At 74.7% G+C, this 57,671-nt stretch carries 50 protein-coding genes and 1 tRNA gene (1 of these 51 running past the window's edge); 25 read left to right on the forward strand and 26 right to left on the reverse strand.

Annotated elements, in window-relative coordinates:
• The first annotated feature begins 1,726 nt into the window (after positions 1-1,726).
• The 8 genes from dnaN to K1Y72_RS05055 all read left to right on the forward strand — a co-directional run bounded on the left by dnaN (position 1,727) and on the right by K1Y72_RS05055 (position 12,030).
• A complete protein-coding gene (dnaN, locus tag K1Y72_RS05020) occupies positions 1,727-2,860 on the forward strand; it encodes a DNA polymerase III subunit beta (protein WP_220163703.1) in 1,134 nt (377 codons plus the stop codon).
• A gap of 106 nt (positions 2,861-2,966) precedes the next feature.
• Positions 2,967-3,887: a phosphogluconate dehydrogenase (NAD(+)-dependent, decarboxylating) gene (gnd, locus tag K1Y72_RS05025; protein ID WP_220163706.1), complete on the forward strand. Its 921-nt coding sequence runs from the start codon at positions 2,967-2,969 to the stop codon at positions 3,885-3,887.
• Positions 3,888-4,243: 356 nt separating this feature from the next.
• The gene (gene recF, locus K1Y72_RS05030; protein ID WP_220163708.1) at positions 4,244-5,404 is read left to right on the forward strand and encodes a DNA replication/repair protein RecF; all 1,161 of its coding nucleotides are present in this window, start codon (positions 4,244-4,246) and stop codon (positions 5,402-5,404) included.
• Positions 5,401-5,946 (forward strand): DciA family protein, encoded by a 546-nt coding sequence (locus K1Y72_RS05035; protein WP_220163710.1) that lies wholly within the window; start codon positions 5,401-5,403, stop codon positions 5,944-5,946. The genes recF and K1Y72_RS05035 overlap by 4 nt, the downstream gene beginning before the upstream one ends.
• Before the next feature lie 456 nt (positions 5,947-6,402).
• Positions 6,403-8,346 (forward strand): DNA topoisomerase (ATP-hydrolyzing) subunit B, encoded by a 1,944-nt coding sequence (gyrB, locus tag K1Y72_RS05040; RefSeq protein ID WP_220163712.1) that lies wholly within the window; start codon positions 6,403-6,405, stop codon positions 8,344-8,346.
• A 52-nt stretch (positions 8,347-8,398) separates the two neighbouring features.
• Entirely contained in the window at positions 8,399-10,915 is a 2,517-nt protein-coding gene (gene gyrA / locus K1Y72_RS05045) for a DNA gyrase subunit A (RefSeq protein WP_220163715.1), read from the forward strand.
• Between the two features lie 36 nt (positions 10,916-10,951).
• A complete protein-coding gene (locus K1Y72_RS05050) occupies positions 10,952-11,875 on the forward strand; it encodes a DUF3566 domain-containing protein (RefSeq protein WP_308286905.1) in 924 nt (307 codons plus the stop codon).
• An 81-nt stretch (positions 11,876-11,956) separates the two neighbouring features.
• Positions 11,957-12,030: transfer RNA gene (locus K1Y72_RS05055), tRNA-Ile, on the forward strand.
• Between the two features lie 52 nt (positions 12,031-12,082).
• On the opposite strand, the gene K1Y72_RS05060 is transcribed toward K1Y72_RS05055, so the two are convergent.
• From K1Y72_RS05060 to K1Y72_RS05080, 5 genes are all read right to left on the reverse strand, one after another.
• Complete coding sequence (locus tag K1Y72_RS05060) at positions 12,083-13,072, reverse strand: DUF5954 family protein (RefSeq protein ID WP_220163717.1); 990 nt, start codon at positions 13,070-13,072, stop codon at positions 12,083-12,085.
• A 122-nt stretch (positions 13,073-13,194) separates the two neighbouring features.
• A complete protein-coding gene (locus K1Y72_RS05065) occupies positions 13,195-15,150 on the reverse strand; it encodes a glycosyltransferase family 39 protein (RefSeq protein ID WP_220163719.1) in 1,956 nt (651 codons plus the stop codon).
• The gene (locus K1Y72_RS05070) at positions 15,147-15,908 is read right to left on the reverse strand and encodes a glycosyltransferase (RefSeq protein WP_220163721.1); all 762 of its coding nucleotides are present in this window, start codon (positions 15,906-15,908) and stop codon (positions 15,147-15,149) included. The genes K1Y72_RS05065 and K1Y72_RS05070 overlap by 4 nt, the downstream gene beginning before the upstream one ends.
• Positions 15,909-16,342: 434 nt before the next feature.
• Positions 16,343-16,804 (reverse strand): hypothetical protein, encoded by a 462-nt coding sequence (locus tag K1Y72_RS05075; RefSeq protein WP_220163723.1) that lies wholly within the window; start codon positions 16,802-16,804, stop codon positions 16,343-16,345.
• Positions 16,805-17,012: 208 nt separating this feature from the next.
• Entirely contained in the window at positions 17,013-17,819 is an 807-nt protein-coding gene (locus tag K1Y72_RS05080; protein ID WP_220163725.1) for a hypothetical protein, read from the reverse strand.
• Positions 17,820-17,973: 154 nt separating this feature from the next.
• On the opposite strand from K1Y72_RS05080, the gene K1Y72_RS05085 reads away from it, so the two are divergent.
• The 3 genes from K1Y72_RS05085 (at position 17,974) to K1Y72_RS05095 (ending at position 21,133) form a co-directional block, all read left to right on the forward strand.
• A complete protein-coding gene (locus tag K1Y72_RS05085) occupies positions 17,974-18,420 on the forward strand; it encodes a hypothetical protein (protein ID WP_220163727.1) in 447 nt (148 codons plus the stop codon).
• An 835-nt stretch (positions 18,421-19,255) separates the two neighbouring features.
• A complete protein-coding gene (locus tag K1Y72_RS05090) occupies positions 19,256-20,116 on the forward strand; it encodes an AraC family transcriptional regulator (RefSeq protein ID WP_220163729.1) in 861 nt (286 codons plus the stop codon).
• 45 nt (positions 20,117-20,161) lie between these two features.
• On the forward strand, positions 20,162-21,133 hold the full coding sequence (locus K1Y72_RS05095; protein ID WP_220163731.1) for a DMT family transporter: 972 nt from the start codon (positions 20,162-20,164) through the stop codon (positions 21,131-21,133).
• Here K1Y72_RS05095 and K1Y72_RS05100 read toward each other — a convergent pair.
• Together K1Y72_RS05100 and K1Y72_RS35950 are read right to left on the reverse strand one after the other, a co-directional pair.
• Positions 21,028-21,390 (reverse strand): cupin domain-containing protein, encoded by a 363-nt coding sequence (locus K1Y72_RS05100; protein WP_220163733.1) that lies wholly within the window; start codon positions 21,388-21,390, stop codon positions 21,028-21,030. The two genes, K1Y72_RS05095 and K1Y72_RS05100, sit on opposite strands and share 106 nt — an antisense overlap.
• Positions 21,391-21,412: 22 nt before the next feature.
• Entirely contained in the window at positions 21,413-23,596 is a 2,184-nt protein-coding gene (locus K1Y72_RS35950) for a nucleotide-binding protein (RefSeq protein ID WP_308286906.1), read from the reverse strand.
• A gap of 178 nt (positions 23,597-23,774) precedes the next feature.
• Here K1Y72_RS35950 and K1Y72_RS05110 point away from each other — a divergent pair, with 178 nt between their 5' ends.
• Together K1Y72_RS05110 and K1Y72_RS05115 are read left to right on the forward strand one after the other, a co-directional pair.
• Entirely contained in the window at positions 23,775-24,731 is a 957-nt protein-coding gene (locus K1Y72_RS05110) for an NAD(P)H-quinone oxidoreductase (protein ID WP_220163735.1), read from the forward strand.
• A 13-nt stretch (positions 24,732-24,744) separates the two neighbouring features.
• A complete protein-coding gene (locus K1Y72_RS05115; protein ID WP_220163738.1) occupies positions 24,745-25,299 on the forward strand; it encodes a bacterial proteasome activator family protein in 555 nt (184 codons plus the stop codon).
• A gap of 5 nt (positions 25,300-25,304) precedes the next feature.
• Here K1Y72_RS05115 and K1Y72_RS05120 read toward each other — a convergent pair whose 3' ends face one another.
• Positions 25,305-26,111, reverse strand: coding sequence for an HAD family hydrolase (locus tag K1Y72_RS05120; protein ID WP_220163740.1), 807 nt, complete (start codon positions 26,109-26,111; stop codon positions 25,305-25,307).
• A gap of 181 nt (positions 26,112-26,292) precedes the next feature.
• Between K1Y72_RS05120 and K1Y72_RS05125 the strand changes: the two genes are divergently transcribed.
• On the forward strand, positions 26,293-27,162 hold the full coding sequence (locus K1Y72_RS05125) for a tyrosine-protein phosphatase (protein WP_220163742.1): 870 nt from the start codon (positions 26,293-26,295) through the stop codon (positions 27,160-27,162).
• Between the two features lie 5 nt (positions 27,163-27,167).
• On the opposite strand, the gene serS is transcribed toward K1Y72_RS05125, so the two are convergent.
• The 4 genes from serS to K1Y72_RS05145 form a co-directional block, all read right to left on the reverse strand.
• On the reverse strand, positions 27,168-28,427 hold the full coding sequence (serS, locus tag K1Y72_RS05130; protein ID WP_220163743.1) for a serine--tRNA ligase: 1,260 nt from the start codon (positions 28,425-28,427) through the stop codon (positions 27,168-27,170).
• A gap of 53 nt (positions 28,428-28,480) precedes the next feature.
• Positions 28,481-29,281 (reverse strand): class I SAM-dependent methyltransferase, encoded by an 801-nt coding sequence (locus tag K1Y72_RS05135; RefSeq protein ID WP_220163744.1) that lies wholly within the window; start codon positions 29,279-29,281, stop codon positions 28,481-28,483.
• A gap of 15 nt (positions 29,282-29,296) precedes the next feature.
• Positions 29,297-31,243, reverse strand: coding sequence for a hypothetical protein (locus K1Y72_RS05140; protein WP_220163745.1), 1,947 nt, complete (start codon positions 31,241-31,243; stop codon positions 29,297-29,299).
• 371 nt (positions 31,244-31,614) lie between these two features.
• Entirely contained in the window at positions 31,615-32,232 is a 618-nt protein-coding gene (locus tag K1Y72_RS05145; protein ID WP_220163746.1) for a TetR/AcrR family transcriptional regulator, read from the reverse strand.
• 121 nt (positions 32,233-32,353) lie between these two features.
• Here K1Y72_RS05145 and K1Y72_RS05150 point away from each other — a divergent pair, with 121 nt between their 5' ends.
• The 5 genes from K1Y72_RS05150 to K1Y72_RS05170 all read left to right on the forward strand — a co-directional run bounded on the left by K1Y72_RS05150 (position 32,354) and on the right by K1Y72_RS05170 (position 36,715).
• Positions 32,354-33,289, forward strand: coding sequence for an ABC transporter permease (locus K1Y72_RS05150; protein WP_308286907.1), 936 nt, complete (start codon positions 32,354-32,356; stop codon positions 33,287-33,289).
• A complete protein-coding gene (locus K1Y72_RS05155) occupies positions 33,282-34,076 on the forward strand; it encodes an ABC transporter ATP-binding protein (RefSeq protein WP_308286908.1) in 795 nt (264 codons plus the stop codon). Before K1Y72_RS05150 ends, K1Y72_RS05155 begins: the two co-directional genes overlap by 8 nt.
• Before the next feature lie 73 nt (positions 34,077-34,149).
• A complete protein-coding gene (locus K1Y72_RS05160) occupies positions 34,150-34,680 on the forward strand; it encodes a SigE family RNA polymerase sigma factor (RefSeq protein WP_220163747.1) in 531 nt (176 codons plus the stop codon).
• Positions 34,677-35,798, forward strand: a complete 1,122-nt coding sequence (locus K1Y72_RS05165) for a hypothetical protein (RefSeq protein WP_220163748.1) — start codon at positions 34,677-34,679, stop codon at positions 35,796-35,798. The genes K1Y72_RS05160 and K1Y72_RS05165 overlap by 4 nt, the downstream gene beginning before the upstream one ends.
• A gap of 83 nt (positions 35,799-35,881) precedes the next feature.
• Positions 35,882-36,715: an NYN domain-containing protein gene (locus tag K1Y72_RS05170; RefSeq protein WP_220163749.1), complete on the forward strand. Its 834-nt coding sequence runs from the start codon at positions 35,882-35,884 to the stop codon at positions 36,713-36,715.
• Between the two features lie 37 nt (positions 36,716-36,752).
• On the opposite strand, the gene pheA is transcribed toward K1Y72_RS05170, so the two are convergent.
• The 3 genes from pheA to K1Y72_RS05185 all read right to left on the reverse strand — a co-directional run bounded on the left by pheA (position 36,753) and on the right by K1Y72_RS05185 (position 39,577).
• On the reverse strand, positions 36,753-37,679 hold the full coding sequence (pheA, locus tag K1Y72_RS05175) for a prephenate dehydratase (protein ID WP_220163750.1): 927 nt from the start codon (positions 37,677-37,679) through the stop codon (positions 36,753-36,755).
• A gap of 96 nt (positions 37,680-37,775) precedes the next feature.
• Positions 37,776-38,222 carry a DUF4446 family protein gene (locus K1Y72_RS05180; RefSeq protein WP_220164463.1) on the reverse strand — a complete coding sequence of 149 codons (447 nt, stop codon included), beginning with the start codon at positions 38,220-38,222 and terminating at the stop codon, positions 37,776-37,778.
• Positions 38,222-39,577, reverse strand: a complete 1,356-nt coding sequence (locus K1Y72_RS05185) for a glycosyltransferase 87 family protein (RefSeq protein WP_220163752.1) — start codon at positions 39,575-39,577, stop codon at positions 38,222-38,224. Before K1Y72_RS05185 ends, K1Y72_RS05180 begins: the two co-directional genes overlap by 1 nt.
• A gap of 214 nt (positions 39,578-39,791) precedes the next feature.
• On the opposite strand from K1Y72_RS05185, the gene K1Y72_RS05190 reads away from it, so the two are divergent.
• A complete protein-coding gene (locus tag K1Y72_RS05190) occupies positions 39,792-41,981 on the forward strand; it encodes a hypothetical protein (RefSeq protein ID WP_220163753.1) in 2,190 nt (729 codons plus the stop codon).
• Here the strand turns inward: K1Y72_RS05190 and mptB are convergent.
• The 3 genes from mptB to K1Y72_RS05205 all read right to left on the reverse strand — a co-directional run bounded on the left by mptB (position 41,863) and on the right by K1Y72_RS05205 (position 44,431).
• Positions 41,863-43,308, reverse strand: a complete 1,446-nt coding sequence (gene mptB / locus K1Y72_RS05195) for a polyprenol phosphomannose-dependent alpha 1,6 mannosyltransferase MptB (protein WP_220163754.1) — start codon at positions 43,306-43,308, stop codon at positions 41,863-41,865. The genes K1Y72_RS05190 and mptB overlap by 119 nt on opposite strands.
• Complete coding sequence (locus K1Y72_RS05200; protein WP_220163755.1) at positions 43,305-44,024, reverse strand: glycosyltransferase family 2 protein; 720 nt, start codon at positions 44,022-44,024, stop codon at positions 43,305-43,307. Before K1Y72_RS05200 ends, mptB begins: the two co-directional genes overlap by 4 nt.
• Positions 44,025-44,095: 71 nt before the next feature.
• The gene (locus K1Y72_RS05205; RefSeq protein ID WP_220163756.1) at positions 44,096-44,431 is read right to left on the reverse strand and encodes an STAS domain-containing protein; all 336 of its coding nucleotides are present in this window, start codon (positions 44,429-44,431) and stop codon (positions 44,096-44,098) included.
• Positions 44,432-44,671: 240 nt separating this feature from the next.
• Between K1Y72_RS05205 and K1Y72_RS05210 the strand changes: the two genes are divergently transcribed.
• A complete protein-coding gene (locus K1Y72_RS05210; RefSeq protein WP_220163757.1) occupies positions 44,672-45,046 on the forward strand; it encodes a hypothetical protein in 375 nt (124 codons plus the stop codon).
• A gap of 58 nt (positions 45,047-45,104) precedes the next feature.
• On the opposite strand, the gene K1Y72_RS05215 is transcribed toward K1Y72_RS05210, so the two are convergent.
• From K1Y72_RS05215 to K1Y72_RS05230, 4 genes are all read right to left on the reverse strand, one after another.
• Entirely contained in the window at positions 45,105-46,574 is a 1,470-nt protein-coding gene (locus K1Y72_RS05215; RefSeq protein ID WP_220163758.1) for an FG-GAP and VCBS repeat-containing protein, read from the reverse strand.
• A 107-nt stretch (positions 46,575-46,681) separates the two neighbouring features.
• Positions 46,682-48,106 carry an FG-GAP-like repeat-containing protein gene (locus K1Y72_RS05220; RefSeq protein ID WP_220163759.1) on the reverse strand — a complete coding sequence of 475 codons (1,425 nt, stop codon included), beginning with the start codon at positions 48,104-48,106 and terminating at the stop codon, positions 46,682-46,684.
• A 206-nt stretch (positions 48,107-48,312) separates the two neighbouring features.
• Positions 48,313-49,407 (reverse strand): sensor histidine kinase, encoded by a 1,095-nt coding sequence (locus K1Y72_RS05225; RefSeq protein ID WP_308286909.1) that lies wholly within the window; start codon positions 49,405-49,407, stop codon positions 48,313-48,315.
• Positions 49,404-50,117, reverse strand: a complete 714-nt coding sequence (locus K1Y72_RS05230) for a response regulator transcription factor (RefSeq protein WP_220163760.1) — start codon at positions 50,115-50,117, stop codon at positions 49,404-49,406. Before K1Y72_RS05230 ends, K1Y72_RS05225 begins: the two co-directional genes overlap by 4 nt.
• A gap of 184 nt (positions 50,118-50,301) precedes the next feature.
• Between K1Y72_RS05230 and K1Y72_RS05235 the strand changes: the two genes are divergently transcribed.
• The 3 genes from K1Y72_RS05235 to K1Y72_RS05245 all read left to right on the forward strand — a co-directional run bounded on the left by K1Y72_RS05235 (position 50,302) and on the right by K1Y72_RS05245 (position 52,840).
• A complete protein-coding gene (locus K1Y72_RS05235) occupies positions 50,302-50,943 on the forward strand; it encodes a hypothetical protein (protein WP_220163761.1) in 642 nt (213 codons plus the stop codon).
• 84 nt (positions 50,944-51,027) lie between these two features.
• Positions 51,028-51,195, forward strand: coding sequence for a hypothetical protein (locus tag K1Y72_RS05240; RefSeq protein WP_220163762.1), 168 nt, complete (start codon positions 51,028-51,030; stop codon positions 51,193-51,195).
• A gap of 82 nt (positions 51,196-51,277) precedes the next feature.
• Positions 51,278-52,840, forward strand: coding sequence for a long-chain-fatty-acid--CoA ligase (locus tag K1Y72_RS05245; protein WP_220163763.1), 1,563 nt, complete (start codon positions 51,278-51,280; stop codon positions 52,838-52,840).
• 79 nt (positions 52,841-52,919) lie between these two features.
• On the opposite strand, the gene K1Y72_RS05250 is transcribed toward K1Y72_RS05245, so the two are convergent.
• Complete coding sequence (locus K1Y72_RS05250) at positions 52,920-53,771, reverse strand: exonuclease/endonuclease/phosphatase family protein (protein ID WP_308286910.1); 852 nt, start codon at positions 53,769-53,771, stop codon at positions 52,920-52,922.
• A gap of 125 nt (positions 53,772-53,896) precedes the next feature.
• Complete coding sequence (locus K1Y72_RS05255; RefSeq protein WP_220163765.1) at positions 53,897-55,120, reverse strand: MFS transporter; 1,224 nt, start codon at positions 55,118-55,120, stop codon at positions 53,897-53,899.
• Between the two features lie 81 nt (positions 55,121-55,201).
• Here K1Y72_RS05255 and K1Y72_RS05260 point away from each other — a divergent pair, with 81 nt between their 5' ends.
• Complete coding sequence (locus K1Y72_RS05260) at positions 55,202-56,413, forward strand: arginine deiminase (RefSeq protein ID WP_220163766.1); 1,212 nt, start codon at positions 55,202-55,204, stop codon at positions 56,411-56,413.
• A gap of 184 nt (positions 56,414-56,597) precedes the next feature.
• Here the strand turns inward: K1Y72_RS05260 and K1Y72_RS05265 are convergent, their stop codons facing one another.
• Both K1Y72_RS05265 and K1Y72_RS05270 read right to left on the reverse strand, forming a co-directional pair.
• Positions 56,598-57,137 (reverse strand): ATP-binding protein, encoded by a 540-nt coding sequence (locus K1Y72_RS05265; RefSeq protein WP_308286911.1) that lies wholly within the window; start codon positions 57,135-57,137, stop codon positions 56,598-56,600.
• 434 nt (positions 57,138-57,571) lie between these two features.
• Positions 57,572-57,671 carry the final stretch of a sensor histidine kinase gene (locus K1Y72_RS05270; RefSeq protein ID WP_308286912.1) on the reverse strand. It continues 1,862 nt past the right edge of the window, so the window shows 100 of its 1,962 coding nt (coding positions 1,863-1,962); its start codon lies beyond the right edge, outside the window; its stop codon occupies positions 57,572-57,574.

Consider the following 57,671-nt stretch of genomic DNA (forward strand, 5'->3'; position numbering starts at 1 on the left):
GCCCCACCACGCGCCGCCGCACGCCGCACGCCGCACGCCGCACGCCACCGCACGCCGCCACACGCCGCACCGCCGCACCGCCGCACCGCCGCACCGCCGCACCGCCGTAGGCCGTCACACGCCGCCACAATGCCGCACGCCGCCGCACGCCGCCGCACGCCGCCGCACGCCGCACCGCCGCAGGCGCCCCGCACGCCACCGCACGCCACCCGCCCCACCACCGCCACGAGCTACGAGCACGAGCCCCGCGCACGAGCCCGCGCACGAGCTACGAGCCACGAGCCACGAGCCACGAGCACACGCCACACGCAACCGCACGCCACATGCCGCCACATAGCTGGCCGCAGCCGGACGCTGCCGCCGAACGTCCGGCCGCCGGCCTCGCCGCTGCTGAGCGCCGCCGCACACCAGCCGCCGCACGACCAGCCACTGCACGACCAGCCGCCATTCATGCCCCGCCGTCGCCGCATGCTCGGCCGCATCCATGTGCCCAGCCGGGGCTGGGCGCCGCCAGACGACCAGCCCGTCGCACGACCAGCCGCCGCGTCACACGTACGGCGCCGCCGAACGTCCGGCCGCCTGCCTAGCCACCGCTGAGCGCCGTCGCGCACCAGCTGTCATCGCGCACCAGCTGTCATCGCACGTTCAGCCGCCGCTGCATGTTCAGTCACCGCCGTGCGTCGCCGTACGCCTGGCTGCCACCGTGCGCTCGGCTACCGCGCTCTCAGCCCTCGGCACCCCCCAGCCTTCATCCGCATGCTCAACCGTCGCCGTCCTCGCCACCATGCCCAGCCACCGCATTGGGCGTCGCGCCCGGCCGTCGCGCGAAGGCCGTCGCCCTCCGGGACGGCTTTGCGCGTTGCTCTGTGCGGTCGCTTCCAGGTGGTGGCAACGCCCCTGTACGGGGGGCTGTGTCCAGTGTGCGGGGCGGCCGGCGGGGGCGGAAGGGGAGGCGCGCCCTGTGGATAACGTGCGTCCACAGGGCGGTGCGCGCTGTCCACAGGGGGTAACCGCAGGTCGGAGTCTTGATCGGGAAAAATCGTCGGCGCGCGGCCCGCGTTTCGTCCACAGGTCGCCGATCTGTGGACAACGGCCGTGAGAGCCTGTGCACAGTACCGTCCGGTTCTGTACACAGGCTTGATCGTTCCGTGGCGGCGACTCGTCCGCGCTCGTCGGGTTTTACCCACAGGCTGTGGACAACCCTGGGATCTCTGTGGATAACCCGGGCTCCGCCTGCGGAAAACCTGTGGACCGGCAGTGGACGGATTGGGGAACGCTGTGGACGGTCACCCGGCATCATGGGGACGGACCCGTGGACAACCTGTGGATGTCCTGGGGACGGGCTGAGGATAAGTTCGCCGTCGGACCCGTCTGCTAGAACTACCCCTGTCCACAGGTGGGAAACCTGCGGATAACCCGTGGACAACCTGTGATCGTTCTGGGGATGACCTGGGGACGGCCTGTGGGCAAGGATTCGTCATCCACAGATCGTTTTTCGTCGTCCACCGTCTGTCCACCGGGGCTGTGGACGACGCCACGCGGTCCCACCTGCGACAACAGAGGTTGTGCACAGTATCCACAGCCCCTATGACGAGTACTACCCCATGTCTCTCACAAGGAAAATGAACAGCTTGACTTAGGGCCTGGGGACAAGCGCCCCGAGCGCACCCCGACTCGATCATGAGTCAGCCCGATGTCGTCCCATCACCCTCAGGAGGCGGGTCACGTGAAGTTCCGCATCGACAGAGACGCCCTGGCCGACGCCGTGGCCTGGACGGCGCGCACCCTGCCCGCGCGCCCCCCGGTGCCCGTCCTCGCCGGCATGCACCTGGCCGCGGGCGACCGGCTGACGCTGTCGGCGTTCGACTACGAGGTGTCGGCCCAGGTGTCGGCCGACATCGACACCGAGGAGCCGGGCAGCGCGCTCGTCTCGGGCCGCCTGCTCGCCGAGATCTCGCGCAGCCTTCCTCCACAGCCTGTGGAGGTGACCACCGACGGCGCCAAGGTGATGCTCCGCTGCGGCAGCGCGAAGTTCACACTGCTGACGATGCCTGTGGAGGACTACCCGACGCTGCCGGAGATGCCGCCCGCCGCGGGCGCCGTCGGCAGCGACGAGTTCGCCGCCGCCGTGTCGCAGGTCGCGATCGCCGCCGGCCGCGACGACACGATCCCGATGCTCACCGGCGTCCGGGTCGAGATCGAGGGCGAGACCGTCACCCTCGCCTCCACCGACCGCTACCGGCTGGCCGTCCGCGAGCTGCACTGGAAGCCCGAGCGGCCGGACTTCTCCGCGGTCGCCCTGGTGCCCGCCAAGACCCTCGCCGACACCGCCAAGTCGCTGACCTCCGGCGCCGAAGTGAAGATCGCGCTGGCCGCGCAGGGCGTCGGCGGCGCGGGCGAGGGCATGATCGGTTTCGAGGGCGGCGGCCGCCGCACCACCTCGCGGCTGCTGGACGGCGACTTCGTCAAGTACCGCTCGCTGCTGCCGAGCGAGTACGCGGGCCTCGCCGACATCCCGACCGGCCAGTTCATCGAGGCCGTCAAGCGCGTGTCGCTCGTCGCCGAGCGCAACACGCCGGTGCGGCTGTCGTTCCGGCAGGGCGAGGTCGTCCTGGAGGCCGGCACCGGCGACGAGGCGCAGGCCGTGGAGGCCCTGGAGGCCACGCTGGAGGGCGACGACATCGACATCGCGTTCAACCCCGGGTTCCTGCTCGACGGCCTCGCCGCGATCGGCTCGGACACCGCGCGGCTGTCGTTCACGACGCCGACGAAGCCGGCCGTGCTCACCGGCAAGCCGCCGCAGGAGGGCGAGACCCCCGGCTACCGTTACCTGATCATGCCGGTGCGGTTGTCGGGTTGACCCGCCGGTCGGGGTAAAACTCCCCAACGGGGCATACCACGGGGACCGACCGGGGACGGAGAGGCCGTCCGCGCGCCGTGAGCAGGGGACGAGCAGGGGAGATCCAATGGAGCTGGGCATGATCGGGCTCGGCCGGATGGGCGGCAACATGGCCGAACGTCTGCGCCGGGGCGGCCACACGGTGGTCGGTTTCGACAACAACCCCGACGTGAGCGACGTCGCCACCCTCGAGGAGCTCGTGCAGCGCCTCGCGGCGCCGCGCGTGGTGTGGGTGATGGTCCCGGCCGGCGAGCCGACCCAGGCGACCGTCACGCGGCTGGGCGAGGTGCTGGAGTCCGGCGACCTGGTCATCGACGGCGGCAACTCGCACTACATCGACGACCAGAAGCACGGCGCGGAGCTGGCCGAGAAGGGCATCGGCTTCGTCGACTGCGGCGTCAGCGGCGGCGTCTGGGGCCTGCAGAACGGCTACGCGCTGATGGTCGGCGGGTCCGAGGACAGCGTGCGCCGGCTCATGCCGATCTTCGAGACGCTGAAGCCCGAGGGCGACTTCGGGTTCGTGCACTCGGGCAAGATCGGCGCCGGGCACTTCGCCAAGATGGTCCACAACGGCATCGAGTACGCGATGATGCAGGCGTTCGGCGAGGGCTACGAGCTGCTGGAGGCGAGCGACGTCGTCACCGACGTGCCGGCGACGTTCCTGTCCTGGCAGGAGGGCACCGTCATCCGGTCCTGGCTGCTGGACCTGATGAACCGCGCGCTCGCCGGCGACCCGAAGCTCGCCGAGCTGCGCGGCTACGCCAACGACTCGGGCGAGGGCCGCTGGACGGTCCAGGCCGCCGTCGACCACGCCGTGCCGCTGCCCGCCATCACCGCCTCGCTGTTCGCGCGGTTCGCGTCCCGCCAGGACGACTCGCCGGCGATGAAGGTCGTCGCGGCGCTGCGCAACCAGTTCGGCGGGCACGCCATCGAGTCGGCCAAGGGCGCCGACGCGCCCGGCGCGGACGTCGACCCGCCGAAGGTCTGACACCGCCGGGCGGCGCGCCCGGAACCGACGCACGGCACGGCCGTCCCGCTCCGGGACGGCCGCCGCCGTCCCCGGCCTGTGGACACCGCGGCCCGCCGACCAGCGGAGCATCCTTGCCCTCCGTTGGGTTATCCACAGCCTGTGTATGAACTTTCTCCTCCCGCACGTCCGGGAGCAGCGGCGACGCGGCGGTATCCACAGGCTGTGCGGGACGGCGCCGGGGGCGCGGGCCGCCGCACGGCGCGCGTCCACAGGCGGTGGACGGCGGCGTGGACGGGGGAGCGCGGCGCCGCGCACCGCACCGGTGGGGTGGGTGTGGCCGCCGGGGCGGCCCGGAGGGCCTACCCTCGTGTCCCGTGCACGTCGCCCACCTTTCGCTGCAGGACTTCCGCTCCTACGCCACCGCCGAGGTCGCGCTGGAGCCGGGCGTCACGGCCTTCGTGGGCCCGAACGGGCAGGGCAAGACCAACCTCGTCGAGGCCGTCGGCTACGTCGCGACCCACGGCAGCCACCGCGCCGCCACCGACGCCCCGCTGGTCCGGCAGGGCGCGGCGCGCGCCATCGTGCGGGCCGGGGTGGTCCGCGACGACCGGCGGGCGCTCATCGAGCTGGAGATCAACCCGGGCCGGGCGAACCGGGCCCGGCTGAACCGCTCGCCCGTCCCCCGCCCCCGCGAGATCCTCGGGATGCTGCGGACGGTGCTGTTCGCCCCCGAGGACCTCGCCATGGTCAAGGGCGACCCGGGGGAGCGCCGCCGCTTCATGGACGAGCTGCTCACCGCCCGCGCCCCGCGCTTCGCCGCCGTCCGCTCCGACTACGAGCGGGTCGTCAAGCAGCGCAACGCCCTGCTGCGGTCGGCGGCCGCGCACCGCCGCTCCCCCGGCGCCGAGGTGCTCGCCACGCTCGACGTGTGGGACGCCCACCTGGCCCGCACTGGCGCCGACCTGCTCGCGGCCCGCCTGGAGCTCGTGGCGGCGCTGCGGCCCCTCGTCGCCCGCGCGTACGCCGAGCTCGCCCCGCACAGCGGCGCGGCCGGCCTCGCCTACAAGAGCTCCCTCGGCGACGAGCCGCTGTCCACAGACCGCGCACAGCTCGGCGAGCGGCTCCTCAAGGGCGCCGCCGAGGCCCGCAAGCAGGAGCTGGAGCGCGGCGTCAGCCTGGTCGGCCCGCACCGCGACGAGCTGCAGCTGCGGCTCGGCGACCTGCCCGCCCGCGGCTACGCCAGCCACGGCGAGTCGTGGTCGTTCGCGCTGGCGCTGCGGCTCGCCGCGTTCGAGCTGCTGCGCGCCGACGGCGACGACCCGGTGCTGATCCTCGACGATGTGTTCGCCGAGCTGGACGCGGGCCGCCGCGCCCGCCTCGCCGGGATGGTCGCGCCCGCCGAGCAGGTGCTGATCACCGCGGCGGTGCCCGCCGACGTGCCCGGCGAGCTGACCGGCGCCGCCTACACCGTGGCGGACGGCGAGGTGCGGAGGGACGGGGCGCGGAGGGACGGGGCGCGGGGGGAGGGGCCGTGAGCGACGAGCCGGCGCCCGGCGCCGAGCCCGGCGGTCCACAGCCTGGGGACGGTGCGCCGCCCGCGGCGGGGGCCGCCCCCGCCAAGTCCGGCATCGAGCTGGCCCGCGAGGCGCTCGCGCAGGCCAAGGCCGACGCCCGCAAGCGCGGCACGCTGCCCGGCCAGGGCAAGCGGAAGCGCGCCCCCGGCGGCCCGGTGCGGCAGCCGGGGCGCGGCGGCGACCCGCAGCGGTTCGGCTCGGCCATCCGCGACCTGATGGCGTCCCGCGGCTGGGAGCAGCGCGCGGCGGTCGGCGGCGTCTTCGGCAACTGGCCCGGCATCGTCGGCCCCGAGCTCGCCGAGCACACCAAGCCGGAGAAGTTCGAGGACGGCGAGCTCACCGTCGTCGCCGACTCCACCACCTGGGCGACCCAGCTGCGCCTGCTGCGCACCCAGCTCGTGCGGCGGCTGAACGAGGAGCTCGGGGCCGGCACCGTCAAGCAGGTGAAGGTCGTCGGCCCGTCCTCGGGCCCGCGCCGCGCGGGCGCCTGGCGCGTCCGCTGACCCGCCCGCCCGCGGGCGGACCGCGCCGCCTGCGACTGGCAGAAGACGGGACGCGGGCCGCGATGTTGGGAATCTCCTCCCGGTCCCCCGGTGTTTCCCCAGGTCAGTGGCGTGTCCCACAATGTCAGTGGGTGGTGAGAGCATCTCCTCGTGGCTTCTGGACCGTCTTTTCGCTGCGAGGGCCTCACAGGCCCGAGAACCCCCCAGGGTGAAAGGGGGGATGTGGCTCCTTGCCCGCCAGGGCGCCACACGTGCGCACAGCGTCCGTCAGTGCCACTTTTCGGTCCATCACCCGGTAGAATGAAAGCGGGTTCAGGATGCTGGGCCGCCATGGGTCGCCCCGGGACTCCCTGATCGGCAGATCGGGGGCCAGGCGCCCTTACGTGTGTTACGGGGCACACCGCGCCCGGCGAGGGCGCGGGGGGCGGCACGCTTCCCCGGCAGGAGGATCTTCCTTTGGCGTACGACGCTAGTTCGATCACTGTCCTCGAAGGGCTCGAGGCGGTGCGCAAGCGCCCGGGCATGTACATCGGCTCGACCGGTGAACGGGGGCTGCACCACCTCGTCTACGAGATCGTCGACAACTCGGTCGACGAGGCCCTGGCCGGCCACGCCGACGCCATCGAGGTGACCCTGCTGGCCGACGGCGGCGTCCGGGTGAAGGACAACGGCCGCGGCATCCCGGTCGGCATGCACCCCGTCGAGAAGCGGCCCGCCATCGAGCTCGTGCTGACCACGCTGCACGCGGGCGGCAAGTTCGACAGCCAGTCCTACGCGGTGTCCGGCGGCCTGCACGGCGTCGGCTCGGCCGTGGTGAACGCGCTGTCGACCCGCCTGGAGGCCGAGGTCCGCACCGACGGCCACTACTGGCGCCAGTCCTACAACTGGCGCGGCGCCGAAGGGCCGCTGGAGCAGGGCGAGCCCACCGAGGAGACCGGCACCCAGATCACCTTCTGGCCGGACGGCGACATCTTCGAGACCCTCGAGTGGAACTTCGAGACGCTCTCGCGCCGCATGCAGGAGATGGCGTTCCTGAACCGCGGCCTGTCGATCGAGCTGACCGACGAGCGCGAGGACCACCGCTCCGAAGAGGGCGACCCCATCACGGTGCGGTACCACTACGAGGGCGGCATCGAGGACTTCGTCCGCTACCTCAACGCGCGCAAGGAGGCCGTCCACGAGTCGGTCGTCTACCTGAGCGACGACACCGAGGGCATGTCGGTCGAGATCGCCATGCAGTGGAACGCCTCCTACGCCGAGTCGGTGCACACCTTCGCCAACACGATCAACACGGCGGAGGGCGGCACCCACGAGGAGGGCTTCCGCGCCGCGCTCACCACGATCGTCAACCGGTACGCGCGCGAGAAGGGCCTGCTGCGCGACAAGGACGACAACCTGACCGGCGAGGACGTCCGCGAGGGCCTCACGGCGATCATCTCGATCAAGCTGTCCGACCCGCAGTTCGAGGGCCAGACCAAGACCAAGCTCGGCAACACCGAGGCCAAGTCGTTCGTGCAGAAGGCGTGCAACGAGCACCTGCGCGACTGGTTCGAGGAGAACCCCGGCGAGGCCAAGGAGATCATCAACAAGGCGACGCAGGCGGCGCGCGCCCGCGTCGCGGCCCGCCAGGCCCGCGACCTCACCCGCCGCAAGAGCCTGCTGGAGTCGACGTCCCTGCCGGGCAAGCTGTCGGACTGCCAGTCCACCGACCCGGCCAGGTCCGAGGTGTACATCGTCGAGGGCGACTCGGCGGGCGGCTCGGCCAAGGGCGGCCGCAACCCGATGTACCAGGCCATCCTGCCGATCCGCGGCAAGATCCTGAACGTCGAGAAGGCGCGCATCGACCGCATCCTCAAGAACAACGAGGTGCAGGCGATCATCACCGCGCTCGGCACCGGGGTGCACGACGAGTTCGACATCGCCAAGCTGCGCTACCACAAGATCATTCTGATGTCGGACGCCGACGTCGACGGCCACCACATCAACACGCTGCTGCTCACGCTGCTGTTCCGGTTCATGAAGCCGCTCATCGAGGCCGGCCACGTGTACCTGTCGCAGCCCCCGCTCTACAAGATCAAGTGGGACGCCCGCGGCACCGACGCCGACTACGCCTACTCCGACTCCGAGCGCGACTCGATCATCGAGGCGGGCATCGCGGCCGGCAAGCGCGACCCGCGCCCGCGCGACCAGGTCCAGCGCTTCAAGGGCCTCGGCGAGATGAACGCGAGCGAGCTGTGGGACACCACCATGGACCCCGACAAGCGGGTCCTGCTGCAGGTCCAGCTCGACGACGCCGCCCAGGCCGACGAGCTGTTCAGCGTGCTCATGGGCGAGGAGGTCGAACCCCGCCGCGAGTTCATCCAGCGCAACGCCAAGGACGTGCGCTTCCTCGACATCTGAGCCCCCGGCGGCGACGAGCTCCCTTTCCACCACGTAGAAGAGGTCTTGCACAGTGACGGACGTGACCACCGAGGGCGGCGCCCCGGGCGAGCGGATCGAGCCGGTCGATCTCCAGGCGTCGATGCAGAAGTCCTACCTGGACTACGCGATGTCGGTCATCGTCGCGCGCGCGCTGCCGGAGGTCCGCGACGGGCTGAAGCCGGTGCACCGGCGCGTGCTGTACGCGATGTACGACGGCGGGTACCGGCCCGACCGCGGCTATTTCAAGTGCGCCCGCGTCGTCGGCGACGTCATGGGCAACTACCACCCGCACGGCGACTCGGCCATCTACGACGCCCTGGTCCGCCTCGCGCAGCCCTGGTCGCTGCGCTACCCGCTGGTCGACGGCAACGGCAACTTCGGGTCGCGCGGCAACGACCCGGCGGCCGCCATGCGCTACACCGAGTGCCGCATGGCCCCCCTGGCGATGGAGCTCCTCCGCGACATCGACAAGGAGACCGTCGACTTCTCCCCCAACTACGACGGCCGGTCCGCCGAGCCCGACGTCATGCCGTCGCGGTACCCGAACCTGCTCGTCAACGGCGCCGCCGGCATCGCCGTCGGCATGGCGACCAACATCCCGCCGCACAACCTGCGCGAGGTCGGCGAGGGCGTCCGCTGGTTCCTGGACAACTACGGCGCCTCCGACGACGAGCTCCTCGACGCCCTCATCGAGCGGATCAAGGGCCCGGACTTCCCGACGGCCGGCCTCATCGTCGGCCGCAAGGGCATCGAGGAGGCGTACCGCACCGGGCGCGGCTCCATCACGATGCGCGCGGTCGTCGAGGTCGAGGAGATCCAGAACCGCACCTGCCTCGTCGTCACCGAGCTGCCCTACCAGGTCAACCCGGACAACCTCGCGCTGAAGATCGCCGAGCTGGTCAAGGACGGCAAGCTCGACGGCATCGCCGACGTCCGCGACGAGACCTCCGGCCGCACCGGCCAGCGCCTCGTCATCGTGCTGAAGCGCGACGCCGTCGCCAAGGTCGTCCTCAACAACCTGTACAAGCACACCCAGCTCCAGGAGACCTTCGGCGCGAACATGCTCGCGCTGGTCGACGGCGTGCCGCGCACGCTCCGCCTCGACCAGTTCATCCGGCACTGGGTCGCCCACCAGATCGACGTCATCGTCCGCCGCACCCGGTTCCTGCTCCGCAAGGCCGAGGAGCGCGCCCACATCCTGCGCGCGCTGCTGAAGGCGCTCGACCGCATCGACGACGTCATCGCGCTCATCCGCCGCTCGCCGTCGGCGTCGGAGGCCCAGCGCGGCCTGATGGACCTGCTGGAGATCGACGAGGTCCAGGCGCAGGCCATCCTCGACATGCAGCTGCGCAAGCTCGCCGCCCTGGAACGCCAGGCGATCACCGACGAGTTCGACAAGCTCATGGCGGAGATCACCGACTACAACGACATCCTCGCCTCGCCCGACCGGCAGCGCCGCATCGTCGGCGAGGAGCTCGACCCGATCGTGGACAAGTTCGGCGACGACCGCCGCACCCAGATCATCCCCTTCGACGGCGACGTGTCCTACGAGGACCTCATCGCCGAGGAGGACATCGTCGTCACGATCACCCGCGGCGGCTACGCCAAGCGCACCCGCACCGACCAGTACCGGGCGCAGCGGCGCGGCGGCAAGGGCGTGCGCGGCGCGCAGCTGAAGCAGGACGACATCGTCGACCAGTTCTTCGTCACCACGACGCACCACTGGATCCTGTTCTTCACCAACAAGGGCCGCGTGTACCGGGCCAAGGCCTACGAGCTGCCCGACTCGGGCCGCGACGCCCGCGGCCAGCACGTGGCGAACCTGCTGGCGTTCCAACCCGACGAGCACATCGCCCAGGTCATGGACCTGCGCGACTACGACGTCGCGCCCTACCTGGTGCTCGCCACCAAGAAGGGCCGGGTCAAGAAGACCGCGCTCCGCGACTTCGACTCGCCGCGCACCGGCGGCATCATCGCGATCAACCTGATCGACGACGACGAGGTCATCGCGGCCCGCCTGGTCTCGCCCGACGACGACCTGCTGATGGTGTCGACCGGCGCCCAGTCGATCCGGTTCAGCGCCTCCGACGACTCGCTGCGGCCGATGGGCCGCGCCACCTCGGGCGTCATCGGGATGCGCTTCGAGGGCGAGCAGGTCGTCCTGAACATGCTGGTCGTGCACGAGGAGGACCAGAACGTCCTCGTCGCGACCGTCGGCGGCTACGCCAAGCGCACCCCCGTCGGGCAGTACCCGCGGCAAGGTCGTGGGGGCAAGGGAGTTCTCACCGCTAAGATCGTGGAATCGCGCGGCAGGTTGGTGGGGGCACTGATGGTGGGCCCGGAGGACGAGGTGTTCGCCATGACGTCGAACGGCGGCGTCATCCGGACCAGCGCGGCCGAGATCAAGCAGTCGGGCCGGCAGACCATGGGCGTCCGGCTGATGAGTCTCGCCGACAAGGCCGGCATCGTCGCCATCGCGCGGAACGTAGAGTCCATGGTGGACTCGGACGACGCGGAGGAGGAGGGGGCCGGTGACACCGCCGAGTGACGCGGCCCCTGATCCCGCGCAAGGCCAGGAGGACACGTGAGCACCCAGCCCGGCAAGAACAAGGGCCGGACGGACGGACCCGCGGACGGCGCCGAGGCCGGTGCGGCCGGCAACGGCGCCGAGCGGGCGGCGCCCGCCTCCGCCGCGCCCGGCCGGGACGACACGGCCGTCGAGATCACCCCGGTGGACGAGACGACGCCCGACCTGGGCGCCGTGCCGGCCGCGTCCAACGGCGCGGGCAAGAGCGCGGCCAAGGACGCCGGCACCGTCGTCGACGCCGTGCCGCCGACCGCGCCCGAGGCCACGGCGCGGCCCGAGCCCGACGACAAGCCGGTCGCGCCGGTCCGCGACGACCCCGAGCCGTCCTGGACCACGCCGGCCGAGCCGGCCGCGTCGATGTCGACGACCCGCACCGACAAGCCGTTCGGGCGCCGCGAGGTGTCCGGCGGCGCGCCGTCCGCGTCGTCCGGCCCGCTCGGCACCGCGCTGAAGGACCGGCCCGTGAACAACTCCGCGGGCCCCGCCCCGGCCGGCCGCCCGCAGCCCGACACCGACGCCGCGGCCCCGGCCGGCGCGGGCAAGCCCGCCCGCAAGGCCCAGCTGCAGCTCGCCCGGCTGGAGCCCTGGTCGGTGATGAAGTTCAGCTTCGTGATGTCGCTGGTCTGCTTCGTCGTGCTGCTCGTCGCCGTGGTCGTCCTCTACATGATCCTGGCGGGCCTCGGCGTCTTCGACGCCATCGGCGACACCGTCAACAGCCTCACCCGCCGCCCCGGCGAGACCTCGGGCGGCGTGGACGCCGGCAGCTGGTTCTCCTTCGCCCGCATCTTCGGCTACACGGTGCTCGTCGGCGCCCTCAACGTGCTTCTCGTGACGGCGCTCTCCACCGTCGGCTCGGTCATCTACAACCTGGCCGCCGACCTCGTCGGAGGCGTGGAGGTGACCCTCAAGGAGGCCGAGTGACGGCCCCCGCAATGGATTACCGGTCGCATCCTGGGATGCGGTAATCTCTCCTTGCGCCGCCGGAAGGCGGCCGCGAGGTGCGGGCGTATAGCTCAGTCGGTTAGAGCGCATCCCTGATAAGGATGAGGCCCCAGGTTCAAGTCCTGGTACGCCCACCGCAGTGGAAGGCCCCCGCCGGGGAACCGGCGGGGGCCTTTCGCGTTCGGGTCAGAAGTACTCGTTCAGGGCCTCGTCCTCCGGGCGGACGGGTTCGGGGCCGTCGGGGCCGACGCGCAGGATCGGCATCAGGCGGCACAGGCGGTGGGGCTCGTCCTCGATCGTGACGTCGGCGGCCTGGTCGGCGGCCTCCAGGGCGTCGGCGTCGCGGGCGGCCTGGGCGACGTCCTCGTCGGTGGTGCCGGTCAGCTCGCGGAAGCGGGGGTCGCCGGTGTGGCGCAGGTAGTCGATCACCCGGTGGCGGGCGAGGCCCGGGCCGGCCTCCTCCCAGATGGTGGGGATCCACCCGTCGGGGCCGCGCCGCACGAATAGGAAGCGGACGGGCAGCAGCACCACGCCCGGGTGGGCGTCCTGCTCGGGGCCGCCGGGGCCCCGGCAGATCTCCATGCGGAGGAGGCCGTCGGTGAGGGTGGTGGGGGCGGCCGGGTCCAGGACGAACCAGTGCTGGGGGTCGCGGCCGGGCAGGCCGGGCGGCGGGTCGGTGTCGGTGTCGTGGACGGGTTCGGGGCCCTCGGGGCCGAAGCGCATGAGCGCAGGGCTGCGCACGATCCGGTAGCGGCGGCCGCCGACCGCCCACTCGGCGCCGGTGTCGCCGCCGAGCTCGGGGTCGATGCGCTCGACGAGCGCGCGGAGCTCGGCGCCGAACGCCTCGCGCAGGGCGGGCCGCTCGTCCTCGGGGACCAGGTTGGGGAACCGGGAGGCGGGCAGCTCGTCGGGGTCGTCGGGCCGGACGGTGCCGCGGATCCTCGACGCCAGCGTGCGGCGGGCGTGCTCGGGGCTGTTGTCGCCGCCGAACAGCAGCCGCCACCGGCCCTCGGTCTGCTCGGCGGCGCCGAACCGGGGGTGGCCGAGCACGCGCAGCTGCGGGTGCGCGTGGGCGCTGAGCGCGGCCTGATGGGCGCGCAGGGCGTCCAGCGGGTCGTCGCCGACGACGCCGGTGATGTTGATCATGTTGTAGGCGGGCATGCTGGAGGCGTCCACATCCTTCATCGTGGCGCCCGGCGGCCCGGTCCGCTCAGGCTTTGCCGCTACTGACCGCAGGAAGTGCTGACGGACGGTAGGCGGCGCCCCCGCCGTCGTGCGGCGGGGGCGCGGGGCCGAGGTCAGGAACCGAGCTCGTAGAGGGTGCCGGAGCCGGACGAGGAGCCGTCGTAGGTGACGGCCGTGCCGTTCGCCTTCACCCAGGCGGCGACCTCGCTGTTCCCGCCGCGGTCGCCGTCGATCAGGACGTACTTCAGCTTCCCGGTCTCCACGTAGTCCTTGAGCTTGGTAACGGTCATCGCCGGGTCCGAGCCGGAGAAGCCGCCCATCGCGATGACGGGCTTCCCGGTCTGCAGGATCAGCGACGACGCGGACTGCGCGCTGGACACCGCGACCAGCCATGTGGCGTTCCCCTGGTTCTTCACCAGGTAGGAGGTGAGGGTGCTACTGGCCTGGCCCCCGCCACCGCCGCCGCGCATGCCGCCCGAGGGCCGTTCGCCGGACTGGGCGTTCGCCGGGGCCTGGTCGCCGGAGGGCGGCTGGGAGCCGCCTCGTCCGCCGCCGGGGCCGCCCATCCCCATGCCCATGCCCGCCCCGGACGACGAGCCCACGCGCGCCGTCGGGTTCGTGCCGTTGGTCGCGCCCGACAGGGCCGTGGACGCGGCGTAGGCCGCCGGTCCCGTCAGGGCCGCGAGGAGGCCGGCGGCGGCCGCCCCCACGGCCAGCCGCCGGCGGGCGCGCGGCCCGAGCAGCGCGACCAGCAGGACGCCCGCCGCGAGCGAGGAGACCGTGAGGACCGTCCAGGCCAGCCACGGGTGCCAGTCCGGGGTCCGCCGCAGCAGCGCGAACGCCCACGCGCCGGTGACCGCGAACGCGACCGGCAGCGTCCACGCGAGCCTGCGCGGCGCCGTCAGCATGGCGGCGACGCCCGCCCCCGTCAGGGCGGCGACGGCCGGCGCGAGCGCGGTCGTGTAGTAGGGGTGGAAGGTGCCCTCGCTCAGGCTGAAGACGAGGAAGTGCACGGCCGCCCAGCCGCCCCACATCAGCAGCGCCGCGCGCGCACGGTCGGTGCGCGGGCTGCGCCCGCATCGCACCAGGCCCGCGATCAGGGCGATCGCGGCGAACGGCAGCAGCCAGGAGATCTGCGCGCCCATCGTGGTGTTGAACAGGCGGCCGATCCCGGCGGCGCCGCCGAAACCGGCGCCGTTGCCCATCCCGCCGTTGCCGGCGGATTCGCCGAAGATGCGGCCGAGGCCGTTGTAGCCGATGACGAGGTCCCAGACGGTGCCGTCGGTGCTGCCGCCGATGAACGGGCGGTTGGCGGCCGGGACCGCGTCGACGATGACCATCCACCAGGACGACGCCAGCGCCAGGATGACACCCGCCCCCGCGAGGTGCCCGACCCGGCGCAGCACGCCGCCCGGCGCGCACAGCAGGTAGACCAGCGCGAACGCCGGCAGGACCAGGAACCCCTGCAGCATCTTGGTGTTGAAGGCGAGCCCGACGAACAGCGCGCAGAGCTGGAGCCAGCGGAGCCGCCCGGTGTGCACGGCGCGCTGCAGCGCCCAGGCCGCCGCGACGAGCAGCAGCACGAGGAGCGTGTCGGGGTTGTTGTCCCGGTCGATCGCCACCGTGATCGGCGTCAGCGCCAGGACGAGCGCCGCGACGAGCCCGGCGGTGCGGCCGAACACGCGCCGCACCGTGGCGTACAGCAGCGCCACCGACGCGACGCCCATCACCACCGACGGGCCGACGAGGCTCCAGCCGTTCACCCCGACGGCGCGCGCGGTGAGGGACTGCACCCAGAGCGACAGCGGCGGCTTGTCCACCGTGATGAACGAGCCGGCGTCGAGCGCCCCGTAGAAGAACGCCTTCCAGCTCTGCGTGCCGGACAGGACGGCCGCCGAGTAGTAGGAGTTGCCGGTCTGGTCCCAGACGCCCCACCCGTACAGGAAGGCGGCGAGGAGCAGGATCGCGGCGAGGGCGCCGCGCGTCCACAGCGGGGCGCGGGCGGCGTGCCGGGGCTCGGTGCGGGCGGGCGCGGCGGTGGTCGGCGCCTCGGCCGTCGCCGCCGTCATGCCGCCACCCGGTCGCGGGCGCGGGGCGAGGGGACGGCGGCGGTGAAGCGGCCCCGCCGGATCTCGCGGCGGACCCGCGCCATGCCGCGCAGGTCGTCGAGGGCGGTGCGGACGATGTCGACGCGGCTGTCGGGGTCGTCGGTCCAGTCCACCGGGACCTCGTGGACGCGCAGGCCGAGCCGCTCGGCGAGGAGCAGCAGCTCGGTGTCGAAGAACCACTCCTCGTCCTGCACCGCGGGCAGCAGGGCCTGCACGACCTCGGTCCGGCCGGCCTTGAAGCCGCACTGGGCGTCGGTGAAGTGCGCCCGCATCAGGGTGCGGAGGAGCAGGTTGTAGGAGCGGGAGATGAACTCGCGCTTCGGGCCGCGCACGACCCGGGCGCCGCGGGCGAGCCGCGATCCGATCGCCAGGTCGCTGTGGCCCGAGAGGAGCGGCATGACGAGCGGGAGGAACGCGTCCAGGTCGGTCGACAGGTCCACGTCCATGTAGGCGACGACGTCGGCGGAGCTCTCCGACCACACGCGCCGCAGCGCGCGGCCCCGGCCCTTGCGGTCCAGGTGGACGGCGCGCACGTGCGGCAGCGTCTCGGCCAGCCGGGACGCCACGTTCCACGTGGTGTCGGTGCTGGCGTTGTCGGCGACCGTGATGACGAAGTCGTAGGGCAGGTCGGCGCGCAGGAAGGCGTACAGCCGGAGGACGCTCGCCTCCAGCACCCGCTCCTCGTTGTACACGGGGATGACGATCTCTACCAGGCTCATGCCGTCCACGTTCGGCGGCGGGTCTGTGCGGCGGCTGAGGCGCTGATGAGACGGGCCGAAGAGTCGCTTTCATCTGGGTCTCATGGAACGCCGGCGGTCTGGGCGGGCGATGAGAGGCCGCCGTCACAGGCGTCCACGGATCGCGCGCCGCGCTGTATCCACACTGTGGACAGCGAGATGATCTGGGGACGACGCTGCGGATAACCGGTGGACGACCGTTGTCCACTGGAATCGGGTTCTGTGGACACAGGTTGTCCACAGGTTGTGGACAACACGGGATCACCGCCCGTCTTCGCGCTCTGACCTGCGGCGACGTCCGATGCTCGGATTGTGGGAAAACCCCTGCTCCGAGGGCGACCGGTGGATAACTCTCCGTCCACAGGCGCCGCCGCCTGTGGACGAAAGTTATCCACAGGCAGGGAGGGTGGTGGCGTTCACGACCGGCGGGCGCCGGCCCCCAGCAGCCGGCGGAGGTGCGCCTCCAAGGGCGGTTCGAGGCGGGCGCGCCGCAGGTGGTCCGCCAGCTCCGGCGGGGGCGGCGTGAACGGCAGGTGGCCGCCGTCCCGTACCAGGCGCCGCAGGTCGTCGCGGGCGGCGTCGCCGAGCTGCGGGTCGTCGGCGAGGAGGAGGTCGGCGCCGATCCGCGTCCACAGCGGCCCGTGCGTGAGCAGCCAGAACGCGTTCCGCCGCACGTGCGGCGGCCGGCCGGGCGCGACCAGCTCGCGGAGGCGCGCGGGGGACGGCGCGTGCGGCAGGGCGCGGGCGACCGCCTTGACGACCCGCGCCGACGGATCGGTGATCATGAAGGCGGCGTGGTCCGGCAGCTCGCCGAGCCGGTCGAGGGCGCGCACGGCCGCGGCCCGGACGGCGGGCCGCGCATCGCCCAGGAACGGCACCAGCCGCCCCGCATCCGACGCGTCGCCGGCCGCTCACCGCTGACGCCTGCCACTTGCTGTCTGCTGAGCCGCTCACCCCGCTAAGCGCTGCACTGCCAGATGCTCCATCTCCCGCCCGTACCGCGCCTGCCGCGCCTGCCGCGCCCTTGCCGCGCGCAGCGCGGCAAGGGCACGCGCTCGGTGGAGCGGGACGCTCGGAGCGGGCGGGTTATCCACAGTTCGCGAGAACTCTTCCCCGCCCTGACCTGGGCATTCGACAATGGATGTATGGTCCGCCCCCGGGTGGGAGGGGCCTGCCTGGCTCCACCAGAACGGTCGGCGCGACAGCGCACGCCGCGCGGCCGCTCGCCTCGACGGCCTCGGCGTAGGCGGTCCGGGCGAGCGTGTCCTTCTCCGCCAGCGCTGCGGCGGTGAGGTCCTCGGGGGCCGGGTCCTGCTCCAGCCACAGGCGCAGGGCGACGCGGCGCAGGCGCGGGCCGCCCGCCGTGCGCGCCGCCTCCAGGAGGCCGGGGACTTCGCGGCGGAGGATCGCCACCGTCAGGGCGGCGGCGTCGCCCCGGGAGCGCCCGGCCAGCAGGGACGCGATGTCGGCCGCTTCCACCGTCCCGGGAAGGTCGGCCTTCCCCAGCAGCCGTTCGAGCGACCGGCGGGCGGCCTCGCGGACCTGGGGGACGTGGTCGGTGGCGCACACGACGGCGATCGGCAGCAGCCGGACGTCACCGTGGAACGCGCCGGTGAAGTACCGCGAGGTGAGGGCGCGCTCGCGCAGGTGGCCGTTGTGCGAGCAGGCCATGAGGAGCGCCTCGAACGCGTCGGCGGGAGGCGGCGCGTTCCAGGGGAGCCGGGACGACCGGAGGTCGCGGCTGCGCAGCGCCGCGGCGAGGCGCGGCCAGTCGGCGCTGGTCAACCCGTCCAGGCGGGTCCAGCCTGCCGCGGCGTCCTCCTGGTGGAACTCGCGGGCGAGGGCCGTCGCCGCCTCCCGGCTGAGCGGACGGCCGGCGCGTGAGGAGGTCATAGAGCCCATTCTCGGCGAAAGAGGCTGTGACCTGCGAAGGCTTATCCGCTGTCAAGGGACGCCGGTATCGACTCCGTCACGGACGGGAGCGATGCCTTCCGGCGCGCCCGCGGAAGCTGTGATCATGGGGTGTCGGGCGAGGACGGGGGACCGCATGGATCCGTACCGGTACAGCGAGCAGCCGCAGTGGGGGTATCCCGGGCCGTCCACCGACGGGCGCGGCCTGGCCCCGGCGGGGCAGGAGCCCGTTCTGCTGCAGATCGGCGACACGGGCGTCACCCGCTCCCACGTCCTTCTCCCGCACGGGCGCTATCCGCTGCGCGGCTCGATGTGGAATGTGCAGGACTCGACCCAGGTCAGCGAGGGCATTCCGGCGGTCGCCATCGTGCTCACGATCCTGTTCGTCTGGTTCTGCCTGCTGGGGTTGCTGTTCCTGCTGATGAAGGAGCGCCGTTACTCGGGATTCGTCTCCATCTCCGTGACGGGGGACGGATTCCACCACAGCATGCAGTTCCCGGGCGGCCCGCAGACGAGTGCCTGGGCCGCGGGCGTGGTCGCGCAGGCGCGCGGGATGGCGGCCATGGCGCCGCCGGCGGTCTGACGCCGGAAAGGCGCGCCGCCCCCGGAGTGGCGTATGGAGCGGCGGCCCCGCGCGGGTCAGGGTGGTGGTGGGGAACGCGGCGGCGGCCATTGCCGCGCCGTTCCGGGTTATCCACAGGATGTGGAGAATTCCTGTGTACAAAGTCCCGGCCCTGCCAATCCGCGTGCCCATTGATGCCGGTGTGGCGGAAGCGGAACCCGCTTTCCGCAGGGTTTCCGGGGCTGCAATCCCGCGTTCATCAGGGCGTTCGCCGCGCCCCTTTTCCGGCTCGCGCGGGCGGGCGATCTGTGGAAAACCGCCGGAATGCCTCCGGTGTGTCGCCTGGTGGGACGGCCGCGCGGCCGCGATCGTGGACCCCTGCGCACACCGCCCGATGATCTGGGGACAAGGCTGGGGACGACCGGTGGACAACGTTGTCCCCAGATCATCCGGCCTGTGGAGGGCGGTTGTCCACAGTCTGTGCACAGCGTGTACGCAGTTCGCTACGGTTCGGCATCGAACGCCTGGTCACAGGGTTGTCCACCGGTGGACGAGCGGGTTGTGCACAGGTCCATGATCTGGGGATGGAGCGGTGGACGACGGCTGCGCCGTCCGCCCACAGCCTGTGCACGAAGGTTATCCACAACCTGTGGACAACGGGTCCGGCGCCAGTGTTGTCCACAGGCGGCCGGTCGGCGCCGCGAAACCCCCGCCACTTGGGGATCACGCTGTGGATACGTTTCCCCGAACCCCTTGCGGGACAGGCCCCGCGCCTGTGGGTAACTCCGTCCCCAGCCTGTGGACAACCGGGTTCCCCGGCTGGACGCGCGGCGTTCCGGCGTGAGTGGATGGCGCCGTGAGCACGCCCCCCGTCCAGCCCCCCGACCGGCGCCCCGACCGGGCCGAGTGGACCCGTGTCCCCGTCCTCCCGGACGCCGCGCCGCTCGACCTGCTGGACGCCCGCTTCGGCCGCCACCACTACGCGCCCCACACCCACGACGAGTACGCGATCGGCGTATGCCTGGAGGGGGCGGAGACCATGCGCCACCGGGGCGAGCGGATCGTCTCGGGGCCCGGCGCGATCATCGTCGTCGAGCCCGGCGCGGCCCACACCGGCGGTCCCGCCGGGCCCGAGGGGTACGCCTACCTCGCGCTGTACCCGGGGGAGCCGCTGCTCCGCTCGCTCGGCCTCGGCCTCCCCCGCTTCCACGGCCCGGTGATCGACGATCCGCCGCTCGCGACCGCCCTGCGCGCCGCGCACCGCGCCCTCCGCGGCGGCGCCGAGCCGCTGGAGGCCGAGTCCCGGCTCCTGCTGCTGCTCGGCGGCCTCGCCCGCCGGCACGGCGGCGCCGCCGCTCCGCCGGAGGCGCCCGGCCGCGACGTCGCGCGCGCCGTCAAGGCGCGCCTCGCCGAGCAGGTGCAGGACCCGCCCACCCTCGGCGACCTCGCCGCCGACCTCGGCATGTCCCGCTACCGGTTGCTCCGCACGTTCCGCGCGTCGGCCGGAATGCCGCCCTACGCGTGGCTCGCCCAGCACCGCGTCCACCGTGCGCGCGCGCTGCTGGACGCCGGGCGCCGCCCCGCCGAGGCCGCGGCGCTCGCCGGGTTCGCCGACCAGGCGCACCTCACCCGCTGGTTCCGGCGCGTCCTCGGGGTGACGCCCGGCGCGTACCGCAACGGCGTTCAAGACGTCCCCGCCGCCCGTCCCGCAGAATGACCGGCGGCGGCCCCACCCCGGCGGGCCGCGTCCGAGGAGGTGGCCGTGACCCGGCGGGGCTGGACGCTGTTCGCCGCGATGTGCGTGCTGTGGGGCGTCCCCTACCTGATGATCAAAGTGGCGGTGGCGGAGGTGTCCGTCCCGGTGGTGGTGTTCGCGCGCACCGCCGCCGGCGCGCTGCTCCTGCTGCCGTTCGCGGTGCGCTCGGGCGGCCTCGCCGCGGCCCGCGCGCGCTGGCGGCCGCTGCTGCTGTTCGCGGCGCTGGAGATCCTCGGCCCGTGGGCGCTGCTCTCCGACGCCGAGCGGACCCTGTCCAGCTCGATGACGGGCCTGCTGATCGCGGCCGTGCCGATCGCGGGCGTCCTCATCGGCCGGCTGGCCGGCGACGCCGAGCGGCTCGGCCCCGCCCGCTGGGCCGGGCTGCTGGTCGGCCTCGGCGGCGTCGCGCTGCTCGCCGCGCCGCACCTCGGCGGCGGCAGCGCCCGCGCGTTCGGCGAGGTGCTGCTCGTCGTGCTCGGCTACGCGACCGCGCCGATCGTCATGGCGCGCCGCCTCCAGGACGTGCCGAGCGTCGCGCTGTCCACGGTGTGCCTGGCGGTCGGCGCCCTCGTCTACGCCGTCCCGGCCGCGCTGACGCGGCCCGCCGCGGCGCCGTCCGGGAAGGCGCTCGCCGCCCTCGCCGGGCTCGGCGTGCTCTGCACCGCCGTCGCGTTCCTGGTGTTCTTCGAGCTGCTCCGCGAGGCCGGCACGTCACGGGCGATGGTGTTCACCTACGTGAACCCGGCCGTCGCCGTCGCGGGCGGCGTGCTGCTGCTGGACGAGCCGCTGGACGCCGGGATCCTCGCCTCGTTCGCGCTGATCCTCGCCGGCTCGGTGCTCGCGACGCTGCGGGGCCGCGCGGCGCCGGCCGCTCAGGGCACCGCGTACCCGGGCACCGACGGCCAGCGCACCGTCAGCACGACGGACTCCTCCTCGGCCTCCCAGGAGTGGTCGACGCCGCGCGGCCACACCACGTAGTCGCCCTGCTCGGCCAGCACCACGTCGCCGCCGGGGAACTCCAGCCGGAACCGCCCGCTGATCAGCACCAGCAGCGCGGTCCGGCTCTCCCCCGACGTCCAGCGGGCACGCCGCTCCCCCTTGGGGTGCACGCCCCACTTGATCTCGACGTCGGCGCTGTGCCGCCGGTCGCCGGGCTCCTTGAAGTGCCCGAGCAGCCAGCCCCGGTCGGCCGCGGCGTCCGCGGCCGCCTTCCCCACGTACACGTCGTCCGGCACGGGCGACGACTCTACCGGGGGTCTAGGAGGGCCGCTGGTAGACGAAGCCGTCGCCGACGACGGCCGCCAGGTTCAGGTACGCCTCGCGGGTGCCGGGGGACAGCGCCTCCAGCTCGACCTCGGCGCCCTCCTCCAAGTGGTCGTCGTAGGGGATCCGCACGACGGCCCGGCAGCGCGACTCGAAGTGCGCCTGGAGCTTGTCCAGGTCGACCTGGCTGCGCGTCCGGTTGCGCACCATCGACAGCACCACGACGCCGTTGCGGACGAGGTGGCCGTGGTCGTGGGCCTCCAGCCAGTCGAGGGTGGCGCTCGCGCTGCGCGCGCCGTCCACCGACGGGGAGCTGACGAGCACGAGCTGGTCGGCGAGGGCGAGGACGCCCGCCATCGCCGAGTGCAGCAGGCCGGTGCCGCAGTCGGTGATGCAGATCGAGTAGTACTGCTCCAGCACGACCGACACGGCGGCGTAGTCCTCGGCGCTGAAGGCCTCGCTGACCGCCGGGTCGCGGTCGGAGGCGAGGACCTCCAGGCGCGCGCCGTTCTGCGAGGTGAACGCGCGGACGTCGGCGTAGCGGTGCACCTGGCCGCGGTCGTTCAGCAGGTCGCGGACCGTCGCCGCGGTCTCCAGCCGCACCTTGTCCGACAGGGTGCCGCGGTCGGGGTTGGCGTCCACGGCGATGACGCGGTCGCCGCGCAGCGAGGCGAGCATCGAGCCGAGGCCGGTCGTGGTGGTCGTCTTGCCGACGCCGCCCTTCAGCGACATGACCGCGACGCGGTGGTGGCCGCCGGCGACGGGCGTGCGGGCCCGGTCGACGAGGTCCTTGCGGCGCAGGTCGGACTGCGACTCGCCCGGGTGGATGCCGCCCGCGGTCGCCTTGTAGACGGCGCGGCGCCATCCCGACGACGGGGCGTGGCGGCGCTCGCCGAGCAGGTTCTCCGAGCTGAGGCTCTCCGCCGACTGCGGGTCGGGCGGCGGGGCCTGCGGCGGCTGCGCGGGGAGCGGCGGCTGCGGGTAGGGCGGCGCGTAGCCCTGCGGAGGCCCGGCCGGGTAGGGCGGGAGCTGCTCCAGCGGGGGCGCGCCCTCGCCTTCGGCGGGCGGGCCGTAGGGCGGCTGCGGGATGTCGAAGCCCGGCGTCCCCGGGAAGCCCTGCGGGTTCTCGTACGGCTGCGGGCCCGGCGCGTACGGCGCGGGCGGGCCGGGCTGCGGGGGCGGGCCGGGCCGGAAGCCGCCCTCGGGCCCCCAGCCGGGCTGCCCGTAGGGCGCGGGCGGCTGCTGTCCCGCATGGCCGCCCGGGACCGGCGGCCGGCCGTAGCCCTCCGGTGGGCCGTAACCGGCGGGCGGCGGCGCGTTGTAACCGGCGTTCTCCCACGGCGGCGGGGTGAAGACGGGCGGCCCGGCGGGGGCGCCCGGCTGCTCGGGAGCGGGAACGGGAGCGGGGCCGGGAGCGGGACCGGCGTCCGCGACCGTGGGCTCGGCGTTCTCGGGTCCGGGCGTTCCGGGGCCGTGGCCGACGACGGACGTCCGGGCGTCCTCCTCGTCGGCCTCGGGCTCCGCCGGCTGCGGAGCGGGCGGCTGCGCCGTGCTGTACCCGCCGGGGACGTCCTGCCCGTAGTAGGCGGGCGGCGGCTCCGAGCTCAGCCCGGGTGCGGGCTGGCCGTATCCGGGCGGCGCCTGCCCCGGCAGCGGCTGGCCGGGCAGCGGCTGCCCCGGGGCGGGCTGCCCGGCAGGGGCGCCCTCGCCTTCGGGGGCGCCGGGCCGCTGCTCGTCCGAGGCGCGCCCGTGCCCCGGAGCGCCGGGCACGGGCGCGCCGCCTGGCGGAGGCGGGGGCGCGTTGAAGTCGGCAGGATGGTCGGCCGGGTAATGGTCGGGGAGGCCGCCGCCCGGAGGGGGCGGCGGGACCGGCGTGCCGAACTGCGTGGGAGCGCCGAAGTCGGGCGGCGGCGGGCTGCCGTAGGCGGGCGGGGCGCCGTACTCCTGGCCCGGGGGAGGCGGCGGGGACGGCGGCGGCGCCGCGAGCCACGGGTTCGCGTCGGGGGCCGGACCGGGGGCGGCCTCCGGGCCGGCGGGCCCGGGTTCCGGCCGCGGGCGCTCGGCGGTCGGTTCGGCGGCCGAGTCGGGACGGGGCCGCTCGCCGGTGTCGCCGCTCATCGCGTCCAGCGAGGCGAGCCGCTCTTCGAGGGAGCGTCCGTCCTGGTCGTTCCTCGCCACCGTCTCTCCCCTCGGTCACGTCCCGGGCGATCATCCACCGAACAGGGCGGCAACAGCCCAACGGCAGGATACCCGGCAGCAAATACCATGTATCCCAGACGTAGACGCACACCATCGGGCATCGCCGACAATTCACGGCAACGTTTCGGTCACTCCCGTGCCCGGTAGCGTGGGGACCATGCACGCGATCGTCATCCGCGAACCCGGCGGCACCGACGTCCTGGAGTGGACCGAGGTGCCCGATCCCGCGCCCGGTCCGGGCGAGGTCCTGGTCGACGTGGCCGCGTCCGCGGTCAACCGGGCCGACGTCATGCAGCGCCGCGGCTTCTACCCGCCGCCCGACGGCGCCCCGCCCTACCCCGGTCTGGAGGCGTCCGGCACCGTCGCCGCCGTCGGCGCGGACGTGACGGGCTGGCGTCCCGGCGACCGGGTCTGCGCGCTGCTCGCGGGCGGCGGCTACGCCGAGCGCGTCGCCGTCCCGGCGGGCCAGCTGCTGCCCGTCCCGGCGGGGGTGGACCTCGTCGACGCCGCCGCGCTGCCCGAGGTCGCGTGCACCGTCTGGTCCAACGTCTTCCAGATCGCGCGGCTGGCCGAGGGAGAGCGCTTCCTCGTGCACGGCGGCGGCAGCGGCATCGGCACGATGGCGATCCAGCTCGCCAAGGCGTACGGCGCCACCGTCGCCTGCACGGTCGGCAGCGCGGCCAAGGGCGAGCGGTGCCGCGGGCTCGGCGCCGACCAGGTGATCAACTACCGGGAGGACGACTTCGTCGAACACGGCCCGTTCGACGTCATCCTCGACCACCTCGGCGCGTCCTACCTCGCCCGCAACATCGCGGCGCTGAACGCCGACGGCCGCATCGCGATCCTCGGGATGCAGGGCGGCGCGAAGGCCGAGCTGGACCTCCTCGCGCTGATGGCCAAGCGCGGCTCGGTCAGCGCAACCGGACTGCGCGCCCGTCCGTTGGACCAGAAGGCCGCCATCGTGTCCGCGGTCCGCGAGCACGTGTGGCCCCTGCTGGAGTCGGGACGGGTGCGGCCGGTCGTCGACCGGCGGATCCCGATGGCCGGCGCGGCGGCGGCCCACCGCGTGATGGAGGACGGCGGGCACGTCGGCAAGATCGTGCTGACCGTGTGAGAATCGAGGGACTATGACTGAGCAGCCTTCTGACAAGCAGCCGCAGATCCTGGTCGTCGGGCCGAACGGCATCGCGGCCGGCGGCGCGCCCGGCCAGGGCGACGGCGACCGCGAGGAGAAGTCGGTCGCCGAGATGGTCGAGCAGCCCGCCAAGGTCATGCGCATCGGCGGCATGATCCGCCAGCTGCTGGACGAGGTGAAGGCCGCCCCGCTGGACGAGGCGAGCCGCGCCCGGCTGCGCGAGATCCACCAGTCCTCGATCAAGGAGCTGGAGGACGGCCTCGCGCCCGAGCTCGTCGAGGAGCTGGAGCGGCTGTCGCTGCCGTTCGCCGAGGGCCAGGTGCCGAGCGAGTCCGAGCTGCGCATCGCGCAGGCCCAGCTCGTCGGCTGGCTGGAGGGCCTGTTCCACGGCATCCAGACGACGCTGTTCGCGCAGCAGATGGCGGCGCGCGCGCAGCTGGAGCAGATGCGCCGGGCGCTGCCCGCCGGCGTCCTGCCGCCCGGCGCCGTCGCGCCGGAGGACGAGGACGAGCGGCCCGGCGGCCGCACCAACGGCCCCTACCTGTAACCCGCCTAGGCGGGGAAGAGCCGTTCGAGGACCTGGGCGACGCCGTCGTCGTCGTTGCGGAGCGTCGTGCCGGTGACGGCCGACAGCACCAGCGGGTGCGCGTTCGCGACGCCGTAGGAGGTGCCCGCCCAGGTCAGCATCGGCAGGTCGTTCGGCATGTCGCCGAACGCGACGACCTCGGCGGGCGCGATGCGCTGCTCGGCGCAGAACGCCGCGAGCGCGCTCGCCTTGGTGACGCCGTGCGCGCTCATCTCCAGCAGGCCCCGCCCGGAGGAGTGGGTGACGGTGACGAGGTCGCCGACGGCCTTGCCGGCCCGCTCGGCGAGGTCGTCGGGGTCGGCGCTCGGGTGGAAGGCGAGCAGCTTGGTGCCGGGGCGGCCGGTCAGCGCCTCGCCGTCGACGGGCCGCCCGCCGAGCGCCTCGGCGTCCCAGCGGCCGAGGTTGTAGCGGGCCTCGAAGACGAACCCGTCGGGGTACTCGACGGCGAACCGCAGCTCGGGGTCGATGCCGCGGAGCCGCTCCACCGCCCGCGCGATCACCTCGGGCTCGATCAGGTCGGCGTGCAGCACGGTCTCGGTGCGCAGGTCGTAGCGGACCGCGCCGTTGGCGCAGATCGCCACGCCGTGGTGCCCGACGGCCGCGGCGATCTCGGCCATCCAGCGCGGCGGCCGGCCGGTGACCATGACGAGCGCCGCGCCGCACTCCTCGACGCGGGCGAGCGCGGCGACCGTCCGGTCGGAGACCGTGCCGTCGGAGCGGACGATCGTCCCGTCCAGATCGGTGGCCACGAGGCGCGGCTTCGTAACAGGCATGTCACCTTCCCGTGCTGACGGGACACACACTAGGCGACGCCCCGGACGCCCGCCTCCCCCGCGCGCGCCCCGCGGATCGCCGGTGGGCCTTCCCGTTCCGGCCTCCCCGGCGCTACCGTGCGGACAGCTCGTTGCGAAATCTTCTTCACGTTCCCCGCCCCCCGTGTGGAAGGCCGTCCGCATGACCCGCAGGATCCTCGCCGCCGCCCTCGCGGGCACCGTCGCCCTCGCCCCCGCCGCCCTCCCCGCCCCGGCGGGCGCCGCGACCGCCCGCACCGCCGCCGCCGTCCCGCGCGTCATCGCGGTGGACGGCGCCGCCAACGTCCGCGACATCGGCGGGTACGCCGCCGCGTCCGGCCGGCACGTGCGCTACGGCCTCGTCTACCGCGCCGCGACCCTCAGCAAGGTGACACCAGCGGGCGTGCGGGCCCTCGCCGGGCTGCGCCTCACCGCCGCCGTCGACTTCCGCTCCACCGGCGAGATCGCCTCCGACGGCAAGGACCGGCTGCCCGCCGGCGTCACGCCCGTCGCCGCGCCGATCAACGCCGCGTCCGCGTCGCTGCTCGACCTCGGCCCCGCCCTGGCGAACGCGGTCGCCGCGCCCGACAAGAGCGCCGCGTTCATGGAGCTGTCCTACCGGGGCTTCATCCACGACCCGGCCTCGCGCGCGCGGTTCGCCGCGACGCTGCGGCGCATCGCCGCCGGCAAGGGGCCCGTCCTCTACCACTGCACCGCCGGCAAGGACCGCACCGGCACCATGACCGCGATCCTGCTGACGCTCCTCGGCGTGGACCGCGCGACCGTCTACCGCGACTTCCTGCGCTCCAACGCCGAGCTCGCCGCCGGGAACGCCGCGACCGAGGCGAAGCTGCGGGCGGTCGGCATCGACCCGGCGTTCCTCGTGCCGTTCCTCACCGTCCGCCGCTCCTACCTCGACGCGGCGTTCGACCAGATCCGCCGCGACTACGGCTCGTTCGACGCGTTCGCGGCCCGCGGCCTCGGCGTGGACGCCGCGACCCGGGCCGCGCTGCGGAACCGGCTGCTGCGGTAGCGCGGTCAGCGCTTGACGGGCTCCAGCACGTCGAGGCCGATGAACTTGCGGAGCGCCTCGGGCACCCGCACCGACCCGTCGGCCCGCTGGTGGTTCTCCAGGATCGCGACCATCCACCGGGTGGTGGCGAGCGTCCCGTTCAGCGTCGCGACCGGCGCGGTCCGCCCGTCGGCGTCGCGGTGCCGGATCGACAGGCGGCGCGCCTGGAAGTCGGTGCAGTTCGACGTCGAGGTGACCTCGCGGTACGCCCGCTGCGTCGGCACCCACGCCTCGCAGTCGTACTTGCGGGCCGCGCTGGACCCGAGGTCGCCCGCCGCGACGTCGATGACCCGGTAGGGGATCTCGACCTTGGCGAGCATCTCCTTCTCCCACGCCAGCAGCCGCAGGTGCTCGGCGTGCGCGTCCGCCGGGTCGACGTAGGAGAACATCTCGACCTTGTCGAACTGGTGCACCCGGATGATGCCGCGGGTGTCCTTGCCGTACGACCCGGCCTCGCGGCGGAAGCACGACGACCAGGCCGCGTAGCGCCGCGGCAACGCGTCGACGATCTCGTCCATGTGGTAGGCGGCGAGCGGCACCTCGGAGGTGCCGACCAGGTACAGGTCGTCGGCGTTCAGCCGGTACACCTCGTCGGCGTGCCGGCCGAGGAACCCGGTGCCCTCCATCGCCTCCGGCTTCACCAGCACCGGCGGGTACATCGGGACGAAGCCGTTCGCGACGGCCTGCTCCATGGCGAGGTTCAGCAGCGCGTACTGCAGCCGCGCGCCGACGCCCGTCAGGTAGTAGAAGCGGGCGCCCGCGACCTTCGCGCCGCGCTCCATGTCGATCGCGCCGAGCGCCTCGCCGAGCTCCAGGTGGTCCTTCGGCTCGAAGTCGAAGGACGTCGGCTCGCCGACGTGCTCCAGCACGGCGAAGTCCTGCTCGCCGCCGGGCGGGACGCCGTCCTCGACGACGTTCGGGACGCTCTTCAGCAGCCCGTCGAGCTCGGCGCCGAGCCGGTCGGCCTCCGCCTCGGCGTCCTTGACCTGGCCCGCGAGCTCCTTGCCGCGCTCGATCAGCGCCTGCCGCTCGTCGCCCTGCGCCCGGGAGACCGACTTGCCGAAGCTCTTCTGCTCGGCGCGCAGCCGCTCGAACGACGTCAGCGCGGAGCGGCGCCGCTCGTCCAGGTCGAGCAGGGCGCCGACGACGGCGTCGTCCTCACCGCGGGCGCGCTGGGACGCGCGCAGCCGCTCCGGGTCGTCTCGAAGAGCTCGCAGGTCAATCACAGGCACGAGGCTACCGGTTCGCGGGCCGCCGGACGCACCGATATCCCCGCCGTTCAGGCGGTCCCGCGGGCGAGGAGGGCGCGCGCCGGCAGGACGGTCCGGCCACCGCGCGCGTAGCGGGCGACGACGCGGTCGTAGGCGTCCTTGACGCGGGCGACGGCCGGCGCGTCCAGCCGCCCGACGACGACGCCGTTGGTGCCGACGCGGCCGAGCGCGACCTGCGCCCACCACTCCTCGGCGTCCACGGGGTGCTCCCAGTCGAGCGGTTCGGCGACGGCGTCGAACCCGGCCGCGCGGACGAGGCGCTCGAACGGCTCGCGCCGCCCGTGCTCGGCGAACGGCGGCTCGGGGATGTCGGCGGGCATCGGGACGCCGGCCGCGTCGAGCGCCTCGCGCACGACCGACAGCGCGCCGACGCCCGGCATCACCCAGCAGGTCAGCGCGATCCGCCCGCCCGGCCGCAGCACGCGGCGCAGCTCCGTGAGGGTGACGAGCGGATCGCTGACGTGGTTGATGACGAAGTTGCCGGCGACCGCGTCGAACTCGCCGTCGGGGAACGGCACGTCCGGCAGCACCGCGACCCGCACGTCCAGGCCGGGCACGTTGCGGCGGGCCGTCTCGGCCATCCCGGGCTCGGCGTCGAGGGCCGACACGAGCGCGCCCCGGCGCACGGCCTCGGCCGCCACGAAGCCGGGACCGGTGCCGGCGTCCAGCACGCGCGTGCCCTCCCCGACGCCGGCGGCGTCGAGGAGCGGCCCGACCGCGCCGCGCGTCAGCAGCGCGAACCCCTGCTCGTACGCCGCCGCACGCCCGGACCACAGCTCGCGCTCGTACGCGTCGAAGTCGTTCGCCATGGCCCGGACGATAGCTCAGCGGACGTCGACGTAGTCGCCGGCGCTGGTGGAGCCGAGGTAGGTGGTGCTGCCCTTGTAGGAGGCGTACCAGGTGCCGTCCTTGGACGCCTTGAACTTCTTGGCGAAGGTGCCCGTGGAGGTGGTCTTGGCGGTGGCCAGGAGGGTCCAGGCGGTGGCGCCCTTGGCCTTGAAGTAGATGCCGATGGACGCTCCGGCGCCCGCGGGCTTCCACTTGCCGCCGAGGTAGCGGTTGAGCTTGCCGCCGACGGTGATCGTCCTGCCCTTCTTCACCGGCTCGGGCGAGGCGTTGAAGCCGGAGAACGCGGTCTTGGCCCCGACCGTCACCTTGACGGCGGCGCTGGTGGCGTCCGCGTTCGGGGTGGTGAACGTCGTGCTGTCGATGCCGTCGTAGTAGGCGCGCCAGAAACCGGTCCGCGTGGCCTTGGCGGCGATGGTGAAGCGGCCCTGCGCGCCGGTGGTGCCGGCCACCGCGTAGTCCCAGGTGCGGCCGTCGGCGGAGAACTGGAAGAAGACGTGGTGCCCGGCGGGGACCGGCTCGACGGTGCCGTTCGCCAGGGTGCGCACGACCTGGCCGCGCGCGGTGACGTTCCCGCTGGAGGCGAGCGCGGACGGCGTCACCGTGAACCCCTTGACCGCGCTGGAGTAGGCGACGGACCGGTGGTCCGTCGAGGCCTCCGCCGGTGTGAAGCCGCGGTCGTCCGGGGTGTCGTAGTCCGCGATCCACCGGCCGCTGCCCGTCACGACGACCTGGGCGCTGTAGCGGCCGGCCGCGTCGGTGACGGCCTGGCCGACGGGGGTGACGGTGGTGCCCTCGGCCAGCGACAGCCGCACGGCCCGCCCGGCGAGGGGCGTCCAGACGTCGCCGCTCCGCCGCTCCAGCACGCCGCTCAGCGTGACCTTCTGGCCGACGCGGGTCGCCGCGGTGGCGGTGAGGGAGAGCTGCGTCGGGAGCCGGTGCCAGCCGATCTGGACGTCCTTGCGCACGCCGGCGTACCGGTCGTCGCCGCCCGCGACGACCGTCCGGGTGACGCCGCCGGTGACGTCCAGGCGCAGGGTGAAGCGGCCGTCGGCGCCGGTGACGGCGGTGGCGTCGGTGTCGGGCACCGAGATCGGGACGCCCTGCTGCGGGACGCCGGTGGCGGCGTCCTCGACCTGGCCGGTGACGGTCACGGTCGGGTGGTCGACGTCGGCGGCCGACGGGGTCGCGGTGAGCTCGGTCAGCGTGCGGGCGAGGCGCCGCTGGACGGTCCCGGACCGGCGGCGCACGGCGTCGCCCTGGCTCCACTGCGTCGTGACGATCTCGTAGTCGCCGACCGGGACGTCCGCTTTCGCGGCGGACCGGTAGGTGACCTGGGTGCCGGACGTGGACGCCGCCAGGGTGCCGAAGTCGGCGACCTGCTCGTCGGTGCCGGCCCGGTAGAGGGCGGCGTCGACGCGCTCGGGCTGCGGCCCGACCAGGTCCAGCTCCGCGCCGAAGGGGGCGGTGACGGCCCCCTGGTTCAACCGGGCCGTGCCGGCGACGGCGTACGGACCGAAGGCGGTGGCGGTGCCGCCCGGGGAATCGGCGAAGGCGGCGGCGGTGCGGGTGGTGCGGTCGCCGTCGGCGTCGGTCACCTCGACGTCCAGGTAGGTACGGCCGGGACGCAGCTCGATCGGCCCGGCCGTCCAGGTGCCCTGCTGCGCGGTGCCGTTGCGGCGCGCCAGGTCGTCGAGGGCGGCGTAGGGGGCGTCCGCGCCCTTGGTGCGGAGCTTGACGGAGACCTTGGCGACGCCGTCCGGCGCCGCGGCGTCGATCTTCACGTAGCCGCGCACCGTCGTGGTGCCCGCGGTGTTGAGCACCGCTTGCAGGATCGCGACGCCGGGGTCGGCCCAGGCCGCCGCCGGGGACAGCGTCGCCACCACGACGCCGAGGGCCGTCAGGCCCGCCAGGTAACCGCGCACACCGTTTCCGCGCACACCATCTCCAAGATCAACAGGGGGTGTTGGAGAGACGGGCGACGGCTCCGATGGGATGACGGATGCCGTAGGTGATGCGGGTCACATTTCCGCGCGGGGGGAGGGGGCCGCCGTTCTCGACGAGTCCTCGACCCACGCCGGGTCGAGGGCTCTCGTCAATTCGCCCGGCGAGCCCCGCCCCGCGCCGTCCCCACCGCCGGCGATGACCACCCGGTCGTCCCATGTTGAGATGCGGCGTGTTGGGCACTTTGAAGATCGAAAGTGCCCGGCACGCCGCATCTCGACTTTGGGTGACCGGGTGGTCGCGGGTGGCGCGGACGGCGCCGGGGCGGGGGCCGGGGGGCGCGACACTTGTCCTACTTCAGGGCATGCCCGTGGAGCGTGGTGACGACGATGGCGGCCAGCCGGTCGAGCTCGGTCGGGGTGGGGTCGGCGTGCACGACGGTCATCCGCCAGTACAGCGGGCCGAGCAGCAGGTCCAGGGCGAGCGGGTCGGCGTCCTCGGACGGCAGCTCGCCGCGCGCGTGGGCCTGGCCGACGACGGCGCGGGTGACCTCGCGCTGCGCGGCGAGCAGGGTGTCCTGGAGGGTGCGGGCCATGGCGGGGTTGCGGGCGGCCTCGGCCAGCAGGTCGGGGACGATCACCGCGGCCAGCGGGTGGCGGAGCGCGCGCACGAGGCCGCGCAGCAGGACGCGCACGTCGCCGCGGAGCGAGCCGGTGTCGGGCACCGGCAGGCGGAGCGCGGCGAACGCCGAGACGGTGTCGATCACCAGGTCGGGCTTGGTCGGCCAGCGCCGGTACACCGCCGCCTTGCCGACGCCGGCGCGGCGCGCGACGGCCTCGATCGACAGCCGCCCGTAGCCGGCCTCGGCGAGCTCGGCGAGGACGGCGGCGCGGATCGCCTCGGTCTTGTCCTCGCGCAGCACGGCGGCACCGGCCGGCGGCCGCCGCGACGGCGGAGGTGGCGTGTCCATGAACAGAGCCTAGCCACGGGACGCGGCGCTTGCGCCCGCCCGGCGGCGCGGCCTACGCTCCGTCAGGACGGAACGGTACCGTTCCGTCCATGCTCGGGACACCGAGAGGAGAGTGACCGGCGTGATCGCAGTTCCCGGCGGCGCCCGGCGGAGCGCCGCCGCGCCCGCGCCCGCCGCCGTCCCGCCCGACGAGGACCTGGCGCCCGCGGCCCTCGCCGCCCGCTACGGCCTGGCGGTGAGCGGCGCCCGCCCGTCCCTGCGCCGCTACACCGCCGAGGTGTGGCGGCGGCGCCACTTCGTGTCCGCGCACGCCACCGCCAAGCTCACCGCGACCTACTCCGGCTCCCGGCTCGGCCAGCTGTGGCAGGTCATGACGCCGCTGCTCAACGCGGCCGTCTACTACCTGATCTTCGGGCTGCTGTTCGGGAGCAGCCGCGGCGTCCCGAACTACATCGCCTACCTCTGCACCGGCGTCTTCGTCTACAACTTCACCCAGACCTCGGTGCTCGCCGGGACCAAGGCGATCCAGGGCAACCTCGCCCTGGTGCGGGCGCTGCACTTCCCGCGCGCCTGCCTGCCGCTGTCGATCACCCTCAGCCAGCTCCAGCAGCTGCTGTTCTCGATGGCCGTGCTCACCGCCATCGTGCTCGCCCGCGGCGAGCCGCTGACGCCGCGCTGGCTCCTCGCCGTCCCCGCGCTCGCCCTCCAGTCGGTGTTCAACGCCGGCCTGGCGATGGCGCTGGCCCGGCTCGGCGCGAAGGTCACCGACGTCTCCCAGCTCATGCCGTTCATCCTGCGGACCTGGATGTACTTCTCCGGCGTGTTCTACGACCCGCGCCACCTCGCCGGCCATTTCCCGCACGCGGTGTCGGCGGCGCTGGAGGCCAACCCGACCGTCGTCTACATCGCGCTGATGCGCTACGCGCTGCTGGACTCCGTCCACCGCGCCGACCTGCCCCCGCACCTCTGGACGCTCGCCATCGGCTGGGCGCTCGCCGCGGGCATCGGCGGCTACCTGGTGTTCTGGCGCGGCGAGGAGGAGTACGGACGTGGCTGACCGCATCCTGCCGGGCGCCGCCCGCGCCGACCATCTCGGCGACCCCACCGTCATCGTCGACGACGTGCACGTCGTCTACCGCGTCAACGGCGTCCGCCCGCCCCGGCCCGCCGGGACGCCGCGGCTCGGGCGGCTCGCCGCACGCCGCGCCGCGCCCGTCGTCCGCGAGGTGCACGCGGTGAAGGGCGTCAGCTTCGTCGCGCGCCAGGGCGAGGCGATCGGCCTCGTCGGGACCAACGGGTCGGGCAAGTCGACGCTGCTCCGCGCCATCGCCGGGCTGCTGCCGCCGCACCGCGGCCGCGTCTACACCGAGGGCCAGCCGTCGCTGCTCGGCGTGAACGCCGCCCTGATGAACGACCTCACCGGCGACCGCAACGTCACCCTCGGCTGCCTGGCGATGGGCATGACGCCCGCCGAGGAGCGCGCCGCCCACGACCCGATCATCGAGTTCGCCGGCATCAACGAGCGCGACGACGCCGCCGCCCGCCCCATGCGCACCTACTCGTCCGGCATGGCGGCCCGGCTGCGGTTCTCCATCGCCGCCGCCCGCACCCACGACGTGCTGCTGATCGACGAGGCGCTGTCCACCGGCGACCGCCGCTTCCAGCGGCGCTCCCGCGACCGCATCCAGGAGCTGCGCGAGGGCGCCGGCACGGTGTTCCTGGTCAGCCACAGCGCGTCCACCATCGCCGAGACCTGCGAGCGCACCATCTGGCTGGACGCCGGCCGCGTCCGCGCCGACGGCCCCACCGAGGAGGTCCTCCCCGAATACGAGCGGAACGCCTGAAACCCGTGCAACCATCCGGCGGCCCGTCCCGATCAGAGGTGCGTCAGGGTCGGCGAGCGGCGGAGGACGGCGGATGGGGTGGGACGGGGACGGCACGGCGGACGCGGAGTACACGGCGTACGTGACGGGGCGGCTCGCCTGGCTGCACAAGGTCGCCGTCCTGCTCTGCCAGGACCCGGCCCGCGCCGAGGACCTCGTCCAGACCGCCGCCATCCGCCTGTACGTGCACTGGGCCCGCGCGCGGAAGGCCGACAACCTCGACGGTTACGTGCGCACCCTGCTCGTCCGGGTGTTCCTGGCCGAGCAGGGCACCGCCTGGTGGCGGCGCGTCGTCACCGTGCGGCAGCCGCCCGACGCCGCCGGCCGCGCCGCCGATCCGGACGCCGCGCTGGACCTGCGGGCCGCGCTCGCCGCGCTCGGTCCGCGCCAGCGCGCCGTCGTGGTGCTGCGGTTCTACTGCGACCTGTCGGTCGAGCAGACCGCCCGCGAGCTCGGCTGCACCCCGGGGACCGTCAAGAGCCAGAGCTCCCGCGCCCTCGCCGCCCTGCGCGCCCGCCTGACCGCCGCCGACGACCGCGACCTCTCCCGGGAGCGCCTCGCATGACCGACCGCACGAGCCATGACACGATCGACCTCGACGGGCTGCGGAGCGGCCTGCACGACCTCGCCGAAGCGTCCGTCCCCCCGATCCGCACCGACCTCGCCGACGTCCGCGCCCGGGGCGCGCGGGCCCGCCGGCGCCGCCGCGCCGCCCGCGCCGCCGTCCCGCTGGCCGCGGGCCTCGCCGCCGCGGCCGTGATCGCCGTGCCCGCCGGCGGGGACGGGCACCGGCCGTCCGTGGCGAGCGGCCGCCCGGCCGCCCGCGACCCGCTGACCGGACCCGCGACGTTCGGCGCGCTGCCCGCCGGCTACCGCGTCACGATCACCGACGACGCGAGCGGTACCTTCCAGCTGACGGCCGCGAAGAAGGGCGGCCTGCCGCAGTACGTGCTGAGCGTCTACCCGCCCGGCCGCGAACCCGCGATGGGCATGATGCGCGGCGCGGTGCCCGCCCGGCGCGTCCCGGCCGGCAAGGTCAACGGCCGCGCCGCGCACTGGCTCCAGCCCCCGCCGCCCGGCGCCGGCACCGCCGCCGGGGAGGCCCGGCTGCGCTTCCAGAGCCCGGACGGCCGCTGGGCCGAGCTCGAACTCGACGCCGCGCCCGCCGGCACCGACCTCGCCGCCCAGATCCACCGCGTCGCCGCCGGCGTCCGCTTCGCCCCGGCGCCCCTCGCGGTCCCGGTCCGCCTCCGCGACCTCCCGGCCGGGCTGCGCCTCATCGGCACCAGCGTCTCGACCGACGCGACCAGCGGCATCGGCTGGCGGACCGTCCTCACGTTCAGCGCCGCGACCCGCTCGCGCGACCTGACCGTCACCCTCGGCAAGCCCGCCGGAGACCGCATGTGGGCGGGCGGCCGGCGCGCGCCCAACACCACCGTCGACGGCCACGCCGCCTACCGCCAGGCCGCCGGCCCCGCCCGCACCAAGGAGGGCCTCACCCGCGTGGGCGCCGGCCTCGACGTCCTCTGCGTCTACGAGGTGACGGGCACCGACGTCTGCCTGGAGGCCACCCCCAAGGGCTCGGCCCTGCTGAAGGCCACCGGCGGGCTGCCCGGCCTCTACGCCCGCACCACCGTCCTCGGCACCGACCCGGCCCGCTGGACGTCCGCGCCCCTCGGCTGATCGCGGGCGCGGGGGTTCCCGCCCGCCCCCGCTCGGGGCACACTGGCGGAACCCCGCGCCCGCCTCCACCCGAGGAGCGCCACATGGTCAACGCGACCACGGCCAAGCTCGCGGTCCTCATCGACGCCGACAACGCCCAGGCCGCCATCGCCGAGCACCTGCTCGCCGAGGTCGCCAGGTACGGGACGGCCCACGTCAAGCGCGCCTACGGCGACTGGACCGGCGCGAACCTGCGCGGCTGGAAGGACCAGCTGCTCGCCCAGTCGATCCAGCCGATCCAGCAGTTCGCCTACACGCGCGGCAAGAACGCCACCGACGCCGCGATGGTCATCGACGCGATGGACCTGCTCTACACCGGCCGCCTGGACGGGTTCTGCCTCGTCTCCAGCGACAGCGACTTCACCCGCCTGGCCGCCCGGATCCGCGAGTCCGGCCTCACCGTCTACGGCTTCGGCGAGCGCAAGACGCCCGCGCCGTTCGTCGCCGCGTGCGACAAGTTCATCTACCTGGAGAACCTCGCCCACGCGCCGGGCGCCGCCGTCGCGACGGGCGCCGCGTCCCGCACCCCGCCGCGCGCCGAACCGCCTGCCCCGCGCGACGACGCCGCCCTCACCGACCGGCTGCGCGACGCCGCCGAGGCCGCCTCCGACGAGGCCGGCTGGGCCCGCCTCGCCGACGTCGGCAACATCCTCAGCAAGCGGCACCCCGACTTCGACACCCGCACCTACGGCTTCACCAAGCTGAGCGACCTGGTGCAGGCCACCGAGCGGTTCGACCTGGACCGGCGCGGCCACGGCGAGGGCAAACCCCAGGTCGTCCGCATCCGCGACCGCCACCGCCCCGCGACCGAGGCCGGCCCCGCGCCCCCCGCCGAGGAGGACGCGGACGCCGCCCCCGCTCAGCGCACGTCGACGTAGTCGCCGGGCGGGAGAGCGGGCGAGGCCAGGGCCGCGGTCAGGCGGCGGGGCCGCCGCGGAGGGAGTCGAGCCAGGCGGCGGCGGCGTCGAAGTCGGCGTCGTGGGTGCCGCGGCGGATCTCGGGGCGGACGCGGTCGGCGCGGGCGTAGGAGCCGACGAAGCGGACGTCGCGGCAGATGCGGCGGAGCGCCATCAGCGCCTCCCCGACCCGCGCGTCGGCGACGTGGCCCTCGAAGTCCATCCAGAACAGGTACGAGCCGAGGCCCGTGCCGGTCGGCCGGGACTGGATGAGGGTGAGGTTGATGCCGCGCACCGAGAACTCGGTCAGGATCTCCAGCAGCGCGCCCGGGTGGTCCGCGCCGATGAAGGCGACGACGGTGGTGCGGTCGGTGCCGGTCGCCGCCGGCGGCTCGCACGGGCGGCGCAGCGCGATGAAGCGGGTGACGGCGTCGGCGACGTCGTGGATGTCCTCGGCGAGGACCTCCAGGCCGTAGCGGGCCGCCGCGAACGACCCGGCGAGCGCCGCGTCGTAGTGGCCGTCGGCGACGTGCTGGGCGGCCTCGGCGTTGGACGTCGCCGCGCGCCACTCGGCGTCCGGGACGTGCTCGGCGAGCCAGCGGCGGCACTGCGGCTGCGCGATCGGGTGCGAGGCGACGGACTTGACGTCGGCGAGGGACGTGCCGGGCCGCACCAGCAGCGCGAACGACACCGGCAGGTGGACCTCCCCGACGATCTGGAGCGGCTCGCCGGTGGCGAGCTCGTCCAGGGTGGTCGGCACCGAGCCCTCGACGGAGTTCTCCAGCGCGACGACGGCGGCGTCGACCTCGCGGCGCCGCAGCGCGTCGAGGACGGCGGGGACGGTCGCGTAGGGGAGGTGGTCGGCGCCCGCCGACGCCGGGAACGCCCGCAGCGCGGCCTCGGTGAAGGTCCCCTGGGGCCCGAGGTAGGCGTAGCGCTCCGGCATCGATCCCGCTCCTCCCGCGCACCGGCGGGGAGCGGCGCCCCCCGGCCTCCGGTTCTTCCTGGGAGGCAAGTCTACGGGCGGGGCGGATCGGGCGCGTCAGGCGCGCGCGGTCGCGCCGCCGAAGTCCGCCAGCGGGTCGTCCATCGACACGACCGGGCCCTTGCCGAGGCGGGCCGCGCGGAGCGCCTGCGACTCCTCGGGGGACAGCGCCTCCAGCGGGTAGCCGTCCCGGACGACCTTGGCGTAGGTGCGGGTCTCGGTGCGGCCGTTGATCGAGCTGACGACGACGCCGTCGCCGGTGGCGTTCAGCAGCGCGAGCGAGAACGAGCGGTGCCCCGACATCTCCTTCAGCGCGTCGTAGTGCACGATCGCGAGGTCGCGGAGGGCGTGGTCGTCGACGGCGCCGCTCGCCACCTGGAGCTGGCGGCGGAGCACCTCGGCGCACTCCTCGACGACCTGGTTGACCCGGTTGTGGGCCACCACCGCGACGGACAGGCCGGCCAGGCCGGCGATCACGCCGGCGACGGCCACGGCGACAAGCATCACGGGGCGAGCGTACCGACCCGCCCGGCCCGGCGCGAAGGATCTTCATGATCGTTACCCGGGCGGAGCCGCCGGTAGAGCCACCCGCCCAGCACGAACAGCATCGCCAGGGCGAGGAGGCCGAAGGCGTCCTGCACGACTTTGCCCACCCCGCGCAAGGGGATCGGGTGCCCGCGGCCGGACAGTGCCGCGCCCCACCACGGCAGCGGGAACAGGAACGCGACCCAGAGCGCGACCGCGAGGACGCTTCTGCGCGTGTCCCGCCCATCGCCGAGCAAAGCCCCCAGCACCGCGATCATCCAGACCAGGTGGTGCATCCAGCCGACCGGCGAGAGCAGCACCGACAGCAGCCCGGTGATCGCGACGCCGGCCAGCAGCGCGCTGTAGGCGTCCGGGCCGGCCGCCGGGTCGGCGGCGCGCAGCAGGTCGGTGCCGCGCGCCGGGCCGGGCCGGACGGGCGCGGCGAGGCCGTCGGCGAGGACGGTGAGGCGCCGCGCGTAGCGGAACCCGATCACGGCGACGGCGAGGACGAGCGCGAGCCAGACGAGCGAGCGGACCGGTCCCTCGGGCAGCAGCCGGGCGATCATCCCGTTGATCGCCTGGTTGGTGGTGCCGTCCACCGCGCCGGTCCGGTCGCCGCCCTGCAGCAGCGCCCCGAACCAGTAGTCGACCGAGTCCTGCGGCAGCAGCGCGAACCCGAACAGCGCGATCGCGCCCGTGGTGAGCAGCGCGTTCACCGCCGCGTCGCGCCGCCCGGTGATCCAGAAGTAGATCAGGAAGACGCCCGGCACGAGCTTCACCGCGATGGCGATGCCGACGAGCAGCCCGCGCGGCCAGTACGCGGTGCGCGCGCAGGCGTCCGCGACGCAGAGCGCCATGAGGAAGAACCCGACCTGCCCGAACCGCATCTGGTCGGACGCGGGCCAGAGCCAGGCCGCCGCGCCGACGAGCGCGCCGGTCGCGACCGGCGACCAGCGGCCGGTGCGCGCGACCAGGTCCCGGAACGCGTACCGGACGATCACCGCGAGGGCCAGGTACATGAGCAGCGTCCACGTCCACTGCGCGGCCTTCCACGGCAGCAGCGTGAAGGGGACGGCGAGCAGCGCCGCGAACGGCGGGTAGGTGAACGGCAGGAACTGCGGCGGCTGGGTGAGCACGTCGTAGAGCGGCGCGCCGCGCAGGACGGCCCTGCCGCCCTCGCGGTAGACCTCCAGGTCGACCAGGCGCTGGTCGGGCGGGCTGTGCAGCCACTTGAGCACGATCGGGGCGACCGCCGCCACGGCGACCAGCACCCCGAGCACCTGGATCCACCGGCCCGCGGCACGCCCCCCGCCGGCCCCGCTTCCTGCACGCATGCGCCCCATCCTGGCGCAGCCCCGAGAGAACACGGTAAGCACGCCCCCCAGCCACGCACGCGAGTGCGCTACCTGCCCGGCGGGGCGAAGCCGGAGGCGAGCCCCGCCGGGCAGATCGCGAAGCGATGTCGCACTCGCCCCCGGGAACGGACTCAGCGCGAGCCGCCAGGCGAGCGCTGAGCCGAGCCCGCGATGAACCCGTACCCTTGCGCGCATGGCACATGCGGGGGCGAAACCGTACACGTGGGCCGGCGTGCTCGCCGGGCTGCTGCTCGCGGTCGCGGCGCTGGTCCACCCGGCGCCCGCCGCGGCGGAGCGGCGGTCGCTGTCCGGCCACACCGTGATCGTCGGGGTGCCGGCGCTCATGTGGAGCGACGTGTCGCCCGAGCGGACGCCCGCGCTGTGGAAGCTGGCCGGGGCGGGCGGCACGGCCGGGCTTTCGGTGCGCGCGACCCGTCCCGGCACCTGCCCGACGGACGGCTGGCTGACGCTGTCGGCCGGGCAGCGCGCCCGGCTGGAGCCCGGCGACTGCGTGCTGCCCGCCGCGCCCGAGACGCAGGGCGTGACGCGGACCGGCACCATCGCGCCCGGCTGGACGCAGATCGTCGCCGACAACGAGCGCACCTCCTACCACGCGCAGGTCGGCCTGCTCGGGACGGCGGTGCACGGAGCGGGCGGCTGCACGTTCGCGGTCGGCGCGGGCGCCGTCTACGGCGTCGCCGACGGCGCCGGCCGCGTCGACCGCTACGCCCCCTCCACCGACCGGGTCGCCCCCGCCGACTGGACGACCTGCAGCCTGTCGGCCGTCGAGGTCGACGACCTGTTCCGCGCCTACCAGGCCGCCGGGGTGGACGCCGCGGGCCAGCCGAACAACGTGGCGGCCGGCGTGCGCGCGAAGGCCGTGGCCGCCGCCGACCGGCGCGTCGGGCAGGTCCTCGCGCAGCTCCCGAAGGACGCGACCGTGCTGGTCGCGGGCCTGTCCGACACCGGGCAGCAGCCGCACGTGCGCCTCGCGGCGGCGTCCGGGAAGGGGTTCCCGGCCGGGTTCATGTCGTCGGGCGCGACCCGCCAGCGCGGCCTCGTCACCCTCACCGACCTGACCGCGACGGCGCTGGACCGGCTCGGTCTGAAGCAGCCGAAGGAGGCCGTCGGGTCGGTCTGGGAGTCACACCGCGACGGCGGGAGCGTCGCCGCCAGGGTGGACACGCTGCGCGACGAGGACACCGCCGCCCAGGCCATCCGCGGTGTGCAGGGCTCGTTCTTCTGGATCCTCGCGCTCTTGCAGGCCGCCGTATACGGCGTGGTCTGGCTGCTGCTGCGCGGCCGGGACGCGCCGGGCCTGCGGCGCCGCGCCCTCGGCGTCGCGCGGATCGCCGCGCTCGCCGCCGCGTCCGCGCCGGTGGCGTCGTTCCTGGCGGGCCTCGTGCCCTGGTGGTCGGCGCCGCGCCCGACGCCGGTGCTGGTAGCCGCCGTCGCCGCGTTCAGCGCGCTGATCACGGGGCTGGCGCTCGCCGGGCCGTGGCGGCGGTCGGCGGTCGTGCCCGCGCTGGCCGTCACCGCGACGACGGTCCTCGTCCTCGCGCTGGACGTCATGACCGGGTCGCGGCTGCAGATGAACTCGCTCATGGGCTACAACGCGCTCGTCGCGGGCCGGTTCTACGGGTTCGGGAACCAGGCGTTCTCGCTGTTCGCGGTCGCGGCGGTGCTGACGGCGGCGTGGCTGGCGTCCTATCCGCTGCGCGCGGGCCGCACGCGCCTGGCCGTCGTCACCGTCGCGGCCGTCGGCGCGTTCGCCGTGGCGGTGGACGGCTTCCCGCTGTGGGGCGCCGACTTCGGCGGCGTCCTCGCCATGGTGCCGGTGTTCGCGGTGCTCGCCCTGATGGTCGCCGGGCGCCGGGTGTCGGTCGTGAAGGTGGCGGTGTTCGCGGCCGTGGCCGTCGCGCTCGTCCTGGCGATCTCCTACGTGAACGCGCGGAGCGCGAACCCGACGCACCTCGGCAAGTTCTGGCAGGACCTGGCGAGCGGGGACGCGTTCGGCGTCGTCGCCCGCAAGTTCGAGTCGATGCTCGGCAGCCTGGACTTCTGGCCCGTGACGGTGCTGCTGGCGGTCGGGCTCGTGCTGCTGTACCGGGTGCTGGCGGTCGGCCGGCCCTGGCGGCCGGACCTGCTGGTGCGCGCCTACGACGCGTGCGCGACGATGCGGGCCGCGCTGCTCTGCGCCCTCACCGCCGGCGTCCTCGGCACCCTCGTCAACGACTCCGGCGTGATCATCCTGACGGTGGCGTTCACCGCGGCGGTGCCGCCGGCGATCGCGGTCGTGCTGCGGTCGCTGGAGCGGTCCGGCGGGCCCGCAGGCACTCCCGCACGAGAGCGGCCAGCACAGCGGTCAGGATCAGCGGGATGACGGCGGACCGCAGCACCGGCACCAGCCAGTGCAGCCCGCCGGGCAGGCCGATCCGCTCGGGGGCGCGGGCGGGCAGGTAGGCCAGGCTGAGCGCGCCGGTGTGCGCCAGCAGGACCGCGTCGAAGCGGGACCAGGGCAGCAGCGCGAGCAGCGCCCAGCCGAACCCGTCGTACCAGGGCAGCTCGTAGGGCGCGGTGAACAGCCAGGCGAGCACCAGCGCGGCGGCCGCCCGCCGCTCCCCGCCGTCGCCGGCGTCGGGCAGCGCCCGCCCGAGCAGCACGACGAGGACGGCCAGCAGCGCGTATGCGACGATCTTGACGAGGGTGCGGTTCCGGACGAGCACGGCGAGCAGGTGCCACGGCGTCGCCAGGGAGATCATGTCGCTGGCGGCGGTCACCTGGTCGAGCGCGTGCGGGCCGGCGAGCGCGTACGCCCCGCCCGCCACGACGACCGCGCCCGCGAGCAGCGCCGCGAGCTGCGTCCACCGGCGCGCGCGCAGCAGCACCCAGACGGGCCCGCCGCCGACGAATGCGGCGGGCAGCTTCACCACGGCCCCGAACCCGGTCAGCGCACCCGACGCAAGCGCGCGCGGCCAGGACGACCGGGCGTGGAAGACGCCGAGTGCGGCGACCATCGGCGCGATCGCCAGGACGTCGTTGTGGCCGCCGGCGACCAGGTGGAACAGCAGCAGCGGGTTGCACGTCCACAGCAGCGCCGCGCGCAGCCGCCCCCGCCCGTCGCGGGCGAGCCGGTGCAGCAGCAGCGCCGCCAGCGCGAACGCCGCCGCGTTCATGACCGACAGGACGAACACGGTGAGCCGCACCGAGTCCCCGCCGATCCGCGACGCGAGCGCCTGTGCGGCCGTGGTGACCGGCCCGTACACCGACGGGGTGTCCCGCCACTCCTCCGCCGCGCCGATCACCGGGTCGCCGGGGACGTCGTTCGCGGTGGTGGCGTACGGGTCGTGCCCGGTGGCGGCCATCCGCCCGTAGGAGGCGTAGTTGAGGTGGTCGGCCGACCCGACGGGCGGCATCAGCGCGAACGCGGCCGCCGCGACCAGGCCCGCCGCGACGAGCGGCCGCGCCCGGCCCTCCCAGCCGCGCCGCACGGCCCGGAAGCACAGGGCGAGCCCGAGGACGCCGGCGAGGACGCCCGCCGCGACCAGCCCGACGACCAGGTACGGCGACGGGTGCGCGTGCAGGGAGAAGGGCGGCTGCCCCGCCGGTCCGGGCAGGGCGGGCTGGAACGCCGACGGGCCGAGCAGCGCCGTCAGCAGGAAGCAGCCGAGGCTCGCGCCGATGGCGGCGAGCCCCGCGCGCGGGGTCACCGTAGGCGGGAGGTCAGCCGCGCCACGGCGGGCTCGCGGGTGGCGAGCGCGCGCGCGACGTCGCGGAACTGCCGGGCGCGGTGCAGCTGCGCGCGCCAGTCGGTGCCGGTGGCGCGGTGCGCGAGGGGCACCTCGACCTCCTCGACGCGGAAGCCCTGCCGGACGAGGTCGATGGTGAGGGCCGTCTCGACGCCGAACCCGGCGGCGAGCGGGCGGGCCGCCTCGAACGCGGCGCGGGTCAGGCAGCGCTGCCCGTTCAGCGGCGCGGCCGCCGCGAACCCGGCGGCGCGGCGGATGCCGTCGCGCGACAGGCGGACCACGAAGCCGTGGCCGCCGAGCTTCACCGTCGTGGTGAACACCGCGATCGTCATGTCGGCCTTGCCGGCGAGGACGGGCTCGACGAGCGGCCCGGCGTCCGCGGCGGTCGCGCCGAGGTCGGCGTCCAGGAACAGCAGGTGGCGGGGCGCCAGGCCCGGCCCGTCGAGGAGCGCGGCGGCCTCGGCGCCGCTCTCCATCGCGGCGCCCTTGCCGCGGTTGCGGCTGTGGCGCACCACCTTGGCGCCCGCCTCGCGGGCGGCGCGGGCGGTGCCGTCGGACGAGCCGTCGTCGACCACCACGACCAGGCCGGCGCCGGGCAGCGTCGCGGCCGCCTCCACCGTGGCCGCGATGCGGTCCGCCTCGTCCTTGGCCGGGATGATCACCGCTACGTCCTGCATGGGTGCGATCGTAGTGGGCCGCGGCCGGTCGCGGCCCGCGCGGCGGGGCCGCGCGGACCGCTAGATGCGGGTCAGCCCGCGTCCAGCGCGGGCACGGCCGCGGTCACGGAGAACACCGTGTCCAGGCCGGTGACCTGCAGGATGCGCCGCACCGCCGGGCGCGGCGCGGCCAGCTCGAAGACCCCGCCCCGCTCCTTCACCCGCTTCATCGCGGCGAGCAGGACGTTCATGCCGGTCGAGTCACAGAACTCCACCCCGCTGAGATCCACCACGATGCGGTCCACCTGGTCGCGGAGGAGGGCCGCCAGGGCGGCCTGCAGCCGGGGTGCGGTGTACAGGTCGAGTTCGCCGTTCGCTGTGACGACGGCGTGACCTCCTTGAGACGCGGTCGAGACGTTTAGCTCCACGCCCGGCACACTATCGGGCGCGCGGCCCCCGGGCCAGGGAGACGCCCAAGTCCCGTGTGGCGCGGGCGTGTCCCGGGCGAGCCGCCCACCCGCACCCCCGGCACGCTTCGCGTACTACGCCCCGTGATGGGGCTTTCACCGGCCCGCGGAGTCCCCGATTCGGCTGCCGCCCCGTCCCGGAGTGAGAGACCCTGAGCGGGCGAGGGCAGCGGGACGGCGACGGGGTGGGGTGGGCCGCGGATGACGAGGGACGGCCGGGGCGGCGACCCCCGCGAGGCGCGGGTCCGCGAGCGCCTGGACGCGCTCCGGGCGCGGGCGCAGAAGGCCACCTGCTGGCGCTCGGCGACCGCCTACCTGGCGCGGCTGGTCGGCCGGTCGGGGACGGTGCCGGTGCGCACCCGCCTCGCCCGCGAGGACCTGGCGTTCCTGGCCGGCGCCCGCGACGACGTGCTCGCCTTCACCGGCCTCGCCGGCCGGCTGCTCGACCTGCACCGGCCGCAGGACGCGGGCGGCATCACCAGCGATCCGCAGAGCCCGATCCGCCGCTGCCGGGCCTGCATGTGGCGGTGGCCCTGCCCGACGTTCCGCGCCATCGACGAGGCGCTGGACCGCTGAGCAGGGCCACCGGGGCTCCGGGCGCCGCCGCGCCGGTTCGCGCGGCGGCGGGCCGGGTCTAGTAGGTGTTGCCGAGCACGTAGCCGAGGTAGGCGGCCTTGCCCTTCACGCCGAAGGCGTTCGGGATGTAGGCGACCGAGACGACCGGGCGGATGCCCGTCGACCTGCCGATGAACGTGGTGAGGGTGCCCTCGGAGCCGTTCTCGTTGCGGACGCCCACCACCAGATCGGCCTTGCCGTCCTTGGTGAGGTCGCCCAGCGCCACGCTCCAGCCGAAGTGGTCGCCGGCCTCGGCGCCGCCGGGGACGCCCTCGGTGGCCTGCGACACCCACTGGGAGCCGGCGCCGGTGAGACCGCTCGGCGAGCCGAGCAGCAGGTAGGCGCCGCCGGCCGCGGCCGCCGTGCCGACCTTCACGCCGGGCGCGCCGATCGCGAGGTCGGCCTTGCCGTCGCCGTTGACGTCGCCGGCCGACAGGCTCGCGCCGAACAGGTCGCCGGTCGCGCGGCCGCCGGGGACGCCCGCGGTGTCGGCGTTGATGACGGTCCTGGCGCCGGTGAGGCCGTCCGCCGAGCCCTTGTAGACGACGACCTGGCCGCCGAGGTGGCCCGAGTCGCCGTAGTTGCCGACCGCGACGTCGCCGTAGCCGTCGCCGTCGAAGTCGCCGGCCGCGACCGGCCCGGCCTGGCCGAGGACCGAGGAGGACGCGGTCAGCGTGTCCGGGTCGCCGTCCTTCGGCCCGAGGACCCACACGCCGCTCTGGCCGGGGGTCGGGTCGTCGGCGGTGACGATGGCGCTCGGGTAGGTCTTGCTGTCGACGTAGCCGCTCGCGACCTTCAGCGTCGGGTAGGTCTCGGCGGCGCGCGCCGCGCCCTTCCAGGCGGGCCGGGCGCCGCGGTGGCCGGTGGCGACGCGCCCCGTGCGGGACGCGGCGGCGGCGGACGGCTCGAACCCGAACCAGCCCCAGCCGTACTTGGCGACGCCGGAGTAGGAGAAGTCGGCGTAGCCGCCGCGGTTGAAGTCGCCGGCGGCGAGGCTGAGGCCGGCGCGGGTGCCCGAGCCCCAGCCGGGGCCGGACGAGATGGCCGAGGCGTAGGTGGACAGGCCCGACCTGGTCCCCCAGAAGATCGTCAGGCTGCCGGAGTTCGTCCAGCTCCCGGCGTCCTCGTCGGGGGCGGAGACGACGAGGTCGGCGTAGCCGTCCTTGTCGAAGTCGGCCGAGGCGACCGCGTAGCCGAAGTGGTCGGCGGCCTCGGCGGTGCCGGGGACGTTGGCGGTGTTCTGGGACAGCACCTGGTGCTTGGCGCCGTTGACGCCGTGGGAGTCGCCGTAGGCGACGGTCACGAAACCGGCCGCCTTGACCTTGCCGACGGTGCCGAGGGGGCTGCCGGCGACGACGTCGCGGTAGCCGTCGCCGTTGAAGTCGTAGGGCTTCGCGGCGGTCGCGGCGGACGCCGCGGTCGGGGAGAGCAGCGCGAGGCCGAGGGCGCCGACCGAGGTCGCCGCCAGGGCACGGGAGACAGGACGCAAAGGGGTGTACCTCCGTGGGCGCGCGTCTCTTCGACGCGCGGTACAACGGGAGACGCGCCCCGTTCGATCTTGGTTTACCGGGATTTCCGGCGAGCCGCCCCGCGAGGTCATCCGCCGAGCAGCGCGCCCAGCCGCGCGCCCTTGCCGCGCGCGCCGAACGCCGCCGCCGCCAGGGACGCCGCCCCGCTCGCCGTCATGCCCTTCGCGCCGCCCCGGACGTACACGACGCCGCCGTCGTCGCGCTGCTCGCCGGGCGTCCCGGCGGTGAGGTCGGCGCGGCCGTCGCCGTCGTGGTCCAGCAGCGCGACGCCCGCGCCGAGGCCGGCGGTGGCCCGCGCCGAGCCCGGCACCCCGGCGGTCGCCCGCGAGAACGCCTGCGCCCGCGCGCCGGTCAGGCCGGACGCCGACCCGAACAGCACGAACGCCCAGCCGGCGTCGTAGGCGCGGCCGACGTCGCCGAGCGGCATCCCGACGGCGAGGTCGGCGCGGCCGTCGCCGTTCGCGTCGCCGACCGCGAGCGACGCCCCGAACCCGTCCCCCGCCTTGGCGGTGCCGGGCACGCCGGGCGAGTTCAGGTGCAGGTCGTAGGACCCGGCGAGCCCGAACGGGCCGCCCCGGTGGACGCGGACGGTGCCGCCCACCCACGGCGAGTCGTAGGTGTCGCCGGTGACGACGTCGGCGCGCCGGTCGCCGTCGAAATCGCCGATCGCGAGGGCGTGCACGGTCGTGTAGGTGGTCTGCCCCCTGGTGAAGCCGCCGTCCGCCGTGCCGTAGAAGACGGTGAAGCCGCGCCGGTGCCCGACCTCGGAGTCGTCGTGGTCGTACCAGGCGTAGGCGACGTCGCCGCGCCCGTCGCCGTCGACGTCGCCGGACGCGATCCAGGAACGGTCCACGTCCTTGGCCGACGCGGCCCGCGCCGCGGGCACCTGCGCGGCCTTGGCGCTCCCGCCGAAGGACAGCCAGGTGTAGGTGCTCGTGCCGGGGACGGTCACGAACAGCTCGGGGGAGCCGTCGCCCTGGATGTCGCCGGTGGCGAGCGCCTCGCCGAACCGGTGGCCCTTCGCGCCGCCCCGCTCCCCGTACGCGGTCGCCCTGCCGAGGCCCTTGGCCGAGCCCCACAGGACCGTGACGCTGCCGGCGCCGCCGTTCTCGCCCGGCGCGCCGACGGCGAGGTCGGCGTACCCGTCCCGGTCGAAGTCGGCGGAGGCGAGCGAGGCGCCGAACCGGTCGTTCTTCTCGGGGGCGCCCGGCACGGCCGAACCGGCCTGGCTCAGGGTCCTCTTCGTGCCGAAGCCGCCCTTGGCGCCGTAGGCGACGCCGACGAACCCGGCCGCGGACGCCGTGCCGACCTTGCCGCCGGGGCTGCCGGTGGCGAGGTCGCGGCGGCCGTCGCCGTTGAAGTCGTAGGGGCGGGCGGCGGGGCGGGCCGCCGCCGTGGCGGGCGCGGCGGCGAGGCCGAGCACGAGGCCGGCGGCGAGCGGGACGGTGAGGGGAGCGGCGAACCGGGCGCGCACGGGGGACCTCCAGGTCACGGCGGCCTATCGCACGCCCTGTCCAATGAACGGGACAGGACGCTACCGTGCGTAAGTGTCCGCTGATCTACCGTGACGCGGCGCACATCAGCGGCGTCTTCGCAGGTCAGGCGACCTGGGGCAGCAAGCGGTTACCGACCGGTAATGACGTAGATCACCGATGCGTCCCCCGTCACATCCCCGGTCGCGTCCCCGCCCCGCCGCGCTCAGGCGAGCAGCGGCAGCGCCACCTCGAAGCGGCAGCCCGGCCCGCTGTTGGCCACCCCGATCTCGCCCGCGTGCGCCTCCACGATGCCGCGCGCGATGGCGAGCCCGAGGCCCCCGCCGCCGCCCGGCGTCCGCGCCGCCTCCCCGCGGAAGGCCACGTCGAAGACGCGCGGCAGGTCCTCCTCGGGGATGCCGCCGCAGGCGTCGGCGACGCTGACGAGCGCGCGCCCGTCCCGCGCCTCCCCGACGATCCGCACCGTCCCGTCGCTCGGGGTGTGCCGGATCGCGTTCACCACCAGGTTGCGGAGCGCCCGCCCGAACTCGGCCGCGTCCACCCGCACCGGCAGGCCGCCCGCCACGTCCCCGCTGATCCGCACGCCCTTGGCGCGGGCGAGCGGCTCGGCGCCCGCGACGGCCTCGGCGACGAGGTCGGCGAGGCCGACCCGCCGCTCGGACAGCCGGAGCGCGCCCGCGTGGATGCGCGACAGCTCGAACAGGTCGTCGACCAGCTCGGCGAGCCGCTCCACCTCCACCCGCATCCGCCCGTGGTAGCGGTGCGCGGTCGCGGCGTCGTCGACGACGCCGTCCTCCAGCGCCTCGGCCATGGCGCGCAGCCCGGCGAGCGGCGTCCGCAGGTCGTGGCTGACCCAGGCGACGAGCTCGCGGCGGCTCGCCTCGGAGTCGCGCAGGCGCGCGTAGGCGGCGTCCAGCTCGCGCGACAGCTCGGCCAGCTCGGCGGGCAGCCGCGCGTCCGGCCGCCGGAACTCCGCCGCCCGCACCGCCTCCACCAGCGTCCGCGCCGACCGCACGAGGCGCCGCCCGAGCAGCACCGACACCGCCATCGCCACGGCCCCGGCGGCGGTGACGACGGCGAGCACCACCGTCAGGTCGTGCCGGTTGATCAGCATCATCAGCGAGATGACGACGACGCCCGACACCGTCGCGAGCACCGTCGCGGCGCCGACCACGGCGAGCTGGACGGCGACCGACCGGTCCCGCCAGAGGTGCAGCAGGCCGAGCCCGGCGGCGGCGACGGCGGCCGCCGCGACCGCGGCGTACCAGGCGACCCAGAGCAGGTCCTGCGGGGAGATCACGCGTCCGCCGGCTCGTACCGGTAGCCGACGCCCCACACCGTGACGAGGCGGCGGGGCGCGGCCGGATCCGCCTCGATCTTCTCCCGCAGCCGCCGCACGTGCACGGTGACCGTCGAGGTGTCGCCGAACGACCAGCCCCACACCCGCTCCAGCAGCTCCTCGCGGGTGAGCACCCGCCGGGGGTGGCGCAGCAGGTGGGCGAGCAGGTCGAACTCGCGGGCCGTCAGGGCGAGCGGGACGCCGTCCAGCGCCGCCTCGTGCGCGCCCGCGTCCAGGACGAGGCCGCCGTCGCGGAGCCGCCCGCCGCCCGGCCGCACGCCGCCGCGCGCCCGGCGCAGCACCGACCGCACCCGGAGCGCCAGCTCGCGCGGGCTGAACGGCTTGGTCACGTAGTCGTCGGCGCCGATCTCCAGGCCGGCGAGCCGGTCGGTCTCGGCGCCGAGCGCGGTCAGCATCACGATCGGGACGGCCGACGCCGCGCGCAGCCGCCGGCACACCTCCAGGCCGCCGAGGCCGGGCAGCATGAGGTCGAGCACGACGAGGTCGGGCGGGTCGGCGAGCGCGCGGGCGAGCGCCCGCCGCCCGTCGGCGAGGCACTCGACGGCGTGCCCGTCGCGGGTCAGGTAGCGGGCGACGACCTCGGCCACGGTCGGGTCGTCGTCCACCACGAGGACCCGGCCGGCCGCCGCGTCCCCGGAGGCTGCGGTCATGCCCGCCACGCTACGCGCGCCCCGCACCGCCGCCGGGGCGCGCGGCCGTTCCGTCACCGGGCCGTAAGGACCCCGCCGGGCGGTCGCGATACGGGCGTGCCGGGCGGTGCCCGATTGTCGACCGATTCCCCTGACACGAGACAAGGGGGATGTGTCGGGGCGTATTGCTCGCTTTAATGGCCGGATGGTGCAATCCCGACCGGCTCCCGCCCCCTCGCCGGGCGCCGCGATCGTCGCGGTGCTGTTCGGCGGAGCCCTCGCCACGGCCGTCGCGTTCGTCCTGGTCCTGATCTTCGATCTCGCGGTGCCCCACCTGTCGATGAGCCTCGGCGCGCTGAAGAGCCTCCGCAACGGCGTGCTGCTCGTCCAGGCGCTGCTCGTCGGGGGCATCGTCGGCTTCGCGCTGCTGCTCGCCAGGGCGCGGGCGCCCCTCGGCCTCATCGCCGGGCCGGTCGCCGCCTTCGTCGCGAACGAGGTCGCCGAACTGCTCTACTACTTCGGCTACCTCACCCTGTGGCGGCACCTGAGCTTCGCCCTGGCGAAGTCCTTCTACACGTCGAGCTGGACGCACCTCACCCCGTTCACGCTGCTCACCATCGTGCTCGGGCCGCTCGTCGCGCTGCTGCTGGCCTTCCTCGCGTCGCGGCGGGCGCCGGCCGCCGGGTCCGCGCCGCGGCCCGGCCCGCAGTGGGGCCCGCAGCCGCCGTACGGCGGGCAGCCTCCCTACGGCGGACGGCCGCCGTACGCGGGGCAGCCGCCTTACGGCGGCCCGCCCGCGCCGCCGTCCGGCCCGTCCTACGGGAACGTGCCGCCCCCGCCGGCCTAGGGGACCGCCCCTGAGGGGGTATCAGGGGGAAGGTCGTCCCCGGGTGTGATGACGGTGGCGCCGGCGGCCCATACCGTTATGGGCATGGCTCGAACAATCCTCACCATCGCCGGAATCGTCCTCGCCGTCTGGCTCCTCTTCACCGTTCTCGGCTGGGTCTTCGCGCTGCTGAAGTTCTTCCTCTTCGTCGGCATCGTCGCCGTCATCGTGATGCTCGTCGTCAAGCTGGTCGCGAAGAGCCCCAGAACCTAGTAACCAACCCCTTGCACCGGTATCGCCCGGCGCCCGATGATGCGCAGACAGCCTGGCGCTCCGACGGCGAAGGAGTAGTACCGTGCCCGTCCTGACCGATCTGCTGCGCGAGCGGGCGCGGCAGCACCCGGACCGCATCATCTTCCACGCCGGTGACGAGAGCGTCACCTACGCCGAGTTCGACGCCCGCGCGGACCGGGTGGCCGCCGCCCTCGCCGCGGCCGGCGTCGGGCCCGGCGACCGGGTCGCGGTGCTCGACAAGAACTCGGTCGAGTACCAGGAGGTGCTGTTCGGCGCCGCCCGCGCCGGCGCCGTCCAGGTCCCGGTCAACTACCGGCTCGCCCCCGACGAGGTCGCCTACATCGTCGACAACGCCGAGGCCAAGGTGCTGGTCGCCGGCCCGGAGTTCACGCCCGTGCTGGACGCGGTCGCGGACCGGCTGAAGCACACCGGCCTGCTCCTCGTCGCCGGCGGCGAGGGCCACGCCTACCGCGACTACCGGTCCTGGGTCGAGGCGACCGGGACCGCCCCGCCCGACCACCGGGCCGACGGCGGCGACGTCTTCGTGCAGCTGTACTCCTCGGGCACGACGGGCCGCCCCAAGGGCGTCATGCTCACCCACGACAACTTCCTGTCGGTGCTGCCGCTCATCGACGACCTGTGGGCGATGGGCGAGCACACCGTCCTCATGGTCGCGATGCCGATGTACCACGTCGCGGGCTGCGCCTGCGCGGTCGCCATCGTCTTCAAGGGCGTGACCGGCGTCATCGCCCGCGAGCCCGACCCGGTCGCGATCGCCGCCGCGATCGAGCGGCACGCCGTCACCCACATCTTCCTCGTGCCGGTGCTGCTGCAGTTCATGCAGCTGATGCCCGAGGTCGCCGCGCACGACCTGTCCAGCCTGGAGCTGCTGCTCTACGGCGCCTCGCCGATCAGCGACGACGTGCTGCGCGGCGCGATGGCGATGCTGCCCGGCTGCCGGTTCATGCAGGTCTACGGCCTCACCGAGACGACCGGCGCGATCACCTACCTGCCGCCCGAGGACCACGACCCCGACGGCCCGCACCCCGCGCGGCTCCGCAGCGCCGGCATCCCGAACCCGATGGTGGAGCTGCGCATCGCCGACCCGGCGACCGGCGAGGACGCCGCGGCGGGCGAGGTCGGCGAGATCTGGTGCCGCACCCCGCAGAACATGCTGGGCTACTGGGCGCTGCCCGAGGCGACCGCCGCCGCGCTCCCCGAGGGCGGCTGGTTCCGCACCGGCGACGCCGGCTACCTCGACGCCGACGGCTACCTCTACATCCACGACCGGGTCAAGGACATGATCATCTCGGGTGGGGAGAACATCTACCCGGCCGAGGTCGAGAACGTCCTCATGGGCCACCCGCAGGTGGCCGACTGCGCCGTCATCGGCGTCCCGGACGAGCGCTGGGGCGAGACGCCGAAGGCGATCGTCGTGCTCGCCGGGGACGCCGACGCCACCGACCGCGACCTCATCGACCACTGCCGCGAGCGCCTCGCCCACTTCAAGTGCCCGTCCAGCGTGGAGCGGCGGGACGCGATCCCGCGCAACCCCACCGGCAAGATCCTCAAGCGGGAGCTGCGCGCGCCCTACTGGGAGGGCGAGGACCGCGCCGTCCACTGACGGGCGCCGCCGCCGGGCGCCACTGACGGGCGCCACTGACGGGCGCCGCCGCCGGGCGCCGCCGCCGGGCGCCGCCCGCTCAGCGGAAGCTGACCAGCGCGGCGACGGGCCGGTGGTCGGACGAGCGGACCGGCTGATCCGGCACCTCGCACGACATGGCGGTGTCCTTCGGGACGAACAGGTAGTCGCTCTTGGCGACGGCGCGCCCCGCCGCGTCCTGCAGCGTCTTCGCGGCGCGGCTCCGGGGCCCCTGGTCGCACTCGGCGCGGTCGCGGTAGAGGACGTCCAGCGGGGCCGCCGTCGGCGCGTCGGTGAGGTCGCCGCCGACGATGGCGCGGCCGCCGCCGGCGAGCTCGGCGAGCCGGCCGGTCTGCTTGCGGCGCCAGGCCCCGGACGGGTCCTCGGCGGTGCCGCTCAGCTGGACGGTGCAGAGCCGGGTCTGCCACGCGGCGACCGTCCCGCAGAGCGCGGTCCGGCCGTGCCCGGCCGGCGCCGGCAGCGCGGGCGACTCCACGTTGTCGATCTTGCCCTGGACGCCGAGCGCGACGCCGGGGCGGCCCTGGCCGTTCGCGCAGGCGCGGGTGCCGCCGGAGGCGGCGAACTCCCAGGTCCAGCCGTGCATGGCGGCGGTCTTGCCGACGGCGACGACGGTCGCCGAGCACACCTCCTGGAGGAGGACGGCGTTCGCGCCGACCCTGCGGCCGCCGACCACGGTGCCGGCGATCTGCTGGGAGATGCGCCTCGCCAGCTCGGCCGGGCGGGCGCCGAGGGGGCAGCCGGGCCGGACGTCGCCGCAGACGTTCCACGTCAGCGCGGTGAGGGTGACCTGCTCGGCGGCGGGGCGCTCCTCGTCGCCGAGGCCGGGGACCGAGCCCTTCTCGATGGCGGCGCCGGCGCCGGCGAACGCCACGATGGCGCCGGCACCGCACACGGCGAGCAAGGGGATCAGAGCGCGGGGGGCTCGCACACATGCTCCAGATGGGTGAATCAGGGAAGGTGGATCAGGGAAGGTGGATCAGGGAAGGCGGATCCAGCGGGGGCCGCCGGGAAATCTCATCACACAAGATCCATTGCCGCCAGCGTTTCGCCGCGCCGGGCCCGCCGCAGCAGCGCGAGACCGATCCCGGCACCGGCGAACTGGAACCCCGCGATCGCGAGGAACAGGCCGCCCGGCCCGATCGTATCCGCCGTGAGGCCGGTGAGCGCGGCGCCGAGCGCGGACGCGCCGATCTTCAGGCTGCCCGCGGTGGTGTTGACCTGCCCGAGCCGCTCGGCCGGCGCCTCGCGCTGGCGGAGCATCAGCGTCGCCGCGAACACCGGCCCCTCGGCGGCGCCCGCGACCGCGAACACCGCGAGCGCCCAGCCGAGCGACGGCATGGCGGGCAGCAGCGCGAGGGCGCCGCCGAACCCGGCGAGGCCCGCGAACAGCACCGGCAGCGCCGCCCGGACCGTCAGCCACCGGCTGCACGCGAGCGACCCGGCGAGCGCGCCGGCCGAGAACGCCACGAGCAGCTGCCCGCCGCCGCTCGCCGGCGCCCCGAACCGCTCGGCGAGCAGCACCGACGACACCGCGACGCCGCCGAACCCGAGCCAGGCGAGCGTCGTCGCGACGGTGAAGGCGCGCAGCACCGGCAGCCGCGCGAGGACCGCCAGCCCGCCGGTGACCACCTCGCCGAGCCCCGGGCGCGCGGCCGGCCCGCCCGCCGGCCCGGGTCCGGGCACGCGGACGAACGGCAGCGCCGCGAGGCCGAGCGCCGCCGCGACGACCATCGCCGCGCCCGCGTGCGCCCCGCCGTACAGGGACGCGACGACGGCGGCGAGGCCCGGCCCGGCGATCGAGGCGACGTCGTAGCTGGCGGCCTCCAGCCCGTAGGCGCGCGGCAGCAGCGGCGCCGGGACGAACCGCGGCAGCAACCCGCTCAGCGCGACCACCACCGGCTCGGTCAGCCCGACCGCGACGGCGGCGACGGCGGCGACCGCGAGCGGCGCGGCGCCGGCGAGCGCCAGCAGCAGCGCGGCCGCCGCGACGTACCCGGCGGCCATCGCGACCGCGACCCGCCCGGGGCGCGCGACCCGGTCCAGGAGATGGCCGGCGACGGGGCCGCTCAGCACGTACGGCAGCGTCATCGCCGTCTGCAGGAACCCCGCCGTCGCGGCGTGCCCGGTCCGCGCGGCGACCGCCAGGACCAGGGCCGTCGCCATGCCCTCCGCCGAGATGCGCAGCGGGGTGGCGGCGGCCAGGTGAACGGGCAGGGACGCGCCGGAGCGGGGGCGGTGCATCCCTGCATGGTGGCATGAGGGGCGATGACGGCACGTCCGCCCGATAGGTAACGATCAGTGCCGCTTAGACTGGTCCGGGTGATGGACAACACGACCCACGAGCACCGCGTCACCAGCGAGGTGGGGCGGCTCCGCACCGTGATGCTGCACCGGCCGGGCGCCGAGCTGAAGCGCCTCACCCCGCGCAACAGCGACAAGCTGCTCTTCGACGCGATCCCCTGGGTCGGCCGGGCGCAGGAGGAGCACGACGCGTTCGCGCAGGCGCTGCGCGACCGCGGCGTCGAGGTCCTCTACCTCGCCGAGCTGCTCCAGGACGCCCTGGAGTACGGGGAGGCCCGCGCCCGGGCGATCGCCGACGTCACCGCCGACCCGCGCTGGGGCGACCAGCTCCGCCGCGCCGTCACCGGCTACCTGGAGGACCAGGACCCCGAGCACCTCGCGCACGCCCTCATCGCCGGGCTCGCGCACGAGGAGCTGAAGGCCGGCCACGGCCTGGTCTACCGGCTGATGGACCGGCTCGACTTCATCATCGACCCGCTGCCCGGCCTGCTGTTCACCCGCGACAGCAGCGCCTGGATCGGCGACCGGGTCGCGGTGACGAGCCTGGCGATGCCGGCCCGCCGCGCCGAGTCGGCGATCACCGGGCTGATCTACCGGCACCACCCGCGGTTCGCCGGCGCGGGCCCGGTGTACGACCCGTCGCTGGAGCACCTGGAGGGCGGCGACGTGCTGCTGCTCTCGCCGGGCGTGCTCGCCGTCGGCACCGGCGAGCGCACCACCCCGGCGGGCGTCGAGCGCCTGGCCCGGCAGGTGTTCGGGGCGGGCCTCGCGCACACCGTGCTCGCCGTCCCGATCGCGCAGGAGCGCGCGACGATGCACCTGGACACCGTCTGCACGATGGTCGACATCGACACCGTCGTCATGTACCCGCCGGTCGCGCACTCGCTGACCGCCTACGCCGTCACCGCCGCGAACGGCGACCTGGACGTGGCGCCCGAGCGCCCGTTCCTGGAGGCCGCCGCCGACGCGATGGGCCTGGACCGGCTGAAGGTCATCGACACCGGCCTGGACCCGGTCACCGCCGAGCGCGAGCAGTGGGACGACGGCAACAACACCCTCGCCATCGCGCCGCGCCTCGCCGTCGCCTACGAGCGCAACATCGAGACGAACGCGCAGCTGGAGGCGTTCGGGATCGAGGTCATCCGGATCAGCGGCAGCGAGCTCGGCAGCGGCCGCGGCGGCCCGCGCTGCATGTCCTGCCCCATCCTGCGCGACCCGCCGCCCGCGCCCTGACCTGCCATGACGCGCGCGGCCCCGCACCGGATCGGTGCGGGGCCGCGCGGAAGCTGGCAGCTCGGGCGGTACCGACGGGGGCACGGCAGCGCCCGAGCTTGGGTGGACCCTACAAGGTCATGACATGTCAGGACCAGCCGGGGTGCGCCCGGATGTCGCGGAGCGGTCCGCGGCGGGCCCGGCCTCAGCCCGGGTAGGCGCGGGACGTGGTCTCGTGCCGGGGCCGGGTCGCGAGGTCGTCGGGCTCGTCCGGGACGTCGGCCAGCTCGGCGAACTCCGGGATCGCGGCGTGCGCGGCGACCGGCGGGACGGTGCGGCGCGCGTCGCCGTGCCGCGGCGCGTCGAGCGTCGCCCACACGGTGGTCGCGCCGTCCTCGTGGCGGACGCCCCAGTCGCGCGAGAGCGTCTCGACGATGCCGAGGCCGCGGCCGCCGAGCGAGGACAGCGTCCCCGGGCCGCGGCGCGGCTCGGTGGAGGCGCCGCCGTCGCTGACCGCCAGCTCCAGCAGGTCGCCGCGGTGCGCCCAGGACAGCCGGACCTGCCCCGACGGGAGCGGGCGGGCGTGCCGCAGGGCGTTGCTCAGCAGCTCGCTGACGATGACGTTGGCGTCGTCCACGGCCGTCTCGGGAACGCCCGAGGCGGTGAGGTCGGCGCTGAGCCGGCGGCGGGCGGCGGACACGCTGGACGCCGCGTGCGGCAGGAGTACGACGCTCGACGTTCTCACCTCCCCGTGATCGCGGCTGCGGCTGCTCGGACGGGCTCCGGCACCGCTCTTCCGGTACGACCGAAATGCCCGGTAACTGGGGACCGGAAACATGCCGGAAACCGGCCGCCGGTGCCGTGACGTGCGCCGCGACGTGCGCAGAGCCAGCCGGACACGGCGCTCACCCCCGTACACAACAGCCAACGGAACCCCATCCTCAACGGAAACCCAAGAGGGATCTATCCACCCTGGCGCGGATTACTCCTCCGGCAGGCGTTTCGTCCGTCACATCGACGGATCGCCGATTTTTCGCCCCGGGGTCCACCCCGCCCGCCGCCAAGATCGCGCAAAGGCCCCCCGCCCGCCCCCCGCCGCCCATGACCACCCGGTCGCCCTCCGTCGAGATGCGGCGTGTTGGCCTCTGGGAGCGCTCCCAGAGGCCAACACGCCGCATCTCAACCGCGGGTGACCGGGCGGTCGTGGACGGGGCGGCGGCCGGCGCCGTCCGGCGCGCGCCGCTCCGCCCGCCCGAGCGCGAGGCGCATCACCGTCCCC

This window comes from Actinomadura parmotrematis, assembly GCF_019458805.1.
GTDB classification, from domain to species: Bacteria; Actinomycetota; Actinomycetes; order Streptosporangiales; family Streptosporangiaceae; genus Spirillospora; species Spirillospora parmotrematis.

Coding starts and splice junctions, on each gene's coding strand:
- gnd (WP_220163706.1), top strand. CDS start 2,967: ATGGAGCTGGGCATGATCGGGCTCGGCCGGATGGGCGGCAACATGGCC.
- K1Y72_RS05065 (WP_220163719.1), bottom strand. CDS start 15,150: ATGACGGCGGCGACGGCCGAGGCGCCGACCACCGCCGCGCCCGCCCGC.
- K1Y72_RS05070 (WP_220163721.1), bottom strand. CDS start 15,908: ATGAGCCTGGTAGAGATCGTCATCCCCGTGTACAACGAGGAGCGGGTG.
- K1Y72_RS05080 (WP_220163725.1), bottom strand. CDS start 17,819: ATGACCTCCTCACGCGCCGGCCGTCCGCTCAGCCGGGAGGCGGCGACG.
- K1Y72_RS05085 (WP_220163727.1), top strand. CDS start 17,974: ATGGATCCGTACCGGTACAGCGAGCAGCCGCAGTGGGGGTATCCCGGG.
- K1Y72_RS05110 (WP_220163735.1), top strand. CDS start 23,775: ATGCACGCGATCGTCATCCGCGAACCCGGCGGCACCGACGTCCTGGAG.
- K1Y72_RS05115 (WP_220163738.1), top strand. CDS start 24,745: ATGACTGAGCAGCCTTCTGACAAGCAGCCGCAGATCCTGGTCGTCGGG.
- K1Y72_RS05120 (WP_220163740.1), bottom strand. CDS start 26,111: ATGCCTGTTACGAAGCCGCGCCTCGTGGCCACCGATCTGGACGGGACG.
- K1Y72_RS05125 (WP_220163742.1), top strand. CDS start 26,293: ATGACCCGCAGGATCCTCGCCGCCGCCCTCGCGGGCACCGTCGCCCTC.
- K1Y72_RS05135 (WP_220163744.1), bottom strand. CDS start 29,281: ATGGCGAACGACTTCGACGCGTACGAGCGCGAGCTGTGGTCCGGGCGT.
- K1Y72_RS05145 (WP_220163746.1), bottom strand. CDS start 32,232: ATGGACACGCCACCTCCGCCGTCGCGGCGGCCGCCGGCCGGTGCCGCC.
- K1Y72_RS05160 (WP_220163747.1), top strand. CDS start 34,150: ATGGGGTGGGACGGGGACGGCACGGCGGACGCGGAGTACACGGCGTAC.
- K1Y72_RS05165 (WP_220163748.1), top strand. CDS start 34,677: ATGACCGACCGCACGAGCCATGACACGATCGACCTCGACGGGCTGCGG.
- K1Y72_RS05170 (WP_220163749.1), top strand. CDS start 35,882: ATGGTCAACGCGACCACGGCCAAGCTCGCGGTCCTCATCGACGCCGAC.
- pheA (WP_220163750.1), bottom strand. CDS start 37,679: ATGCCGGAGCGCTACGCCTACCTCGGGCCCCAGGGGACCTTCACCGAG.
- K1Y72_RS05180 (WP_220164463.1), bottom strand. CDS start 38,222: ATGCTTGTCGCCGTGGCCGTCGCCGGCGTGATCGCCGGCCTGGCCGGC.
- K1Y72_RS05185 (WP_220163752.1), bottom strand. CDS start 39,577: ATGCGTGCAGGAAGCGGGGCCGGCGGGGGGCGTGCCGCGGGCCGGTGG.
- K1Y72_RS05190 (WP_220163753.1), top strand. CDS start 39,792: ATGGCACATGCGGGGGCGAAACCGTACACGTGGGCCGGCGTGCTCGCC.
- K1Y72_RS05200 (WP_220163755.1), bottom strand. CDS start 44,024: ATGCAGGACGTAGCGGTGATCATCCCGGCCAAGGACGAGGCGGACCGC.
- K1Y72_RS05210 (WP_220163757.1), top strand. CDS start 44,672: ATGACGAGGGACGGCCGGGGCGGCGACCCCCGCGAGGCGCGGGTCCGC.
- K1Y72_RS05230 (WP_220163760.1), bottom strand. CDS start 50,117: ATGACCGCAGCCTCCGGGGACGCGGCGGCCGGCCGGGTCCTCGTGGTG.
- K1Y72_RS05235 (WP_220163761.1), top strand. CDS start 50,302: ATGGTGCAATCCCGACCGGCTCCCGCCCCCTCGCCGGGCGCCGCGATC.
- K1Y72_RS05240 (WP_220163762.1), top strand. CDS start 51,028: ATGGCTCGAACAATCCTCACCATCGCCGGAATCGTCCTCGCCGTCTGG.
- K1Y72_RS05255 (WP_220163765.1), bottom strand. CDS start 55,120: ATGCACCGCCCCCGCTCCGGCGCGTCCCTGCCCGTTCACCTGGCCGCC.
- K1Y72_RS05260 (WP_220163766.1), top strand. CDS start 55,202: ATGGACAACACGACCCACGAGCACCGCGTCACCAGCGAGGTGGGGCGG.